The sequence below is a fragment of the Paenibacillus sp. FSL P4-0113 genome (assembly GCF_038009305.1).
GTDB lineage: Bacteria > Bacillota > Bacilli > Paenibacillales > Paenibacillaceae > Paenibacillus > Paenibacillus polymyxa_D.
The window spans coordinates 462,501-520,171 of record NZ_JBBPAZ010000001.1 but is presented as its reverse complement, the minus strand read 5'-3'; the positions used below and the strand labels follow the sequence as shown (position 1 = coordinate 520,171).

Here is a 57,671-nt window from a genome sequence, read left to right as displayed (position 1 = left end):
TCTTAAAATCTTTTCCTGGTCAAATATAGCTAGCGGTTCACCACCATTTTAACTTTGACAGGCCAATTATGATTAGCAAGAGCTCAGTCTTAGAACCCTGTAGTATACTGTGTAGGGATTGCAGTTTCTTTTTTCAATTTTGATGCGGCTTCCAGTGACCAATAAGGATTTCTCAACATCCCTCTACCCACAGCAACCAGATCGGCCTCTTCATTTCCGATAACTGCATTCGCCAATATTGGATCTTCTAGTCTTCCAACGGCCATCACCGGAATATCCAAAGCTTCTTTGATCTCTTTTGCTAAGGGGACTTGATACGCTGCGTGAGTTCCTGGTCTGCCCCATGCAGCTATAGGTCCCTCACCACCAGATGAAATATCAAACATATCTACTCCTGCCTTTTGATATTCCTTGGCAAAAGCAATGGTTTCCTTAATACCATATCCACCTTCTACGTATTCTTTGGCAGAAATACGCATCAAGAGCGGCATATCTTCTGGCATTTCACCCTTCGCTGCCTGGATGATTTCCCGACCAAAAAGGGTAAGTTCTTTACCATATTCATCTTCCCGTTTGTTCGTAAGCGGCGAATGAAATTGATGAATCAAATAGCCATGTGCACCATGAATTTCAATGCTGTCGAATCCAGCCTTGACAGCGCGAGCTACAGCAGCACGAAATTTCTCAACCAGGCCTTTAACCTCTTCTGTTGTAAGCGCGCGAGGTTGTTTTGAATTTTCATCAAATGCAATAGCAGATGGTGCTACAGGAACTTCAGCATCTTCCGCCTTGCGTCCGGCATGCGCGATCTGGATTCCCACTTTGGCACCGTAGCTATGACAAGCATCTACAATCCGTTTGAGAGCAGGAATCTGCTCATCTGACCATAAACCAAGATCAAAATCGGAGATACGACCATCCGGCTCTACATCTGTCATTTCAATTATGATAAAACCAGCTCCGCCTACTGCACGGCTAACGTAGTGCATATAATGCCAATCTGTGGCAACCCCGTCCTTTTGGTCAACCGAGTATTGGCACATTGGAGGCATAACTACGCGATTTTTCAATTCCAAACCTTTAATTGTATAGGGACTAAATAAATCTTTCATGTGAGAAAGACTCCTCTCTGAGTTATATTAGGAAATACAACAACAAAATGCATGCACACGCATATATACTAACATGTTTGTTTCATTTGTCAACTCTAAGCATGATTTCAGACTCTTCAAAGTAAGATTACGTCATTTACTCGTTTGTTATAGTAAGCTACTTCTTCGTCTATATCGCAAAACCGGCATTGCCTGACCACGTAGTCATCGGAGCCATACGCTATTCTTCATAGTGATCCCGCTTTTCAAATTAATTAATGCACATTTTGATTGCTTATTTTTCAAAAAAATACGTGGATGATTTGAATAAACTGTGAGCGCTTCTGGTTTCCACTAGGAAGCGCTCGTACTGTATATTAATTTTTGATGTGGAGGAAAATCTACATTCTCATGCTCTCCATAAAAAAGCTCAATGCGTTGGACACCCACTTCTTGGGATGAAGAACAAGCTGAATTTCCAGCTTGAACTCGGCATGCTCAAAGGGTAACACCTTCAGCTCTTCCCGTTCAATCTCCTCCAGCGCAGCCATTAGAGGTAGAATGGATATACCCTCTCCAGTCTTGATGCTCCGTTTGATCGCTTCCGGATTACCCAGCTCTAGGCTTACGCGATAGGTGATTCCATTTGCTCGAAGCACTCTCTCCAGCAGTTGTCTGTAGTTGCACGTATGCTCGGGCATAATCCACTCCGCATTCACCAGATCATCCAGGCCGATTCGCTCTTTAGCGATAAGCGGATGGTTGGGATGGACAATCAGCACAAGCGGTTCTTCTCGAATCGTAATCCACTGCAAGGCCGGATTGCTTGAATCGTCCGCGAGGATCAGTCCAACATCGGCCTCCCCTTCCCTGACCTGGTGCAAAATCATCTCTTCGCGATCCGTATGCAATCGTATGTTCAGATCAGGGTATTCTTTGCGAGTCGCCTGCATAAACGGCGGCAGAAAATACGAAGCGATGGAATCCATAGTACCGATCGTCATAGAGCCGCCGCCCTGCTTGGCCAATTTTTCTTTCGATTGCTCGAAAAGCTCCAGCATTTGTCCAGCAAGCTTGAACAGTTCTTCCCCGGCAGAGGTAAGACGAATCTTGTTGTTGCTGTAGCGTTCGAACAATTTGACTTGATACGTTTTCTCCAGCTTCTGAATCTGGGTCGTGACGCTGGATTGTGCGTAACCGAGCACTTCTGCTGCTCTCGTAAAGCTTTCACGAATAGCAACTTCCCGAAATGTCTGAAGATAAATGAAATCCATTCTGGCCACCCCATCAAAAATTTTGATTAGAATCATCGCTTATTATAGATAACTCCGATGCTGTCTCCTATGTTACATTAGATTTAATTCAACGGGAAGGGATAACTGATGATGATGATGAACGAACAACATATTCATGGGATTTTCATACCGCTGATTACACCTTTTACGCGTGACTATAAGTTGGACATCAATTCGTACCGGAAGTATGTTACCTATCTTGCAGGTCATGACATTCAGGGACTGGTTGTTAACGGTACGACAGGAGAGTCGCCAACCGTATCCTGGGATGAAGTGAAGCAAATGGTACAGGTGACGCAGGATGTTCTGAAGAGCATGAACAAAACCATTCCGATCGTCATTGGCACGGGAACGAACGATACCTATTCAACGGTGCATCGGACGGAAATGGCGGCTGAATTAGGAGCGGATGCAGCCATGGTGGTCACTCCGTATTACAACCGACCGACGCAGGAAGGGATCTTGGAGCATTTCCGTGTCGTATCTCGTGTAGGCCTGCCTGTGCTTGTATATGAGATTCCGGTTCGCACGGGCAGTCGCATGACAATAGATACCATACGCAAGGTGCTGGACCTGGATGGCGTAATTGGGCTCAAGGACAGCACGGGCGGTCTTGATCTGCTCTTAAAATTGACCCAGTACGAGACCAAGCCTGTCCTCTGCGGAGAGGATGCCTATTTCCATGCCATGCTATGTCAGGGAGCTGCCGGCGGTATGCTTGCATCCGCTCATCTCAATATCCAGAAGTATGTGGATACGTACCAACGTTTTGCAGCTGGCGACATGAACGGGTCGCGAGACAGTTTTAAGCTACTGGAACCGCTGATCCAGCATGTATTTGCAGAGCCAGCCCCGGCCGCGATCAAGTGGTGGCTTACCCAGCAAGAGATTATTGCTGCCGAGCAATTGCGCCTGCCACTTATGCCACTGTCGGATCAGGTGAAGCAAGGTCTCCTGAATTCAATCGTATCCTGATAAATCAGCTTATCTCAGACTACCCAATCATAACGTAGAAGAAGCATCTCCTAGTCAGGAGATGCTTCAATTTTTAGCCGGAACAGGCACCCTTCTGAAAAACGAATTTAAGAAGATACCTTCTATACTAGAACACTATAAGTTACTGGTCTAAAATTGGTGAAGATGAATGTAGCACATAGCAATTTGATGTATGAAGACATGTCTTCTATCGAGCTTAAAATGTCCGAAAGATCATTGCGTTGCTTGATCCCCACCCAACCCTAACTGTCTGTCATCAAGATACATTTTTTGCAAGTCCCTCAATCTGAAAAGCTTACAAGCAATAGCTGGATGGTTGCTAGTAAATCGAGTTGCAGCATTAAGGGAATTCTTTGTGTAAGCGAAATTATTGCAAAAAGAAGCTGCCGATGAATTTCATCGACAGCTCTTCTCTTTTACGCAGTATACTCCTCAATCCTATTCGCTGGACAACTCCTTGAGCGATTTGACTTTACCATGGGGATGCTGTTCTTGCTTTCGTGACTTCCAGGCTGCTTCTTTCCTTTTCTTCTGGTGAGCCATAGCAGATATCCTCCTTTGGAAATTGTGATGTATACTACTTTCTTAAGTTGTCATTTCTCAGCTCTGTTCATTCATAAAACTAAATTCGTTGGTTTTTGGAATAACTCAGGGTGTAATCTGGATAAGCCAACTAGCCTTCTTGGAAGCGAGAAATGTAGCTGCATGTGGAATCGGCCGATAAGGGATTTAGTACATATAACTGCGCCCGCAAGATTGGAAGGAGCGGTAGAAGGCTATTTGTCGGCTGAACCACTATAAACTGTGCTTAATTTCGATGTCGCCCTAATACCATTGGGACCTTCAATAATAATACGACCTTGTTCCGTAAAACTTGTTCCTTCCCAGTCAGTAGCCATATCCAAATAATCGAGACCCGCGCTGTTTCCTTTCCAAGACCATGCTAGATAACCTACCCCCTTTTGCTCAGCGTAACTCATAATGGTAGCCTCATCAACATCACCACTCGTATGCTTGATGCCGAATTCGCCAATCACAAAAGCCAGGTTTTTATTCAGTACATTCTCCATGTTGCTTTTTACTGTAGCAGCATTTCCACCGGCATATTCATACATATGAATAGAGAACATCGTATTTTTTAGCGGATCTGCATTAAAGACTTCTGTTCCGTAGTCAAAAATAGATTGCGGATACTGTCCCCATCCTGCTCCGTCAACCATGATTGTGTTTTTGATGCCGGCATTTCTAAGCTTGGGTATAACAGACTTATAGCCTTGCGCCCAGCCTCCGCCATCCCATGTTCCATACCATTCGTTCGCAATATTGAGGATAACGGTGCTTTCTTTTCCAATGAGTGCACCTTTCATTTCAATCCAGTAATTCGCAATATTATTCAATACAGTAGCGCTATCAGACCCTGTACCATCATGTACTTCAAGGACAACAACCAATTTGTTTTGCTCTGATAAAGTGATTAAATTCTGTAGCTCAGACAGATTGTCTTTTGTCCATTGCTGACCATCCGACAGTACGATTCTGATGGTGTTCGCTCCCGTTCTCGCAATGGCAGGGATCGCTGCTGACTCTTGACCCTTATACCATGTATAAGCGTGATTGATTCCTCTCATTACGAACGGATTTCCGTTGGCATCGTACAGCGTTGTTCCGTTAATATAAAAGCCTGTATTCTCAGAGGTAGCATTTGTCGTCACATTTGTGATATTGCTTGTTGTTGAAACATTCCCTGCCGTATCCCTGGCTTTTACTGTGAAGCTATACGTTGTATTGGCGGTAAGTCCTGTCACCGTATAACTTGTCGTGTCGGTTGAATCGACTAATGTTGTTCCATTATACACATCGTAGCTGGTAACCCCTACATCGTCTGTTGAAGCATCCCATATAAGACTTACCGAAGTGTTTGTTTTGGAAAAGCTTTTCAGGTTCGCTGGTGCCGTTGGTGCTGTCGTATCAGCGGTGGATTCGACAAGCGTAAACTTCCATTTCTGCTGATCATTTCCGTTATCCACCCATTGCTGTACATTTGCCCCATCATTAGTATAACCCCCGATTACATCCAGCGCTTTACCGCTAGATTTAACGAGCAACTTATAATATCCGCCGCCGACGCTAATAATCTTCCACTTTTGATTAGATAAGTCGTTGTCTGTCCATTGCTGCACATTAGCACCATCTTCGAGAGAACCTCCAGCTACTGTTAATGCTTTACCGCTGGATTGCACAATCAGTTTATAGTATCCATCGCCAACGTCGATCACTTTCCATTTCTGCTGGGGTCTGCCGCTGTCCGTCCACTGCTGCACCTTGGCTCCATCGGCAGTGGAGTTTCCTGCTACCTCTAGGTTTTTTCCGCTATGTTGTGCTGTTAGTTTATAAATTTCACCTGAAACAATACTTGTGTCGGATGCGCTAGTGTTCACATCAATCACATTGCTTGCAGCCGACGCGTTCCCAGCAGCATCTCTGGCTTTCACATAAAAGCTGTACGCCATGTTAGCTGTTAAGCCGGTAACGATAAAGGACGTAGACGCACTGGAGCCTATGAGGTTTGATCCGTTGTAGATGTCGTATTCGGCAACCCCTACATTGTCTGTAGATTCCGTCCACTCTAAGCTTACCGTCGTATCAGATATAGAGGAACTAGTCAGGCCGGAGGGCGCTGTTGGAGGTGTGTTATCCCCCGGTTCGTCGGCTGAATGCACTTCGAATTCCCAGAGGGGAATATCCGTAGCCAGTAGCCCTTTCGATGCCGTTCATTCTTACATACCTTGCGTTTGTTGCTTCGAAAGATATCTTCTCGATTCCTCCCTCTCCAGTCGTAGTGGAATAGACGGTAGCCCAATGATCATTATCCGTTGATGTTTGAACTTGGAAGGACTTCGCATAAGCCGCTTCCCAGTTAAGCGTAACCCCATTGATTTCGGTAGTATTGCCGAGATCTACACTTATCCACTGTGGATCTGAATATTGTGAAGACCATCTAGTTAGCGAATTCCCGTCAATCGCAAAATCAGCCGCCTTACTCGAATCTTCGACGGAGCTTGCAGTTGCCGATTTGGTGAGAACAAGGCTTTCGGAAGCGCTCACATTTTTGATCGGCAACAGACTAATAAGCAGACCAAACAAAATCAAACATGTTATGGTTTTTTTCATCTCAAAACCTCCAATTCATATAAATAAACAACTGCTTGATTAGTCCTGTATTATTCATCTTGAAGTTCACTAATTTACCTAAATTGTCTTTTCTAGGTCGACCCTCCCTTCATAGTTTTCTATTCAAATCTTCATCCCAAAGGCTTAATAAAGGCTCCTCCTTTAACCGCTTTCATTTAGAGTTACATCACTTATTTCGCTTCGATTGATTTTCTATATCGTCCTCCAGAGATAAAATTCATCAAAGCGACCTAAAGCATATATATTTTTGTCCTCCAGCACTATTCCTTGATTAATAAAAAGTTTTAAAATCTATTTGAAAAACTCATAACAATGCGCCTGAATCATGCAAATTATTTAATAGCTGTTATTGTAACTCCCTAAAAGAAACGTTTTTTAAAGAGACTATGAGCTAATGATCAATTATTCAGCAAATGAAGCAAGTGAACCGCCTTCCCACATTTCCCACTAATTCAGTGTCAAACCATCATTATAAAGATTATAGGCACCTTTGAAGGCTTACTATAAATTTTATCCAAAACAAAAAAGCCGCCAAAATGGCGACTTCTTATGCGTATATATTGTTGTCTCTCCTTGCAGTGCTGATGATGTTAACCAAGCCATAGTGAACAAAATAGCCTATACTTAACACACTCCATTCCAGTCATCCCCTTTGTCCAAACGCTCTCTAGGCTCTAACCTCACTTCTGGCAATCCTGGATAAACAGGCATTTCTTCATATATTGGGTAACCGATTTCAACGTACTTTTACATAATAAGACGTCTGTAATTAGTTTTAAGATCCATTATAGGGGATATTCGCCTAATGTGCAGCTTCCGAAAAGTACAAGCGGAGTAGAACCAGACAAACTGTAAGCAGATCATTGTTCTCTTATAATCCGTGTATGAACTTAGTTATTTAATATAGGTATCTCTCCAAGCAGATTTTTTAAATTAATAGAATCCCACGGCATATGCTCCGTTATACCTAAGCCAACTACATCTGTTTCTTCAGATAGTTCTCTAATCAGATTAAGTAGTTGGGGCATTTGCATTGTTCCCGCAGGAGAATAATTATAAGGTGCTTCAGGGTTGGCGAATATTAAAGAACGAAATGTTTTTGGGTCAAGCACATCTAAATCAAGGTGAATAGCCAGATGCTTAATGCCACTTTCTTTAATCCACTCTTTTATAGATTCAGTACTGTTTGTTAACTCTTGGGCTTCTGCAGTTCTAATCCCTAGTCTTTGAATCACTTCTGTATCTGGTTCTGTTGGTGCTATACCTAGTCTTTGAAACGCTTCTGAAATCACTTCTATTTCTTGCTCTGTAGGAGTTGCTAATCCTGCGATAAAAACATTTTCTGGTTTTAGAGGGATTTTCACATGCTTTGCGAATTCCTCATCTCCTTCTCCCAACAGATTTCCGAGCGGTAATGTATGTCCGTTATCATAGCCTACATATCTAACTAAATCACTGTGAGCATCGATCCAAATTAAACCTAATTCCCCACCATATCGTTCGTTTAAATAGGCAAATGGAGCTTGTTCCACTAAGCAGTCACCACCAAACATTACAATGCGATCTGGCTTATGAGCATCAATGATATGCTGAGCAGCCTCTAATTGTTCAAGTAGCTGTGTTCTCCCATTCATACCGTTTTCGTTTTCAAGTGGAGTTCCATCATAAGCTTGAACTGGAACATGAATAAGGGGTTGATCATTATCCGGAGCTAGCCAAGCAAGCAGTTCGGCTCCAAAAGAGTAATTAGGATTGTTTCCCCCTTGCCATTGTGGCATTAACAGGCGTATTGTTTTTTTAGTCATGTTATTCTCTCCTTTACTTCAAAAGTAAGGTTAGTATAAACTGAACACAAATAAAAACGTAGTACGCACTATTTTGATAGGTACTACCCGAAAGGATATTGTAACCATGAGTATGGCTGAATTTAAAGGTAAAGTTAAAAATATTCAAGATACACCTTTTGGTTATACAGTTTCATTGATTGGTGGTAAATGGAAAATGGTTATTATTTATCTCCTAGCCGAAAACCGGACCGTTCGCTTTAATGATCTGAAAAGACAGATAGGGGCTATTACTTATAAAACATTGAGTTCACAACTAAAAGAATTGGAAGCGGATGGTCTGGTAAATCGAAAAGAATATCCGCAAATTCCTCCTAAAGTCGAGTACAGTCTCACAGATAAAGCAGAAACGCTATTACCTGTTTTGGAAGGGTTATGTGAGTGGGGAACAAAAAATCAAAATAGTTAAATCCAGTTTTCTACTAAAAAGCCTATATGCGAAAAGTATGCTGAAGATGCCGCATTCCTTATTCTCCAACGGAAGAGACAGCATACAGCCGTTCTGCAAATACTATTATCTTAATTATCGCTTCAAGCCAGATTTATCTCCCGAATCACTTCAAGCGGAACCTTCGGTTTTCGGTCTTCCGTCAACAACCCGTTGACTTCCTGCTGTACATCGGTCACCTGTGTATAGCAATAGCCCGAGAGATAGGGGGTCGCTTTAATTGCTCCGGTGATTGCACGGAAACGTTCGATAGAAGCTTCGACTGAATAAAGGAAATGATGTTGTTTACGATGCTTTCCTTTTCCTGATATCGCCCCAAAAACTCTTCGCCCGTTTCCACATAATCATGAAGAGTTAAAAATATCCGAGACCCTATGCTCCCATCCGTCATTGGTAACCACCGGACGATACGGATCAATAGTCTTCGTCAGATGATAAATGGTTTGCGTGAACTACTGCTGCCTTACATCATGTTCAATGGTCGATATGCCACACGATTCATTGAACGGGCCCAAGTTATGATACTTGGATGATTGTACTGCTGCGGTACGATTTCCAGCCATTCCTTGTAAAGCGGCTAACCGCCTGATCATTGAACTCAAAGGTCGACGCCATTTCCGACCAGACGAGCATGCCTTTCACATCACACCAATATAAAAAGCGTCAATAATATTGTATTAAATTATTAATTTTGTATTAAATACCGATCATGTTCGATTTCTCTGGTTCAAGAACCCATAGGAAAGACAGCGATTATTGAGCCGAACCTTGTACACAAAAACAACATGTTATTCCCTTGCTTAATACAATAAAAAGCCACTGATCTTCGGATTAAGATCAGCGGCTGATGCTCTTTTTATTTTAAACTTTCTTTAATACCCATACTCCATACGGTTCCAATGGTACGGTACCAGTAAGCTTGCTACCGGAAAGGAGATCTTCCGTCTCCACACTCAGTTTAACCTGAGCCGTTTCTCCGCTGTAATTCAATAGAAATACCAGCTCTTCTTGTACATCCGCACGAATAGCAACTTCTACCGTCGAAGGAGCTTGGCACCACCCCGCAAGCGGAGATGCCACCGGCAGCTGTCTTAGAAGCTCAGCCGCTATCGGTAAGTCAAAAGCTGCGCCCCAATAGTAGACCAGTCCCTCGCCAACACGATTGACGGTCAAGGCCGGTTTTCCTTCATAGTAGCTTGATGCGTACTCTGCAAGTACTTCTACCGTATCAGCATGAACATTCAAAATGTCGTTGAAGTCTGGAGCCCAAAAATCAAGGGCTTGTTCCTTAAACCGCACCGATACAGGTGATGCCGTCCCATTTACCATCGTAAAGTCCTCTACATGAACGCCACTCATTTCGGCTGCAGGCCCTGGGAGTAGCTGCATACGGCAGTGACCAAACTCGTTCTTATAACCGGTGCGGCAACCGAAGATCAGGATGCCCCCATCCTCTACATACTTCTGCAACATAGCTGCTGTACTGTCTCTTAGGATCGCCGGATGCGTGTATACCAACACCTTGTAATTTCCCAGTTCCCGCAGCTGCTCTGATTCCATACCCGGACGGATTGTAACCATATCCGAAGGTATATGTCCATACTGCAGTGCCTTGTACCAGCCGAGCTCACTTTGCTTTGTCAAGGGACCATACCATTTATCCAACTCGCCATCCCACTCGTTATCATAATCGCGAAGTAGAGCAACTTCTGCCACGTAGCGTTTGCCAAGAATCCGTCCTCCAACCTTTTGCAGCTCCTTTCCGACGCGGCCTGCTTCTGCGACCCGACGATTCGGCTGATTGTGATAATCATTAATTCCATGCCAGTACATTTCTGTACCAAACGTTGCCGTTCTCCAGCGGAAATACAAAATCATGTCTGCCCCGTGAGCAATGCTTTGGTAGGTCCACAATCGCATCTGCCCCGGACGCGGGGATGGCATCTCCATCCTGTTCACCCATCCTCCCGGACCGGATTGCTGCTCCATCACGCAGAAATTTGGTGACATCCCTCTGACGTTACTTAAAGAAAGCCCCCACTTGCGATCCAGCAATGGCATCTCCCCTTGGTCCGGATAAATGGTACTGAATTGAGGGTAAGAATCGTACGAGAAAAAATCAAGTAATTGATCCGTCATCCTATGACTATCCAAATGCCCGAATACACCGTTGGTTGTCACCCACTGATTAGGCGCCACTGACCGAAGGATGTCCACTTGTAGTTTGGCAAACGAAATGGTGTTATCGGATATAAACCGTTTCTCGTCCAAAGACTGATGAGGGTTCGTTGACCCGGATACGGTTGGACGAGTTAGATGAACCTGCTTCCAGCTGTCATAAGTTTGATTCCAGAATACAGTACCCCAGGTCTTATTGAGTTGCTCCAACGTACCGTATTTTTCCTCTAGCCAGCATCGGAAGGCCTGATGATCTGCCTCGGCATAAAAAACATTTATCTCGCAGTTCAGCTCATTATCAATTTGCCAACCCATGATGGCCGGATGATCTTTGTAATGTTGTGCCATCTCTCTTGTAATACGTGCGCAAAGCTCCAAATAAATGGGACTACTGTAGTTATAATGCCGACGCTGACCATGTTGGAACGTGACCCCCTCCATAGACACATTCAGCACCTCTGGATACTTATAAGTAAGCCATGCCGGAGGCGTAGCTGTTGGTGTGCCCATGATCACTTGAATCCCGATCGCGTCTGCCTGCTCCAAGAAACGGTCAAACAGCGTGAAGTCGAACTTTCCTTCCTCCGGCTCGAAGATCGACCAAGCAAATTCCCCAATCCGAATGACGCTGAAGCCCAGTTCCTTCATTCTTATGAGATCGTCCGACCACAACGATTCGTCCCAGTGTTCAGGATAATAACAAGCTCCCAAATGAAAGCGATCTAAAGATAAGGATTTCGGCATGCTCCAATTCTCCTTCAGTAGAAGTGATAGTACAAAAATGTGATTCTCTTATAATTGTATCTATTGTAATATAGGAATAAAAGGATTAGAATAACTCGATTTTGCTAAATGAATTACTTTTTTGCTAACTTACTCAAGGAGATGGATACATGATTAAAATAGATTGTTATCTTCCTTCACCCATTCTAAATAAAGGTATACTGTTTCCCGAATCGTTAGGGCATTACAAGAATTTCCCCAATCATGGGGAGCGAAGGAATGCAGGATTACTGATAGAATACAATTTACATATCATTTTTGCAGGCAAAGGCGCTATTGTGCATGATGGGAAGGAAATCGAGCTTACTCCTGGCATGGGCTTTCTTTTCGGCAAGCATACGACACAGCAATATCGAACTAAACCCGAGGATCCCTGGGATGTCCGATGGATTCATTTTGACGGGCAAGATGTAGATTCGCTATTACAAGGCCGAAGCATGCACGAACCGTATCTGTTCTCGCTCCACCGGCCAGAACGTTTAAAACCGCTGATGGAAGAAATGTTGCAACTTGCCCAAGCTTACCGTCACGACTATGATGTACGGATCTCTTCCCTGCTTTATGAAATTCTTCTGGAGATCGTCCACCATTCCAACCAAATTTTCGGGACCTCTCCCGGCGGCACCGTCCATGAGAGGATTCGTCATACGGCGGAATATATTCGTATGCAATGTCAGAACATGCTCGATTTGAAGACAATGGCTGCGACGTCAGGTTATAGCTCCTTTCATTTTAGCCGGCTCTTCCATCAGATCATGGGCAGTACCCCAGCTCAATATTTACTCCAATGCCGAATAACGCTGGCTAAACAGCTCCTTGTATCCACGGCACTCACTGTAAAGCAGATTGCACTGGAATCTGGTTTTCATCAAAGCAGCTATTTTATCAAGAGGTTTCGGGAGCAAACAGGTATCACACCGGAGCAGTTTCGTCAGCTAAGAAGGATGGGTTAGTCAATGCAAGAACTCCTTTAATAGCTAGGCAGGTGTGTAGGCAGCGTACAAATCGAAAACACAAATTTTGTAGTTGAATAAAGAATAAGCGGCCGCTTAGGACGTTTGATTAACATGTCCTACGCTACCGCTTCTGTTAATGTATTTTTTATTTCGCTTATATTATGGGATTATATTGTCTGTTTGGATATCGCTCCGAAATATTCTACAACTACCTCACGGAATTCCAAAGCAGCCCGCGAAATATACCGACTTCTGTGCCATAATAAAGCGATCTCCCGTACCAATTCGTGATTTTCTACTTGGAGATATTTAAGATGTTCCCGTGAATTCCTTGCCGTGCTTGGTATGAAGGCTATGCCAATTTCAGCTTCCACAAGCGTACTAAGCCTTGCAGGTTCATCCCCCTCATACACATATTTAGGTACGAAACCTTCCGATTTGCATACAGAGTCCACTAAATCGCGAGTACCGTAGCCTCTCTTTACACCGACAAACCATTCATCCCTTAGATCTTTCAACGTTACACTGCTTCGATCTGCCAACCGATGCCCCTTTGGAACAGCTACAAGGATTGGGTCGATAAACACGATTTGGCATTCGATGTCATCTCCCTCTATTGGAGGTGAGGACAAGCAAAAATCGACCTCGCCTCTATGAAGAAGCGTTACCATTTCCTGCGTAGTCAGCATTTGCACATGAAATTGAATATAGGGTCGCTTTTTCCGAAACTCTCGCAGGATATTGGGTAATGTGCTAGCGGTGGTCACCGCCAATTCGAGAGTGCCATGTTCCGGGCTGGATAAATCACTAAGCTCCTGCTTCCCCTGCTCCAATTCAAATAAAGCCCTCTCTGCTCGATGAAGGAATCTGCTTCCGAACTCATTCAATCGCAGTTTCCTCCCTGTTCGATCGAATAGAGGAACCCCCAGATCTTCCTCCAGGCGTTGAATCGTTTTGCTCAGCGACGATTGAGTAACGTGCAGACTTCGTGCAGCTTCGGTCACATGTTCCAAACGAGCTACCGTCAGAAAATATTGCAGTTGAAGAAGTTCCATTATGCCCTCCATTCATTCCCTCAAGTCAATGAGATTATAACATCAAATGCGTTGGAATAAATAATCGATTTCAAGTACGATGACATTAATTCGCTATGGGGGGACCAGAAATGAGCGTTCGCAGCTGGTGGTTAATGATTTCAGTTGGTCTAGGGATACTATTGAACCCATTAAATTCTTCGATGGTTTCAGTTGCTATTCCAAGTCTACAAAATGTGTTCCATCTTGACTTTACAGGTGTTTCCTGGATTATTTTTTCTTTCTACATTGCAAGTAGCATCGCTCAACCTGTCATGGGTAAGGCCAGCGATTTATTTGGTCGTAGGAAGATATTCCTTACCGGGCTTGTTGTAGCCTTCATTGCATCATTATTAGCTCCATTATCACTAAATTTCGGGTGGCTCATCATGTTCCGCATTGTGCAATCCATCGGAACAAGCATGATGGTTGGAGTTGGAATGGCTATTGTTCGAATTCATATTACAGAGAAACAAGCAACTGCGTTGTCTGTTTTGTCCATATTCCTATCTGGAGCAGCAGCAATTGGCCCCTTTATTGGCGGGGTGTTGATTCATTGGTGGAATTGGCCTGCTATCTTTTTCATCAATATTCCGTTTGTGGTGGCCAGCTTTGTATTGGCTTGGAGGAATATTCCTAAGGACGAACTGCCAACATCCGTAGCACGCAACATGTCTTTTCGTAAATGGTTTGATTTGATTGATGCAACAGGGATTCTGCTCTTCACATTGGGTCTGGTTGCCCTGCTCGTTGGGTTACTCTCGGCAAAATCATCTGGGCATATCTCATTAGGAAATGTCATTGTCGGGCTGATAGGCTTCGTTGCGCTGGGGGCATTCGTACGACATGAGTTAAAAGCGACATCACCCTTCATTCCTTTACGCACATTCGCCAGTTACCCTGCGATGATTTGGATTAATGTCGAATTCATGCTCGTTAACGTACTATATTACTCGCTCTTTTTCGGGCTTCCGTCCTACTTGCAAATGGTACGTCATGTCAGCGAATTCCAAACAGGCATTCTCATGCTAAGCTTAGGCTTGTGCTCGCTAATTACTTCTCCCATTGCAGGACAATGGATCGATAAATCAGGACCCAGACCGGCATTGCTGGTGTCCGCAATTCTGATGACATTGGGGTCAGTGTGGCTGGTGACATTGAATCCAAATTCACCGGTTATCAGCGTGTGTTTGGCTTTAGCTGCATTCGGTATTAGCAACGGTTTGAACAATGTAGGTATGCAAGCAGCCCTGTTTCAAAGTTCTCCAAAAGAAATAATCGGTGTAGCATCCGGATTATTTAGCACATCAAGATATCTGGGAACTATTATCTCTTCATTATTGATAGGTATCGTAATGGGAGGTACATTTAGCTTCAAGGGATTTCAAATGCTTGGGATTATCCTCACGGTAATTGCATTGTCTTTGGTATTCATAAGTCGGCGGCACCAGAAGTCAGCGCAATTGCATGAGTCATAGGTTCACCAAGTTCATATCTCAAACCAATGCGTGGCACGGATCATCATGAATCAAATGTCATTTATCTGGCGTAAAGATGGTGTCTCCCCTCAAAATGGAAGGCTTTACGCAGGATGGTGGAAAGAAAGTTTATAAATAAACACTAGATAATCTAGGTACATCACATAAATCGAAGAAGGGAAGAATCCGAAAGAAAGAATAACATTTCCCCAGCTTTTGATATACTGGGAAAACTCTAGTAGCTTCAGGATTTTAATAAAAAGGAAGCTTTTTTGTTCGATTGAAAATTGGACAATCAAACAGGAAAACTTCCTCAACACATATTTAAATGATATTTTATTCGTCGTTTACATTAGTTAATCACAGTACATCACTATAATCTTTTAACTTCTTGGATACGAATCAGTCGTTTCTTGGTATTCTATCGGACAATACAACGTTTGATTTAATGTTTTTGGCTTAAAGATGGTTACAACAAAAAACGCCAATTTGGCGACTTTTTATACATAGTTGTTGTCCTTCGACAGTAATGAACGGTCAGGCGTCGCCATAGATATGTAACTAAGTAAGTAGAAAACTCCAAAGCAGTTCATCTCCTTATTCAGTTTCTTTGATGGCTACAATGCGCAAGCGGCTAGTGCCTATCATCCACTGACCACCTTGATCAAGGTTTGACTTAACTTTTGCCTCGATGGCGCGGTAGGTCGACCCTTTATCAGCAGATGTAACGTGATTCGCCCTCCCATTTCGTACTAAAAAACCGCTGATTTGTTCAGATCAGCGGTTTGAAATCTCAATTTTCCCACATATTCATCAACATACTTTTAGATTTGTTTATTTTCTGAATTCGGCTTATCAAAACCTAACAGCACTACCCTTTGAGGTGTAAATTAAGCCATTTGTTGAATCTTTTTTTGCTTTTATCTGATCATCATTGATCTAAAAATCACTTCGTTGTGGCCTCGTACAAACGCTGTAAAATGGTAACAGCTTCAGCCCGTGTGACTAGCGCTTTTGGGTGAAGGTATCCTTCATTAGCGGTAAGGACCCCCATCTTGGTTAGGGTGTAGAATGCTTCTGCCTTTTGATCCTGGGAATCTCCATCATAGGAGTACTCTTCTCCAGTCTTGTCGATGTACAGCACCGGATAGTAGGCCGAGAAATTATCATTGTAATTGGCTTGACGAACTTTCATATCCTTGTACTGCGCAGCTGCGGAGATCACTTCCTCAATCTCAGGATGAAGCGTCTGATTGGTATAATTCATCCGAAGAGAGGCAATCATCATCACATCCCAGCGGGTCAGTGGTTTGTCAGGCTTGACATAGAATTGATAGTTTGGATATTTCCCCCCAACACTTTCAGCATACGGCCAAACATAGTCCCCGTTGAATATTGCTGCAAAATCTTTATTCGCCCAGTGTTTACGCGCATCCACAAAATCGGAAGATTCGCCGGAAGAACGATCAATTTCTAGAAAAAGCTTGTGAAACATATGTACAAATTCCGCTTTCGTTATGGTTTTGCTTGGCTTGAAGGTCCCATCTTCATAGCCCTTGACAATGCCCTTATCGACCATGGAACGAATTGATTCGGCAGCCCATTCATATTTTGTTCCTTCCACATCAGAAAACGTGTTTGCCGCGAAGGCAGATTGACCGAAAAACAGTGTCGTCGCAACCAACGGGGCGATAAGCCATTTCTTTTTCAACATCTCTTTCCACTTCCTTTAGGTAAAATTTATGTATAAAATAGTTCTCTAGACTCAATTTTATATCGGCATTTCAAAAGAAAATGATGATATTAATGAGAAAATAGCGTTGAACTATCGTTCTCAGTTACTTTAGCGAACTTCACCCTCCAGTATTCGCATTCTTTTCTGCTAAACCCCTCCTACTTTCTTCATTTGATATTTCCAATAAAGCAATTCTTCATCCTTGTGACAAATTTGAAATCCTAACTTCAATAACAAATTCTTAGAGCTGATATTGTCAGGTACGCATCTTGCCGTTATGATTTGGACTTCTTCATGATTTAATGACCACTCTATTATTTTTTGAGCGACTTCATAGCAATAGCCTTTGCGGCGATGGCTTTCATTCGTTGCAAAACCGATCTCAATCATACCGTTCTGGTCAGGATCTCCTAAAAAACCAATCCCTCCAACAATTTCTTGGTTATCCTTATCTACAATGATCCAAGAATCAAAACCTCTAGTGCCATTATTTTTATCAGGCCCCGGCCATTCATCACTGGTTTTATAACCCAAAGCTTCAATAGCACCTATATCACGTCGGGCTGCTGCTTCGATTAAATTAAGATCAAGTGTTTTTAATAAGAGCCGATTCGTTTGAAGTTCATATATTGTCCACCTTTCTATTTACTTAGATTGAATCTTTCATTCAAGAAATCTGGTTGTATTTGATCCAATTGGAGTAATTCCCTTCTATCCCACTTTGCTAAAAATTGGAAAAGGGCAGGAATGAACATACGTTATTCCTACCCTCATATCAACTGCTATTTGGGCCACAAAAAAATCCGCGCTGAAACAACACGGATTGGACTCATTATAACAGGTATCCCTAAGGATCTGGTAATATCCGTTGTTCTTAACTAATTCCGAAGCTTTCAAATCCCACCCGTAATACAAAAATTGGGCAGAGAAATAGTAAGTACATGAAAACCCCTTTTTATGGAATTGGATTAGTAAAGAACAGCTCTAGACAATAAAATCTCTCCTTAGTGAATTACCCTTATTATACCAAGGCCAATTTTATCTGCTGACCTTTCACTTGTTACAAAAGCGTTTTCCCAGGTCCTCCGATTTTGACTATATTTTGATACCATTCATCCGGAAAGTAACCATCTGGGATTGCACATCGAATGTAGCCTCCGACCTTTAAATATCTAAAAACATAACTTAGCTGCTTGAACTCCTTCAGCGTAATATGCAACAATAATTTTCATTAATGTGATTAGAATACTCGTTATTGAGTGATAACCCTACAGGCCTTTTCCGCCTAGGGCACGCAGTTTAATAGGCTCCGCTCCGACAATCAACGGTCGGCCGCGTTGTATCGACGCCAGTACCTCTTCGTTCTTAAGACTGGCTGCATGAGCATCTGCATCTTTCCACACTTCGGTCACATACACCGCATTCGGGTCGTCGTCTGACACATTGACTATATACAAATAGCAGTCAGTATTCGACTTCAACAGATCGGCCGCTTCTAGCAAGATGCCTGCAAGAGCATCCCTTTGCCCTGGAAGTGCCATCAACTTTCCATACATAGCAAAATGGTTCATGATCCTCATCCTACCCTCGAGTGAAATTTGACTTCATCTTATCATAATGTTCCGCAATGTCAGCGTAATTTCAGCAAGTTTCTCCACAAACGCTAAAAAATAGTCGGTACCATTCCTCCATCCATACGGATTGGAGAACCTTTAAATGCAGATGCATAAGGGCTACATACAAATGTAGCTAGTCTTCCTATTTCAATAGGCTTGATAAATCGCTGTATTTCAGATTGAGGCAGGTTTGTAACCATAAAATCTTTCTCTTTTTCTGAAAAAGTCATATCTTCATGAGGATACATACTCTCAATTATTTGGTGCACATTCTCAGAGAGCGTTGGTCCCGGCATGATCGTATTGACTGTAACTTCTGTTCCTATTGTTAATTTAGATAAGCTTTTTGACAATGACAACAACATAGATTTTGTCATACCATACTGAGGCATTTGTCCTGAAGGCATAATTGCTTCTTCACTCGCAATAAAAATAAGGCGACCATAATCATTTTTCAACATTTTAGGTAAATAAAATTTTGATAATCCATTTGCAGCAAGAACGTTAGTGCGGAAGTATTTTTCCCATACTTCATCGTCTACGTCCACATATTGCATAATTTCATAAATACCCATATTGTTAACTAAAATATCAATTTCGGGGCATTTTTCAAATAAGGCTTCTCTTTGTCCAATATCCACAATATCGGCTGTAGCATTTTGAGGGGAGGTAGCTGGGAAATCTGACTTAATTTCATTTACAGTTCGTTCTACCTCTTCATAATTTCGTCCATTAATTAGTACATTAACACCTTCTTTGGCTAGTTCAATGGCAATTGCTTTACCTATGCCTTTCGTTGATCCTGTAACTAAAGCTGTTTTATATTTTAATCCCATATCCATAATACACTTCTCCTTTTTTAAAACAATTGTGCTCCGGATAGTGATTATATTATCTTGTCTGGAATGTCCAGTAACTAGCATATTGCGCCAAAGTTCTTGTTTAACACGCCAAATGACAAAACTCATTAGGCAGTCCTAGCGTGCTCCTGATATCGAGTTTGTACCTAAATGTTCAGTCCGCCAATTTGAAGGCGTATCCCCCTCCCATTGGCGGAAGGCGCGGTAAAACGAGTTTTGATCTTCGTACCCAATCAGGAATGCTACCTCTTTAATATCGAGCGAGGGGTCTGCCAAGTACTCTCGTGCCTGCTCATGTCTAGCTTTTGTCAATAGAATCTTGAAGCTCGTATTTTCGTCAGTAAGACGGCGCTGCAAGGTACGATCGCTCATACTGAGCTCCTTCGCCACAGCCTGAATGTCGGGGCGCCCTCTTGTAAGGCTGCGTTTCATGATCCATTTGACCATCTCGGTAATTGAACGGCTGCGCTGCTGTTCATCCAACGATCGGTCCAGAACAGGAGTCAAGATTTCCAGCAACTCTTCGTTGTACGAGACAAAGGGGCGGTCCAGGTCTCTTCGATGTAGCGTCAATCGGTTACATTTTGCACCAATCCGGATACGACAGCCGAAATAAGCTTCAAGGGCTTGTATATCGCCCATGTAGTGCGAAAATTCAACAAGCTGCGCTTTCAAAGGTTGACCTGTGCCCCGGCGCCCAATCTCCAGAAGACAAGCCAGCGTGCTACCAACCAGCATCGGCGGACCAGACTGCTCGGGAGATAGCCACTCCAGATCAATTGTACAGTGCTCGCCCTCCTCCGTGATATGTAGGTTTTCCGGGGGACACAGTTGTTTGTACCGAGCCATTCGGTTTAGAGCGTCGCGATAGTCCCGAGCGTGGTAAGTCGCTAAGACAGTCGGTGGGTACTTTGCTGTATCAAAGACGGTCACAAGCCTGATGATTCCTTGGGCTGTGTCACCAATGAGATCAGAATATGCCTGCCAGATCGCGAAATATTGGGCGGTGGTGACTACTGGTTCAGTAATAATGGTGATCGGCAGTCGTGCTTTGCGTGCTACGTCGTGGGCGCCAAACCCTAACTGACATAATCCTGCCCACAATCCTGGCGGGAATTTAATACGCTCAGAGGTATGAGACTTCATATATATGGGCCTCCTTTATATACTTACATATTCATTGGTTTTGGTTGCGATGAGGTCCCTCTTAAGTACACATAAGAATACTCTTAAGTACGTTAAGGTGTCTACATTAATGTAATAAGCTGTGGAAAATGTTACATCATATTGTTATCTGGGCTACTTTCAATCAATGATGAGTGATTTGGCGAATTACTTAATCATGATAAAATTCTGTTAATGCATGAACGACTCATTCTCAACACCAAAAAACACACCCATATGTTTATGAGTGTGTTTTTAAAACCCCAAATCACCGACACTCCTAGGAATGTCATTCCCTTAATACTGATTATTCTAGCTCTTTCATGGATTATTTTATGTTTTCATGGAAGATTTAGAGTGAAATGTGTTGATTTAAGGAGGAAATAGCGGATTTAATTTTTATGTAAAAACATCTTCTTCTCTTTACGTGTAAATTAAACCTATTCGAAATCTCAGCAACTTAAAAATGATCAAGCCATAGAATTCGGTTGTGGAGCGATACCCGCTTGAGTTTTATGGTGGGCAAAACTATTTTGCTCACCATTTCAAAGGTTTACTGATTACTTAAATGCATCCCAAAATTTCATTGAATAAATCTGTTTGGTTCTCTCCAGGTTCCTATATATCTCTCTTATGATGGATCGAAAAATAGAGCAAATCTAAATAGTTCTTCGAATCACGCTTTTGGTTGCTGCCGCCTCAAAAATCGTTTCAATTAGCACCAATACACGGTGTACTTCTTCATTTTTGATCGCAATCTCCGCTTTTCCTTCGATGGTGGAGACAAAGTTCTCATAAAAGCTTTCTGCAGCAGCAGGTATTTTCTCAATCGGGAACTTAAGGGTGGATTCCTCAGACGGCGGCGCCATCGTTTTCGTCAATCCTTGACCTGCTTGAATCGGCTTGGGTTCCACGTGAGCAACATCTGGATTTCGGGTGACGATCTCTCCGCTCAAATCCCAATCTCGAATCACTGCGGTTCCTTCGGTTCCTTTAATATACCAGCGTGGCAGCTTTACGTAATTGGTTGTACCCACTTCAATGACTGCTGTCAGGCCGTCCTTGAACTCAATAAAGCTGGCGAAGCCGTCATCCACTTCAGTCCCCAAAATATAGCTTAGGGTAGCAGCTACGCTTTCTATTTTGCTGTCCGTAATCTGAAGCAGCTGGTCCAACAGATGTACTCCCCAATCCAGTAGCATTCCTCCTCCATACGCCTTTAGTTGCCGCCAGTCACCTGGAATGCCATTAGCTCCCTGAACTCGCGATTCCAGCTGGAAGAGCTCGCCCACGGTCTTATTGCCAATTATATCTTTGATAATTCGGAAGTCTTCATCCCATCGACGGTTCTGATGTACCGTAAACACACGATTTTCTTTCTTTGCCACCTCAACAATATCCAAGAAATCCGCGCTCGTTATCGTAACCGGTTTTTCGCAAATGACATGCTTTCCGGCTTGTAGCGCCTGGATCGCGATTTCCTTATGAACATCATTAGGTGTTGCTATCAAAACAATATCGACGGCCTCATCGGCCAGAACGGCGTCCAGGCTCGCGTAGGTTTTATAGCCGGCAGCCGCAGCCAGTTCCATCCGGTAATCGACAATATCATATACACCGCCAACGGCAAGTTGCTGATTAGATTCGATCAATTGAACATGGTAGCTTCCCATGCCTCCATAACCGATGATGACTACATTGTATATACGATTGTCCATTTTCATCTTCCTCCACTCCTGATTTAAGCCCACCGCCTATCAAGTGGGTGCTCATGTCAATAAATTTCAATGTCCTCGTAACTCACCCTTAACTTCGTCGGATAGCTCTATCATACAAATCTCATGAAAAGCTTTCCTCCTCATTTCTTGCTGTTTTATTCCCGAATATTGTCCTGCGGTATTTCAATGGTGATGTTCCTGTCGCTTCCTTAAAGAGATGATGAAACGTCTTTACACTACTGAACCCTGCCGCCTCTGCGACCTCAGTAATCGGATTGTTTTCATTCAACAAGATCCATTTTGCCTTATTTAGTCTGTAATCATTCAAAAATGCTACAAAGGTCATCCCCGTATTCTTCTTAAACAGCCTGGCGAAATAATAAGGACTGAACCCCATATAATCAGCGACATTCTTCAGCGAGATGGTTTCATGATAATGACATTCCACATACTCAAAAATACGTTCCAGTTTATAAAGAGTGTCCTTGGATTGTGTTAAGGTTCTTTCTGAGAGTTCAGGAAGCCTTGGGGTTATGCTTCTCGGCACTTCACGCATAATAAGAGTCAACATCTCAAACACCTTGGCTTTGATCATATAAGCATGGCCTTCGTGTCGGTTGACGTTCTCATCATAAATGCTTTGAATCAGAGGAAGCATTTTAGCTGCTGTTTCTTCTGGCCAGTTCCAGCTTGATTGCTCCATCTCCGTAAATATATATCTTAGAGGGCGTTTCTGATCACTTAATGTGGAAACCTCTTGAAAAAAGCTCAGATCAAATTGAATAACCACCCGTTCGCTGTCGGGAGAGGCAAGGAAATAATGAACATCACCCCCATTTATAAACTGAACTTCACCTTGTTTCATGCGTATCGAAATATCGTTAATTCCCAGATCCAAGGTTCCCTGGGTCACATAAATAATTTCAATTTCTTTATGCCAATGAGGATAGCAAAGCACGTCGCCTTTATTAATAAAACTCCGGAAAGGAAAATGTCGGTCAAGCTCCGGGATTTCTAAATAAAAATTCATTTTGGTAGACTCCTTTTGCAGTAAAGTTCAAAAAGCCGTGCACATGACTAATGATAATTATGCTGCACTGCATTCCTTTCTTCCCTTCTTCATGCTTCTCCTTCTCAACTAGCGAATAAAATTCCCTCTCCCTTTTGAATTGTAAGCGTTTAACATTCGTTTTTCTACCCTATCAATCATAGTTGCTATGAAGTAAAGCAACTGTTAGGCATCTTTACTAGGTATCCTTACTAACATTATTGCAAACTCAAAGTTATGACTTAATTATGAGCCGTTTGGCGTTCGAGAACAATTTGGACTGATCTTATTCCCTCCTGCCGCTTGCAGTTTCTTTAGATAAAGGTTTCACCTTAACTGGATTAAACATAATTGAAGTTAAATACGTGTAAAATTGTCAAATTATTTTTTTACATTTTCTATATAAAAATATATATACATTTCCAATGTGATGGTATATTCTAGTAAAAAAAATACTCATATAAAAAATATGACCTACTGGAGGGACAGGCCTTGAAGAGACTATTCGCTTTAAGTTGTGCTTTCTATCTGTTAATCGGCGTCACCAGTGTGGTGCTTGGGGCATTACTGCCGACTTTACTATCTCACTATGGACGGGGGTACAGCGATGGTGGATTACTGCTGTTCCTGCAGTTTTTCGGATTTCTTGTCGGTGTTCTGCTCACCCCCTTCATGGCTCTGCATCTGGGTCGCAAGTCCATGTTATCCATAGCCCTGGGTAGTATCGTGGCAGCGTGCATTATCTTGGGTGTACTACCCTCATGGAATTGGGTCATCGCAATGGCCATCTGGGTTGGTTTCGGCTCAGGCATCATTGAATCGTCCATCGGAGCGTTTACCATTGAGTTCACGGAGGAGCAAAAAGCCGTGGCCATGTCTAAGCTGGATGTCTATTTTGCACTTGGTGCACTGCTTATTCCGGCGATCGTTAGCCTGTATATCTGGCTTGGAATGTGGAATCTAACCTTTTACACCATCTCCCTTCTCACTTTTGTCTTAGCGCTGTTGTGGCTTACCATGCCTACATCCGCCTCCTCTCACCTTACCCAAGCAGACATCCGAACTACTGAACGTTCAGTTGAACAAGCCCGTTACTCTGGACAGCATCGTGTATTGCTAGGAATCTTCATTATATTCTTCTTTGTTTATATGGGTCTTGAACTGGGGCTCATGAACTTCCTACCTTCTATTCTGACAGAGACGCTACATCTTCAAGGATCCGTAGCCTCGCTGGGTGTCAGCGTGCTTTGGATTGCAATGATCATTGGTCGTATGTTCTCAGGAAGGATTGCAGAGTCAGCAGGATATATTCCTTACCTGCTATGGAGTGCAATCGGTACTTTCTGTTTCCTAGTTGCCATGGTGTTTATATCCAGCCAATGGGCTACATACCTTATAATTTTCGGTGCAGGTCTATTCATGTCTGGACTCTTCTGTATCGCGCTTGTCTATGCCAACGTGCTGATTCCAGGAATGACCGAGCGGACGACCAGCATTCTGATTGCGTCGGGCGGAATTGGCGGCTCGGTGCTTCAATATGTAATTGGCTGGAGCATGAGCGAATGGCCAGTGGCGGCTAGCCTCTGGATTTTAGGAGGGTTTACTCTGATTTTGCTGCTGGCACTTATTCTCACGCATCTGTGGAATGATCGGGGCAGCCGAGTCGTTGACTCTCTTGCCCATCAGGGCAAGGAAGGATGATATTGTTTTAGTTCTTAGGGGAGGTGAGGCCTATCGCAGAAGCACCGGATTATGCTCCCTTGTCCATGAGGGCAAGGAAGGTGGATTTCTTATTTTGGGGAGGTGAGTTCAGCCTCGTTATGCTCTGATAGGGTGGTAGACTTTATAAAGATGACTTAATAAGAATGTATATTCTGATATGGAGGGGAAATATCGTGCATACGTTGACCAAAGAACGTTTCAGATATGGTAAAGGCATTACTCTAATTGACGATTCGGGTAAGGAGTATTTGGATGGCGTATCCGGCACCTTCAACTTGTCGCTCGGTTATAACCACCCTCATGTCGTAAGCAAAGTACAGGAGCAAGTCGGCAATCTTGCACACATGTCTTCTACTTTTACAGAGCCTTATGTCGAAGAAGTCCTAGATCATCTAATCCAGTATGCCCCGAACGGCATAGACGCCGGATGGATGAGAGATATTACCGGCTCCACAGCGAACGAATGTGCTGTGAAGCTGGCCCAAAAATACACCGGAGCAACCGATATCATCAGTCTGCATCTGTCACATCATGGACAAACCCAGTTTGCAACAGGCATTTCCGGTAATGCCTTTCGTCGCAAGAATTTTCCTAACTCAGTTGCAGCAAATTCTCTGCATGTGCCTGCCCCCTACTGTTATCGCTGTCCCTTTAATTCTTCACCAGACAAGTGTGGTCATCATTGTATTGACGCTATATCGGATGCCATTGAGTATGGAAGCTCAGGGTCTGTGGCCTGCATGATTATTGAACCCATTCTGGGCAACGGAGGTAATATCATCCCGCCTGCAGGATATTTCAAGCGCCTCCGTCAGCTATGCGACGAGCATGGGATGATTCTGATTGCAGACGAAGTGCAGACCGGAATTGGGCGGACAGGTTACATGTTCGCAAGTGAACTGTTTGACATCCAACCGGATATTATTACTCTCGCTAAGGGTCTGGGCGGTATTGGAGTCCCGGTTGCGGCGGTATTGATGCAGTCTCGTCTCGATGTCCTGGAGAAGCACGAACATTCCTTTACTTCGGGCAGCAATCTGATCTCGGTCACGGCAGCCAAATCCACATTGGAGGTTGTAACCGAGCCTGGTTTTCTGGAAGCCGTCCGGTCTAAAGGAAGCCTGCTCGGATCCCTGCTGACGGAGATGGCCGACAAGTATGATTGCATTGGTGAGGCTCGTGGCGTCGGACTGATGTGGGGACTGGAAATTGTAGACGAGGACGATGCCCCGGATGCAGTGAAAAGCAATGGGATTATCGATCGCGCATTTGAGGAACAACAATTAATTCTGAGAGGTTCCCGTTACGGTTATGGGAATGTGGTCAAAGTCAGACCTTCCCTCACGGCTACCGAAGATGAGATTGTCGAAATTGTTAAACGGCTTGACGCCGTTCTTGCTACCCTTCACTAACGATCTACCCAATAAGCAAAAGGAGGAATTATACATGCTCGCACTTGTATATAAATCAGCTTGGGATGTCGCACTTGAGGAAAGACCTATCCCGGAGATAAAAAAAGATAACGATGTACTCGTCCGGATTCGGGCAACTGGCGTATGCGGTACGGATCTAGGTATCATCAGTGGCAAATATCATGCCGTGCCTTCTACGATTTTGGGGCACGAATCAGCGGGGGATGTGATCGCTGTAGGACCAGCCGTCAGTTCACTGCAGCCTGGAGACCGAGTGGTGATTGATCCAACTTACTACTGCGGCCAATGCGAAATGTGCCGGACAGGAAGACAAAATCATTGCACACACAAATCCGTAACCGAGACCGGAGTCAGCGCAGACGGTACGTTCACCGATTATTATGTGACTGAGGACCGTTTTTTGTACAAGTTGAAGGACCATATCAGCTACGAAGAAGCGACGCTGACCGAGCCGCTGAGCTGTATGCTGACCGGAATCAACCAGATTAACCTGCTGCCGAACTTCACAACCGTTATTATAGGCGCAGGTCCGATCGGGATTCTGTACAGCTATGCTCTTGCTTCGAAAGGCGTAACTGGTTGCCTTGTTGACATCTCGGAGGAACGGCTCGCCATAGCAGATTCTATTGCTCCCGAACGGTGGTCCGCGCACGCCACACTGGAATCGGCCATTCATAAGCTGGCTCCGTTAAAAAATCAGGTGGACATGATTGTGGACACCACAGGAGTGGTCGGCACTGAGGTACTAAGCCAGCTTGCGAGCGGCGGGTATTTGATGCTGGTGGGGCTGAGAGATGGGATAAGCTCGTTTAATCCGAAAGAGGTAGTTGACCGTAGCCTTAAAATCATCGGTTCGATTGATTCTCTGGGCACGTTCTCCACGGCGCATTACCTGATTGAGCAGCAAATCATTCCCGCCAAAAAAATCATTACCCACTCGTATCCGCTGGATGACTACCATGAAGCCTTTAAGACGCTTGGATGCAATATCAGCGAGCGGACACTTCAGCCCTCGTCTCAGGCGATCAAGATTGTGCTGCAATCTAGTGGCTCCGACAACTAAATTTAGCTACTAACAAGGGGGAGAATGGACATGACGAGCATCCATCATGTTACACCGACGAATAATGAATGCACAGGAGACCTATCCGCGTCCGTTCCAGTCAAAGCGGTCATTTTCGACATGGACGGGGTGTTAGTAGACAGCGAACCGATCTACTTTGAGGTCGAACGCAGCTCCTTTGCCCATTTCGGTGCGCCCATGACGGAAGAAGAGCATCACACCTATGTCGGAGTGACACTCGAATCCATGTGGCGTCAAGTGCTGGACAGGCATCAGCTCACCAATACGGTGGAAGAGGCCTTGTCCTATCACCGAAAAAATGTGATGCAGACAATGATTGCACACGAGGGCCTTGCGGCGATCGATGGACTGGAGCGGTGGTTGGACTGGCTGCAAGAGAAAGGGATTCCGGTCGCGGTGGCCTCTTCCTCTCCGCGGGCGCTGATTGATCTCATTATGGAAAAGACAGGACTTGGCCGTTACTTTGACATTCGAATCACCGGTGAAGAGGTACTGCAGGGTAAGCCGGCACCGGACATCTTCTTATACGCCGCCGAGCAGCTAGGCATTGCACCAGCCCATTGCATCGTTATTGAGGATTCACATAACGGGGTCCAGGCAGCCAAAAGTGCAGGAATGTACTGTATCGGCTTCCATAACCCCGGCTCCGGCCGGCAGGATCTGTCCAGAGCTGATCGCTGTATTCTCAGCTATGACGATCTGTGGGCGATCAAAGAGAATTTGCCGTTTGATGAGCAGTTGCTTGCCAAGAGCAAGAGTCGAAACATACCGGAAGGCATACCCCCTTTATAATCATATGGAATCGTCCGATCTTTACTATGATTGAGGGTATTAAATAATGCCCCTTGGAATATACACTGGAGAATGTCATTTTTCCTTCCCTGTGTGTACTCTAAGGGGCGTGCTTTACGTCAAATCGGTATAGTTAGAACACGTACGTTTCCGGTTCAATAGAAAAAAGGGGTGCTGTTAACACCCCAAACTGGATTCAACGATATATGTCCTGCTTCATCTGAACGGTAATTTTGCGTATATTCAGCTCTTTCTGTCTTCTTCGGTAATCAGAGAACTGTAAGCCGGAATTTTAACTGTTCCTTTCTTCACCTTCACATCCTTTGAGGTGGAGAAGACCACTTTCCATTTACCCTTATCGGGATCTTTCATCTGCAAGGTAACCGGCTCTCCAGACAGGTTATGATATACATACAGTGCTTCTTTGCCTGAAGTACGTTTAAATGCGGTCACGCTGGCAGAGCCTGCTTGTATAGGTTGCAGACTGTCGCTGCGTAAAGCTTCATGTTTTTCCCTCAGACGGATGAGTGTGCGATAGCTTTCCAGCAGGGAATCATCGTCTCTCAGCTGCGCTTCCACTGATACCTCGCCTTTGTTGTATTTGGGTTTCTCCCATGTCGTTTGACCAGGGCCCTCTCCCTTGTACCAGCGCATAGGCTCACGAAGAAACTCATCAGGCTTCTCTCCCTTCATACCAATTTCTTCGCCATAATAGAGGAACGGCTGACCCGGAAGCGTTAAAAGAATGGAAGCGGCCAGCTTGGCTTTTCGCACATCCCCGCCTAGCTCGCTCATGACACGAGTCTGGTCATGGTTGCTCAGGAACGGAGCATCGAGTGCCGCCTTATTATATGATTTGTACAGTTGCAGCGTTTTCTCGGCGAATGCCGCGATACCCTGATCTCGGCCGTTTTTCACGGACTTCAAAATCGTTCCGCCCAGGTCAAAATTAAACAAGGAGTGGAGCTGTCCGTAATAAGGAGCTATGGTCTCCGGTTTGTCCCATACCTCTCCTGCCAGATATACATTTGGATTTACCTTCTCCATCTCGGAACGAAATTCACTCCACCAGGCAATGTTCTTATCCGCACCATCTTTCGTCTGTCCTCTAAAAATATGCATCGCCGCGTCAAGTCGGAACCCGTCTGCACCTTGCTGCAGCCAATACTTGCCGACTTTGATCATTTCTTTGCGGACTTCGGGATTGTCAAAGTTCAGATCCGGCATGCCCGACCAGAACGTACTGTAGAAATACCCTTCGCCATTCGGATTCTTATGCCATACCTGCTGACCCCACGAGCCCTTTTCTTCCAAATCTGTGTTCTCATCCGCCCATACGTAATAGTCGTGGAATTTGCTTTGCGGGTTGGCACTGGCCTCCTTGAACCATGGATGCTCGCTGCTTGAATGATTGATAACAAGGTCCATGATCACCTTAACGCCCTTTCGGTCCGCTGCTTTCATCAAGGTGCGGAAATCATTTAGACTCCCATACTGTGGGTCCACCTGATAGTAATCAGTTGAATCATATTTATGGTAGCTTGGAGATGGATTTAGGGGCATAAGCCAGAGGCCGCTGACCTGCAAATCCCTACCCGAATGGGGTTTTCCATCGTTTAAGTAATCAAGCTTTTGTGTGATTCCTTTCAAATCACCATGTCCGTCTCCATTCGAATCATAAAAAGAATTGATATAAATTTCATAAAATACGCCGCTTCCAGTAGAAACCGGAGGCTTATGTCCGTTCGATTCCTGCTCTGCCATTGCGCTTGAAGCGAACATCGTGAGCATAGGCACCGTTAACATGGCGGTGGACAATCTTCTTAAGCGTTTGTTACGTGTCAAAACAAATCAGCTCCTTTGATTGTTATGGGTGCGCTTTCATTATAAATAGAAACAATCCAAAAAAAGGGGATATTTATTATCTATTATGGTGGAAAATATCGATCTTATTGTTTTATCTCTGTATTGAGCGAAAAGAGGAGCAGACTCTATGTCTACTCCTCTTTTCATCCAATCAGTTCAAGAAATATATCTCAATTTAATACGTTGGGAAGCTCTGTGAAGCGAAGACTTCACTGCATTCTCACTCTTGTTTAAAATTCTAGCCGTTTCCTTTATGGAGTATCCTTGGACTAATCGCAATTCAAGTACCGTTCTTTGCTCGGTATTACTTGCCATCAAGAGAATTTGATTGACCTCCTCCTGAATTTCAAAATCAAGGATATCCCAGTGATAGTGGAGCAGCCCCTTACGTAAAATGTATTCCTCCATCTTTTTTCGTTTTCTGATTAAATCTATAGCTAAATTTTTGGCAATTCTCAAAAGGTAAAACCGAATACGATCTTGGGGCAAGTCAGGCGAAGCTCTTATAAACCGAATAAAACACTCATGCAACAAATCTTCAGCATCCTGTTTGTTATGCAATATCCTCAATAGATAGCCAAAGAGGTCTGATTTGCAAGATAAATATAGATCCTCCAGATCTTTAACATCCATATTATTGCGTATCCTTTCTGCTTTGATTGAAATCGGTACGTTACTTGATAGTCTTAAATTCATATCCCTGCTTTTTTAAATATCTTATGATTTCAGGCAAGGCTTTGGCTGTTTCTTCCTTCCCATAAGTGTCATGCATGAGTACCACTGCTTTTTCTCTAGTCCCAATATTTCTCATGAATTCACTAATTAATTGCTCAGCATTCTTACGTGCACCCTCTGCATCTTTAGGTAACACATTCCAGTCAATCTGATGGTAATCCTTATCCTGTAGTGCTTTGTCCAGTACTTCCATACCATCGGGATCATTTCTCTGCCATGTCATGTGGCCGTCTGGAAATCGAATCGCTCTTGTGGAAAAATTCTGCCCCAATATTTGCTTTAAAACTTGATTTGTTTTTTCAATATCATTCATAAAACTGCTCGAATTCACAGTCTGATTCGGATACAAATAACTGTAGTCATGTGAGTAGGTATGATTTCCGATCGCATGTCCTTCCTTAACCAATCTTTTTGTTATTTTTTTAGTCACTTCATTTTCCTCTACTGCTTTTCCTACCACAAAAAACGTTGCTTTCACACTTTCTTTTTTAAGAATATCTAATATTTTAGGCGTTACGGTAACCGATGGACCATCATCAAAAGATAAATAGACTACTTTTTTACCGTCGATCCCCTCAGGTCGCTGCCCTTGCATTTGCTGATTTAAGTACTTTTCAACAAATGCTGCATCTTCAACATCCGAAACATTTTGTAGAGAAGATTCGCTCCCTTTGGATTTGTTATTTAGTTTGTCGGTTGATACTGATTCTATTTTTTCTGCATATTCAATCGTTTTTACTGGCTGTGGTTTACTACTGAAGATGTCAAAGAGTTTTATAATCATTAGAACCATACAAATGAGAATAATAAACAGTAGTCTTCTTCTCTTCCTCTTCATTCGATGAGCTCTGGTTCTATTTTGCACATAGCTTTTTTCCATAGTATATATTCCTCCAAAAATCTAGAAGCAGTTCACGTTTTATGTTGCGACCATGTGCCCATTCAATTATTCGTATCTCAATGCATCTATTGGTTTTAATCTTGCTGCTTTATAAGCCGGATATACCCCAAATAGAATGCCTGTACCTGCAGAGCTAAGAAACGAATATAGGATCGGCGAGATTGTAAATTCAATGGTCATGCGTGCTGTTGCTTCGATTATTTTGGAGGCGCCTACGCCTGTAACAACCCCGAGCATCCCCCCTAGCAGACCAAAAATGACCGCTTCGGACAGGAATTGAATCATAATATCTCTTGGCTTGGCACCAATAGCTTTTCGAATACCAATTTCTTTCGTGCGCTCTATAACCGACACCATCATAATATTCATAATTCCGATTCCCCCTACCACAAGTGAGATCGCAGCTACACCTCCCAGCAAGCTGGTCATGATATTATCTACACCGGATGCTGCACCTGCTGCTTCGGACAGACTCATTACTTGAAATTGATCCGGTTCCGAAGGTTTTAGCTGATGCGTCACACGCAAGCTTTCCAATATGTCTGATTGAGCCTGACCCATCAAGCCTGGTGACTTGGCGGATACCTCCAGACCAGTAATGTTTTTCTCACCCAGACGGTTCATCATGGTTGTAGCCGGGATGTAGATTTGATCATTTGTACTGTAGCTTAAATTCGTAACAGGCTGAGAATTCAATACTCCGATTACTTTGAAAGGGATCTGTTTGATTTGAAACGTTCGTCCCAATACGCCTTTGGTATCTCCACCAAAAAGACGCACAACCGCTTGGCTTTCCAGAATGGCAACATTCCTACGTTTATCCATCTCATCGTTGGTAAATGTTCTGCCCTCGGCAAAGGAAAACTTTTTGGCCTTGTAAAATGAAGCAGATGTCCCTACAATGGTTGCATTATAGTTATATCGCCCCCATGCAGCTTTTGAACTGCTTGAAATACGGGGCATCATTGCTGCAATCGAACTCTTTTGTTCCAATGCCTCGACATCTGTCCACGTAAATGAGGGCAAGGTATCCTGATTTATTTCTTCCTCAGTCATTGGCATGACGGGAGCAACCAAAAGTACGTTATTTCCTAACTTATTGATTTCCTCCTTAATACTGGCCTTTGAGCCATTCCCGATGGCCATAATGGCAATCACCGCTGCCACCCCGATAATAATACCGAGTATCGTTAAAAATGAGCGCATCTTGTTGGTAGTTAAGCTGTTCATCGATACACGGATCGTTTCCATCAGATTCATAGACTTACCACCCTTGATGAAATTCGTCTATTTGCAATAGGCTCATCTCGCTCAATGTTACCATCCCGAAAGCTGATCAATCGTTTGGCATATTCCGCTACTTCCAGTTCATGAGTAACCAGGACAATGGTTTTTCCTTGCTCATTCAAGCCTTGGAACAGCTCCATAATCTCGATGCTCGTCTTCGTGTCCAGTGCACCCGTAGGCTCATCTGCCAGCAGAATGACCGGATGATTCACCAAAGCTCGGGCGATGGAAACCCGCTGCTGCTGACCGCCAGAAAGCTCGTTAGGCTTGTTATACATCCGTTCTGCAAGACCCACCATCCGAAGCGCCTCTATAGCTCTTTCCCGACGCTCCTTGGCAGGAACACCTGCATACATCATAGGCAGCTCCACATTTGCTAAAGCTGTAGTACGAGGCAGGAGATAGAATTTCTGAAACACAAATCCTAGCTTCTGATTTCTAATCTCTGAAAGTTCGTTCTCACGAGCATCCAATATGGAGTAACCATCCAGATAGTATTTACCGGTATCCGGATGATCCAGGCAACCAATAACATTCATCATGGTGGACTTGCCTGAACCAGAGGGCCCCATGATAGCAACAAACTCCCCTTCGCTAATAGATAAGTTCACACTGCGTAGAGCCTGAATCTCCTGACCGCCTACTTCATACCTTTTTTTCAGCTCTTTAATTTCAATAACGGTGTTATTGGATTGAGTTTCACTCATTGTGTCTGCCCCCCTCCACTGCCATTCGGGTCAGCACTGCTGTTCTGAGGAGGAATAACAATGGTTTCACCTTCCTTGACACCGGACTTGATTTCGGCCTGATCCGCTGTATAGACACCCAGTTTCACGGGTCTAAACTCATAATCGGCCGGATTCGCTGTGTTCTTCGCCACATATACTCCATCCACACCGCCTTCAGACCTCAAGGCAAACAATGGCACAGACAGCGCATTTTTGTGTTCAGCTAACAGTAGAGATACATCCATATTCATCCCCGGTTGCAGCCTTATGTTTTGGCTATCTAAAGACAATTCAATTTTGTATGTAGTCACATTGGCTTCCGTCACCGGCTCTGGAGAAACAAAGCGTACTTCGCCTTTAAATTGTTTGTCCGGGAATGAATTCGAGTGCATTGTCGCCTGAAGTCCGGTCTTTAATTTAGCAATATCACTTTCGTTCACCTTGGCAAGAACCTTCATAACCCCTGTGTTGGAGTTATTCATGACAATAAAAGGTGCAGTAGGACTAGTGCCCACATCGCCGTTGACCTTCAAAATAATCCCGTCCCACGGCGCCGTAACCTGTAATTTACTTAGAACACTTTTCTTCTGCTCTAATGCCGTTTCAGCCTGCAATAAAGAAGCTTGTGCAGATTGGATGTTGGAAGCTTCAGGTGGGGACTGTGCAGCCTTTAATTGTATTAATGCTGTTTTATAGCCCATTTCCGCCTCTTCGATCGCCTCAGTTTGCTTGGTCTGTGCCTTCTTGTACTGCAGCTCTGCATTGCTCATATCCAGTTTTGCCTTATCCAGATTTTGCTTGGCTGTCGCCAGGTCACTTTCTGCTGCCGCATCATTCTGAACCAGATAAGCCTGGTCATCATAATCCTTCTGGGCTTTATCCAAAGTCACCTTGGCTGCCTCCTTTTGCGCAGCAGCTTCCTCTAATTCCATCGCGTTCTTGGCTGTTTTAATCGCCATCTGTGCCTTTAAGACATTTGCTTTCTGTAGCTCGATATCATTTGTTTTGGGTCCGCGCTTGGCTTCGTCCAGTTTGGCCCTTGCAATTGCGACATTAGATTCGGCATCCTTAATTTGCAGCCTGGCATCTGAATCATCTAGTCGTGCTAGCACCTGACCTGCCTTGACGCTATCTCCTGCTTTGACATTGACAGCGACGAGCTTGGCACCCTCGATATTTGTAAAATTAATATTTACTTCCTTGGAAGCCTGAACGGTTCCAGTCACGCTAAGCGACTCGGTTATGTTAGCTTTCTGTACCTGTACGACCTGATTCGCCGGAGCCTCCACAGGTTTTTCCTGGCCCCTTTTCATGTAGAGCGTACCGCCAATTCCCGCTATAATGAGCAAGATCAGAATACCTATGCTCCTTTTCACTCTTCTTTTCTTTCTTAATACTTGTAATGAATTTTTATCTTTCTTTTCTGTTTCCGACAATGTTATATCCCCTTAAATTGTATTTTTGCTAAATCCTATACACTCCACGGCTTGTTTAAAGCATGTTGCAGCAGCGTCATTTGAACAATGAGTTCATCCATATTCCGTTCGATTTGCTTTACTTTCAACTGATTCGTGGCGACCTCCGTACCTGTTGCAAATCCACGTGCCTTTCTTTTGCGAGAAATGTCCAACACTTTACTAAGGTTCTGTAGATTACTTCGCATTTGTTCGTATTGTTCTTCATTTTGCTGTAAATTAAAGTACATACTTTTCAGTGTTTCTGCCAGTTGATCCTTGGTATTTTCCAGTCCACCTTGTGCTGAATCTACATCTATCTGTTTAATTTCATAGTCATCCGTTCCCGAGTTCCACGTGTAATATTTAATTTCCATTTTTGCTAGCTTGACTGCCTCCTCCTGTCTCCATACCGAAGGACTCGCTGAGATGGCACGCGACACTAGCGTATCCAGATTCGTGTTATCCATTTTCCGGTAAACGGGTCTGTCCACCAGTTCATATAAATTTCCTTGTGACTGTCCCATTTGTGTATTAAGCGAATCCTGCGCTTTTTGCAGTGCAGCTTTAGCAATGTCTACATTCTTTTGAGCCTCTATACGAGTCTGAATAATCGTACTTCGATCACCTGGAGAAATTTTTCCACGGTTGGCCTTCGCTTCAGCAGCTTTTTCCTCCAATAGCGCAAGCGAAAGTGCATCCTCACTACTCTTTACTTTGTTATCAGCCAGAAGTACGTCATAATAATTCTTCATTGCAGTGTAATCTGTCTGATCTTGGGCAAGTTCGATTTGCTTTTTGGATTCCAAATAAGAAACTGTCGATGAAGCATACCCCTTCCATGCTGAACTACTAGCCGCATCTTCTTCACCGTTGCCTTGACCTGCCGGAATGAAGTCCAGATTCTTGCCTGCATTTTTTAGCATAATCCGGTTGCGATCTATCGTCTGCTGGGCTTCCTTCAAGCTAAAACTATTGGATTGTGCCCACTGCTGGGCTTGACTCAGTGTTAATTTCACACTTGCTTTGGTAACCTGCTGCTGCGCCTCCTCTGCTTGAACAAAGGACTCTGATAAAGAACTGGCCGACAAGGCGAGCAGCAATAAAATGAACATACGTTTTTTCATAGATATCCCCACTTTAAAAATATGGTAACGACTAAGGTCGGTTCTTAAATAAGTTGTTATATGAATTATGTGTTTTCTTCTGTATCCCACTTGAGACCTTACCTTCTATTCGGTGCACATTCCAGAAAGGAGGAACACCGTCCTGCCCTTCTGCAACTTTTTACACACAACGTACCGTTCCTTATAGTATCTTTAAATCTAATTGACGAAGATACAGAGAACGTACAATAAGAAAGGAAAGAAATTGGATGGCCCAGAAGCACAGCATAATCTGAATCAGCGTAAGATGAACGGGTACTCCATATATTACAGATGGTTCTGACATCACTAAACAAAGCACCATTCCCATAGACGATACGACTAATGGCAGAAGAAACAGGAATGCAATTTGTCTGGAAGCCGATTGTCTCATTTCCCTTGAGTTTAGTCCAATTTTCGATAAAGCTCGGTATATTTCTTCATCTCGCTGAAGATCTACATATAGTCTGAAATACAGCAGGCTTACTGTACTTGCCAACATAATAATGGCGATAAATCCGCCAATAAATTCACTAATAACCAGATCCATCTCCGATGTCAAATAGTCTACGGCCCTAGAGTTAAGCACCCCTTTATTCACCCTATTGGCCAACACAGAATACAACCATACCTCTTGTTGAGTTTCAGAAGTTTCTAAGGAAAGCTGGCCATTCTTCCATTTTGGCACAAAATAATAAGTAGATTTAAATGCCAACGGATCATTGAAATACCGATGTTCAATTAAATAGTCGTAAGTTCGATCAGTAACAACAAGTAGCCTTCCTAGTTCAGAGACGATATTTCCATCAAACTTCAGGTTATGATCTATCGTCTTAGTATCCATAATCTCAAGATTCATCATATGAGATTTCCCTTGCTTGTAAGTTAGCTTTTTTTCAAAAAGGGTTTTCTTTTCTTCGAGAGGCATCTCGTTTGGATCGATAATGAAAAAACCTTGATTCTCCCGAAGCGTAGGTACCTGTTTTAGCTTCTTAAACTTGGAAGCAAGTGCTTCATAGTTGGATTGTTTCATCACTGGCGCAATCTGTTCCCGAAAAGGGAAGACTAATACTTCACCTTTTCCATAATCCACCCCAGCCGTATACAGATTTTGGTCAATCTCTTTTTCAAGCTCGTTAGAACTTACAACATCAGAAGTAAATGCAAATGAATAAGATTGCTCCCTAAGAAATCTTTTTTGCTGTTGCATGGAGTCAAAAGTTGATGCGGCTCCTACACAGGAAATGATAGAAATGAGGGTAATCAATGAAAAAAGCCCGGCATTATTCCTCATTTTATATGTGATCTCAGATAACCATAACAAACGCGATCCGCTCCAAGACCATTTCCTGTTAGCTCTAAGCAATTGAATGAATAGTACACATGATTGAGTATAAAATAAGTAAATACCCAGAGATCCCATTATAATTGTATATTTAAAGGTGTCTCCAACCGAATAGTGCAATATATAAAAGGAAAGGGTCCCTAAACGATAAGGTGCCAGATAAATGTAGGGTGAAAAATCAAGCTTCATTAAATATACAGCCGCTCCGATTAATACTACGGCAAGAATGGACAGACTCCATGAAGCTTTAGGCTCTTTGTTGAGCTGAGGAGCCTTGCTAAAAAGCTGCTGTAGTTTAAAACGTCGGATAAAGAAAACAGACACAAGTGAGATCAATATAAACAAAAACATAAATCCAATTCCTGTAAAGGCAAGTGCTTTCCAGGGAAAATAAAATCTTAAATACATTCCTATGACATTGGAACCCATAAGCAGGAAAAACTTCGCTGAAACAAATCCTCCGATCATCCCGGTCACCAATGATAAAAAGCCTATAATTAGATTTTCAAAAGCTACCAAAAAATAAATTTGCCTATGACTTGCTCCTAAAATGGTGAGTATACCAAATTCTTTCTTACGTGCAGCAACAAAGATATTATTTGTGTATAATACGAAAAAAAAGGAAAATACAAAAATCAATAGATCCGCAACCTGTAATCCCTTTTTTACATTAGCTGCTGTGATTACATTCGAGACATCCGGGTGAAAAATAAATACCGCATATACGAAAAAAATCGTAATCATCAAGGAGCTGCTTAAATAATAAGGAACGTAAGCACGCGCATTGCGTTTGAGATTATTCCATGCTAACAGACGAAAGCTCATGTGCATGTCTACTTCCCCCCAAAAAGGAGAGCATATCTATGATTTCCTGAAAAAATATTTGCTGACTATGACTACGACGGATTTCATTATATAACTCACCATCTTTAATAAAAATTACCCGGTCGCAATAGCTGGCTTCCAAGGCGCCGTGTGTTACCAGCACAATTGTAGAATAGTCTACACGGTGGACAAGGCTCAGCATTTCCATTACAACACGCGAAGACTTGGAATCGAGATTTCCGGTTGGTTCATCTGCAAGCAGGAGCGAAGGAGAATGAATCATAGCCCTGCCTATGGCTGCACGTTGTTTTTGTCCCCCCGATACCTCATAAGGCCGTTTGTCCAAAACATCTGTAATATCCAGTTTTTTCGCTACCTCTTCCAGTTTGTGCTCCATTTCCTTTAACCCTTTTTTATTGAGCATCAGAGGAAACAGTATGTTTTCTCCCAAAGTGAGGGTTTCCAGCAAATTATAATCTTGAAATACAAGGCCCAGTTCTTTGCGGCGAAATAAAGCCAGCTTATCCTTCTTGAGCAGATGTGGATTTTCTCCTTTAATGCTAACCTCGCCAGAAGTCGGCATATCAATGGTCGAAATCATATTTAATAATGTAGTCTTCCCACTACCAGACGGCCCCATAATACCAACAAACTCGCCTTGTTTGATCGTTAAATGGATATTGTTAAGAGCTCGGTAGGGAACCTTGCCATAGTATATTTTGGTAACTTGATCCATTCGTACAATCTCCATCGTTCATTCCTTTCTTTTCCTATGCTATGATCATAATCCATCCAGATAAGTGAAGCGACCGATTAACATTACAAAAACCTTAAATGTGTTGTAAGGTTTCTCATTTGCCAATGGAAAACAGGATTTGAACCGTCGTCCCTTTACCAACCGTCGATTTCAATTGAATGTCGTGATTCAGCCTTTTGCAGACTTCTGCCACTAAATAGAGCCCCATCCCGGTAGATTCACTATACTTCCGTCCGTTTTCACCTGTGTAATAAGCCTCAAATACCCGCTCTATATCTTTTTTTGGGATACCAATCCCCTCATCCTGTACTTTCAACACAATCACATGATCCCTCACGTCAGATATTAATTTCAGACTGTGAGCATGACCTGAAGAGTACTTTATCGCATTAGTCACCAATTGATTAATGATAAATCTTAGCCATTTGGCATCAGTAATCACACTCAACTGCTCGTCCACTTCATTGGAAGGATAAATTTCGTTGCGGATCAATAATCTTTTGTTATCATAAATCACATCACTAACCAGTTTACGTAATACAACAGGCTCCACATGAAAGTCAGGTTCAAAGGATTCCAATCGTGACATATACAAAATCATGTCCAGTCCTTTGCCCATTCGATCAATCTCATCGTGAATCTGATCCGATTCGGGGTCTATTCTACCTTTGAGGATTAAATGAATAACAGAAAGAGGAGTTTTCATCTGATGAACCCACTGATTGATAAACGTAATATGATCGCGCTGCTGGTGCTCTAACTGATGAATTCGGGACTGATACAATCGATAATATTGCAAAAGCAAATGTTGTAAAGAAGCGGCTAACGGATTAAGTACCTTCATCTGAATAAGCTCATCTAAATCTTTAATGTTTGTAGTGGATAATATGCGATATAAACCAGAATACATAACGAACCGGAACAGCAAATAGACCCCCAATAGGATGGACCCAAAAAAGACGGAATATAGGGCCGTCGACCAGTTACGGTAACCATCCATCCAATAGATACTTAACACAAGAAAAAGTTGGATGATATTAAAAATGACCAGCGAAAAATGGTCGCGCCAAAAAAGCTTCACCGTTCTTCCTCCTCAGTCAAGTGAAGCCGATAGCCAGCCCCTCGAACCGTCTCTATGATATCCCCTAGTCCCAGCTCGCTCAGTTTTTTGCGGACACGAGTGACATAAACATTCAGTGTGTTCTCCCCTACATATTGGTCATCATCCCATAAAGCCTCTAAGATATGAACTCTCCCTACAACCTGCTTAGGATATGTCATCAATAGCTCCAGTAGGGCCGCTTCTTTATGGCTCATCTCTACCTGCTTGTCATGGTATACAAGTTCCATAATTTCGGGATACAAAGTCAAGCCTGACACCGTTAAGGATCGTGATGGTGGAGCAACGGCATAGGAACCATAGGCACGCCGTAAATTACTTTCTACTTTGGCCAGTAGTACTTCGGGATAAAATGGTTTCGTAATGTAATCATCTGCTCCGTTTTGCAAAGCAATGACCTGATCCATTTTATCATCACGTGCAGACACAAAAAGGATGGGGCATGTAGACTGAGTCCGTATTTGCCTGCACCAATAAAATCCATCAAAACGAGGTAGATTCACATCAAGTAGTACCAAATCAGGCTTTACCTCTTGAAAGATAGCCAGAACTTGATCAAAATTTGAAACAATAATTCCTTGATAACCATATTTCTCAAGATAGGATTGGAGCAAGGAGCTGATTTGAGGGTCATCCTCTACTATTAATATCTTCTGCATCGTGTTTTCTACCTTCTTAGTGCTTGAATTTTTAACAACTGATTTCTCTATATAATGCCTTTATTTGATCGTTCAAGCAATAACAACAATCTAACCCCCTTTGGTTGTAGATGATTAGGAGTTTTTCATGGTGGTGTATATTGAATCCCGAATTATATACATGGTGCCGAGCACCAGAGTGATTAACAATATAATTATAATAACGATAACTGTGACTGTTATAATAGTTCTTTTACGATTTTTTAATGTTTCATGGAAACTTTGCTTTGGATCTTTCAAAGTCTGCTTCACTTCTTTCCTTGCCTAGCTGTTTACCAGCATAACAGCTTCTACATAACGAACAACAGTTTAAACTTACAAAAACCTTTATTTTACTGTAAGGTTTCTGATTAGCCACAAACCATCGTCGGATTGAATTAACGTATGTACATATCAAAAATGTCCGGCTAGAGAATCTTTTTCTGATTCTCTAGCCGGGCATTTTATCCTTTCTACCCTTTTACAGCAGAACCTACCGTCATCGCCCGCTCCACTTGTTCACTCAAGAACAGGTAGACAAGTACCATCGGTAAGGAGGCCATAGTCATAACAGCTCCCATGGCTCCCCAATCCGTACTGTAGGAACCCTGGAAGAAAAGTAAGCCTAGAGGCAATGTTTTCATATTTTCATCAGAAATTAGAATATAGGCCAAAGTGAACTCATTCCAGTTGTTCAAGAATTGAAAAATGGCTACCGTCGCAATTGCAGGCAATGCAAGTGGCATAATGATTTTCAGGAACAGTCTATAAATATTAGCTCCATCCATGCATGCCGCCTCTTCAATCTCCTTAGGAATTGCTGTTAGGAATCCATAGAAAATCATTGACGAGAAAGGAAGCCCAATTGCGATATAAGGAAGAATAAGAGCTCCGTACGTATTCGTAAGATGAAAATCGCGAACCAGAATCGCCAGCGGTATCATGATAACCTGCAGTGGCATAAACATTCCTATGATCATATAAGTCCGGACAGCTGAACGAAACCTCCATCTCATACGAGCCACTGCGAAGGCAAACATCAGAGCCAGCAAAAGAATGAACAAAGTCGAAATCGTTGATACGACCAGACTGTTCAGAAAGTAACGGGGAATATTAAATTGCGTCCACGCATTGATGTAATTTTCGTAACGAAAATGCGTTGGCAGTCCAAATGGGTTAGAGACAAAGATCTCATCGTTGTTCTTGAACGAGTAGGAAACCATCCAGAACAACGGATAGACCGAAACAATAAAATACAACCACAGCGGTATCTGCAGAACAGCTTGTCTGAACTTGCTCAAAGCAGTTTTACTCATTTCGTTCTCCTTTTCAATACACGCCTTATCAGGCGGTTTGTCCGCGGTCGAACAGCTTATTGATAACTACAGTTGCCAGTAGTGAGATTAGTACAAGCAGCACGGATACAGCACACGCATACCCATAATTGCTTTCCATAAAAGCATAGCGGTAAATCATGAATGTCAATGTATAGTTTGTAGTGCCGGGCCCTCCGTTTGTCATAATCAGCATCTGCACAAAGGCCCCTATTCCAGATGTAATCGCAATGATGAAGCAGAATTTGTACGTTTCCCTCATCAGTGGAAGCGTGACATGCCAGTGCGCTCTCCATTTGGTGCAACCGTCAATCGTGGCGGCTTCAAAGTAGTCTTCGGGTATTGACTTAACTCCCGCATATAACAACGCAAATTGATAACCCATAAACTGCCAGGCATTAACGAAGGCAATGGCAATAATCGATGCTGTCGGGGAGCTCAGCCAATTTTGCTGGTACGGGATGTTCAAGAGATCAAACAGTCGGTTGATCAATCCGTTAGTTGGGTCATAGATTGCGATCCACAGCTGGCACACCACGGTTACCGATAGGACAACTGGGATAAAATAAGACGTTTTCAGTATTTTTCGCCCGCGTGTGCGCGGGTCAGCACAGATTAGCGCTAATAGTGTTCCCAGCCCGATCTGAAAGACCGCCAGAACAATGGCAAATATTAATCCGTTCTTAAGCGAAGTAGCAAGTAGAGGATCGGAGAACAGTTCCCGATAATTACTCAGTCCCGAAAAGGTCAGCGTACTCAGGCCATCCCAATCATAAAAGCTGCGAAGAACGGTTTGCAGAACGGGATATATCAAAATCACGCTATACAGTATCAAAGCAGGGAGGAGAAACAGTGCGAGTGCCGGTTTGTTCCCCAAATATTTATTCATGTCTTGCTTCCACCCCTTATCTTCGGAACAGCATCCCCTAGCGACTTATGCCGCCAAGGGCAGCCGAGTTCCTGAATTCTCAGTTTTCTTTATCCAATGTGCTATTCAGATTGTTCACAAAATCGTTTTCAGAAAAGTTGTCTACCATCAAATTCTGAGTATTGTCATTAATAGTGTTCTGAATTTTTGTACTACTCAGAAGTTGAGCATATTCCTGCGCATTTGGCAGCAACTCTTTGACAACTCGCTGCATCATTGCTGGAACATTGGAGGCGATTGGCTTATCCACTTTCTGCGAAACAATTGGGCTTCCAAGTTGAGTGTATCTGTATTCGGCTGACTTTGTGGCAAGGAATGCCGCTACCTTTACGGCTGTTTCCTTATTTTTGCTACTCGATGATACTGCGTAGCCCTGTGGAGAACCTGAGCCGTCAATGAAATATTTGGATTTCTCGTAGGTTGCTTCATCCTTTGCAGGCCAGTACATCCAGTCGACCTGGTCGCCCAGCTTTTCCTGTGAGCTGTAAATTTCCCATTGTCCATTCACGAACATGGCAGCTTTGCCCTGATAAAACAGGGACGAAGCCTGATCATAATTGGTGTTCGTCGCGTTTGCATCGAATAATCCGGCTGTTTGCAGTTGCTTCATCTGCTGTGCCGCTGTTACGAATGCTTCCGGCAATGCTTTTACACCCTTCTCATCAAGTGCTCCGAACCCACGCGGCTGCTCCCTTGTAACCAGCCCATTATAGAAAGCGGTCGTGATCCATTTTTCTTTGGCAAAAATTGACATAGGTACGTAACCAGCAGCTTTCAACTTTTTCGCTGCATCGGCCATCTGGTCAATCGTCTTAAGCGGTGTTTTAATTCCTACCTTCTCGAAAATCGACTTGTTGTAATAGATCATTTGGAATTCAATGCCGGTTTCGGGATAAGCATACACATGGTTGTCTGGAGCTATCAAACGCGATTCAACACCCGGGTTAAGATTCTTCTTGAATTCGGCCGTTGTGTCATAGCTGTCCAGCACCTCAACATTTTTCGATTTTGCGAAAGTTTGCAGGACAGCCCAATCCGCTAAATAGACATCCGGCATATTGCCCGTTGCCGCATAGGTTTTAAGCTTCTGTCCTCCGTCCTGTACGGCAGGATCCAGTTCAATTTCTACGTTTGGCATCTTCTTTTTAAGCTCTTCCACCGCATAATCGAACGGCTTTATGGTATCGTCATCAAAATGTTGTGCATACACCTTTAATTTGATCGTACCGTCCCCTGCCTCGCTCTTGGAAGAGGTCGAGTTATCTTCCCCACAAGCAATCAATCCAATCGACATAGTGAGCACTAGCAAAGCTGCACTCCAACTTTTGTAAGTTTTTTTCATTTGCTTAATCCCCCTCATGCAGTGTGTTTTATGTTTGCGCTTTCATTTGCATGACTACAGTATACTGCCGCTTCTATTCTTGATTAAGGAATAAAACGGGCATAACCAGTAAAAAACGGGACAAATAGAGCAGCGGTTCTCCGTATATAGGAAAACCGCCAGGCTTAAATCGAAGTTGTCCTGCCTCGCAGGACAGGCGCTACCTTTTTTTGAGTTGCTCATATTCAGTGGGTGTCATGCCAAAGCGTTTCTTGAAGCATTTGCCAAAATAATTGGGGTCACTGTATCCTACACTTTCAGCGATTTCTGACAGCTTCCGATTTCCTTTCAGCAAAAGCTCCTTAGCCTTCTTCATTCGGATGTGTGTAATATGATCCACTATGGAAAAGCCAGACTCCTTGCGAAATACGCGGCGCAGGTAGCTGGGATCGACGAATACTCCGCACGAAACCTGCTCAGCAGACAGCTCTGAGTCTGCATAATGTTCCTCAATATAGTTGATCGCCGCCACAAATAAATTGGAAGCCTTCGTAGGACGCATATTCTCCATCAGTTGGATCAGCTTGCGGTATAGAGCGAGCATCCAACCTTCAGCAGCCTCCCAGGAATCTAACTCTCGCAGCCGTTCGTAAGGAGAATTGTCTCCTCCATTTTCCCATAGCCGGTCATAAGGAATGCCTCGTTCACTGGCAAAGGAAAGGGCTAAAGATACGATTCCCATAAGCATCGCATCTGCGTATTCGTCTCCCCATTTATATTTACTAAGCTGACGGATTGCCTTACGGACCTCCTCTAGCGTTTCACTGTCTTTCATTCGGAGGTCAAGCACAACCGCATCGCGTAGATGGCCCAAATCAGGCATACCTGCTCTGCTATGCAACACTTCGCCGCCCTGTCCCCTTAACTCTGCACTTTCGCTCTCCTGTGGAAGCACCGGTAGCTTCGGCTTAATGCGTTCCAACATCGAGAGCATTTCTTCTGCATTGAACGGCTTCAACAAATAATCCTGTACTCCGGTTCGAACCGCCTTCTGTAGGTATTCAAATTCGTTATGTCCAGATATGAATACAATAACGATGCGTTCGAACTTGACTTTCAATCTCTTGGCTAATTCAATTCCGTCAATGAAGGGCATATTGATATCTACGAGGGCGAGATGTGGCTGATGCCGCTCGGCTTCCTGAAGTGCTTCCTGTCCGTTCCTTGCTTCGCAGCAAACCCGAAAACCATGAATTTCCCAATCTATCTTCATACGCAGAAAGTCTCGGAACAGCGGTTCATCATCGACAATCATCACTTTATACATTTTGGTGTTCACTCCCCTTTGGCAGCATCGGCAGCGACAGGTCAACAGTTGTTCCCTTCGTGAGCACACTTTGCACGGATATCCCATACTCCTCGCCAAAATACAGGCTCAGCCGCTGCTGAACGCTGTAGGTGCCGATTGATCGTATTCCTTCTTCCGGCAAATGTCTGGACATAATGGTCTGAACCTGTATTTCGTTCATCCCCACGCCGTTGTCCTCCACTCTAACGACCACCTTATCGCCCTGTCTAAAGGCAAAAATGCGGATAAAACCTTTTGTTCCTTTCTTCTTAAGGCCATGGTAAATCGAATTCTCGACAAGCGGCTGAAGCGAGAGCTTCGGGATCGGTGTACCTTCAAACTCGGGAGGAATATCCACTTCATAGCGAAACACATCGGGATAACGGATTTGCAGAATCGTCAGGTAATCATCAGTAATCTGAGCTTCCTTTTCTAAAGTGATTAGTTCCCGTCCCTTGTTCAGCACCATTCGATAAAAATCTGCCAGCGCTTTTGTAGTATCTCTAGCCTCCTCATTACGATCTAACTCATTGAGTGCATAAATGGTATCCAAAGTGTTGTACAGAAAATGCGGTTTAATTTGGGCGCTTATCAGTGCAAGCTCATATTCACGCTTACGGTTCTGTTCCTGCCTTACCTCATCCAGCAGTTCCCGAACCCGTCTTACCATAAAGTTAAACGCTTCCGCAATGGTACCGATTTCATCTTCAGTACGGACTGTCGCAACAGGTTGCAAATCACCAGTTACTACTTTTCGCATGGCCTTAGTCAATTGTTCGAGAGGACTAACGACCATTCTGGACAGAAAGCTAGCACCCAGCCAGGAAAAAACAAGGCATAACACACCGATTAATAGCGACAATCTAACATTTTGCCGGACATCAGCTGTAAGCAGGCTAAGAGAAACAATATTGACCAACTTCCATTCCATTCGGTTATAATCAGTGACCGTTATCAGGTTGCCCTCATACTCGAATGAGCACGTTCCATGGGATGCATTAGGGGCACAACGTTGGATGGCCTCACCCAGCTGTGGATTCACCGGATTCATCAGCATCTCATTGTCTTCTGCCACAGCCACGCGCATTTCGTTATCTAAAAAATAATAAGATTTGGGTGCATCTGGATCGCTGGAACGAAAGTAATCGGACAAACCTTCTTCCTTCACTAACAGAAAAAGCGTTCCATATGGTTCGCCGGTGTCTATATTAATGACCGTCTTCCCCAGCGTCAAAACGGGAGAGCTCGGATCTGGTGTTAGGAAATCCCTCTTCTCCATATCAAACCAGAGGGCCTGTCCATAACTTTCAGATTCCCTTACCCGCTTAAGCATGCTATAGATCTTGCGATCATCCCCGCTTTCGGTATAAGAGGCGAAAATCTTCCCTTCGTTATCAATGAAGACAGCGGCATCCACCTCACGAAAGATTGACAAATCAATGGATAGGCGGCTCTGCATCAAGTTTCCAAACTGAATAGGCTCCATGGCAGTATCAGGTTTGGCACCGTATGAATCATACATCCGGTTAATATTCGTGACCATAATATTGGCCGCCGTCTCCACACTCCTGAATATGTAATCGGTCCTAGACAAGATAAGCTGAGACTCATCGACCACATTGCTGGTAGTTTGGTCTATCAAAGAACGGCTGAAAAGTTGGTTGGACAATAGTCCAAGAATAAGCAGAGAAACAATAATTAGCGGAAGAAATACCGCTATAACCTTGCTTTTAAAGCGAAGTCGACCAAACCACTTACGAGCTAGTGACAGAATATTCACCTAGAACCCCTCCGTCATCAAGAGAATATCCATCATGTTAACACAAACAATCTCTACAGTAGTAGATCAAAAATAAAGTTTAAAAAATTCAACCGTCCATCTTGAAAGTACTTTAGAGATGTGTTAGGATAAAGTCGATTTTTAGTAAAATTATTAACTAAAAAGGTGTGAGCTCTTTTGGCAACCATTAAAGACATTGCCCGCGAAGCGGGTGTGTCTGCCGCAACCGTTTCAAGGGTTTTAAATAACGATCTGTCACTGTCCGTAAGCTCAGACACCAAAAACAGAATTTTTTTGGTTGCCGAGCAACTCGGGTATAAGCCTACCCGGCTGAGGCAATTAAAGCAGAATACGGAACGGGCCGGGAAAACGGTCTCCCTCCTGCTGTGGTGTTCTATTGAGGAGGAAAGAGACGATCCTTATTACGCCTCGATCCGCCGTGGAATCGAACTGCGCTGTGAAGAGCTTGGCCTGACGTTGGGACAGACCTTGCGAGGCCGCTCGTCCATCGGCACCTTACAGAAGGCGGATGGTCTGATTGTTGTGGGCGGCGTTGATCCTGAAGAGGTATTCAAGCTTCATCCTGACAAGAACACCATTGTCCTTGTCGACCAGTACCATGAACAGTTGGAGTATGATTCTGTACGACTTCATTTCAGACAAGCTGTTGATCAGGCACTCGGACATCTACTTGAGCTTGGCCATCGACAAATCGGATTTATCGGCGGTAAGAGCGACGGTGAGCGAAGGGCGCATTATTTTGAACGATTCATGCGGGAACAAGGGTTGTACAATCCTCAATTCGTCCGTATAGGTTCCTGGAGTACCGCGGATGGTTATCTCATGATGAACGAACTCCTAGCCCAACAGGAACGACCGACAGCCTGCTTCGTCGCAAGCGATCCGCTCGCTATTGGTGCCCTCCGCGCCCTTCATGGACTTGGAGTCAAGGTACCAGAGGATATGGCTGTTGTTGGCTTCGACGACATTGAGATGGCAGCCTTCGTGCAGCCTCCGCTAACCACTATCCGTGCATATCCCGAACAGATGGGAAAGGCTGCTGTGCAACTGCTCTCTGAACGGTTTGAGGGGCGTGAACCACCTGCGTATAGCGTGATCGGGACTAAGCTTGTCATTCGAGAAAGCTCATGCAAAAAAGGCTAAAATTAGTACTTGAGAGTCTTATTGTCATTGATTAATATCCTTTCGTAAAACAATCAATATGATAACCCCTGAGGAGTGAATATCATGAACATTCATGTTAACGAAGCGCTTGGTTTGTTTCATTTGCAGTCCAAGGATTGCAGCTATATTATCCAGCTAGTAGAAGGATATCCCGCACATGTCTATTGGGGAGCTCAACTTCATCATGACCAAAGTCTCGCAAGTATATTGGAACTTAGGGAGCGTTGCTCCTTCTCTCCCACTCCCGTTTCTTCCAGTCGTATAATTTCTTTGGACACGCTTCCTCAGGAATACCCCCAGTATGGAACAAGCGACTTTCGTCAACCGGCTTACCAGGTTGCACTTGCGGACGGTACTCGAACTACTGAGCTAAAATATAGTGGTTACCGTATTGAACCAGGTAAACCCAAGCTCGAGGGACTTCCTTCCGTCTATGCCGAATCGGATGATGAAGCCACAACCCTCTATATGATCCTTGAGGATCAATACTCGGGGCTTAAGACTACACTGCTCTATACTGTATTTGCGGACCACAGTGCCATTGCTAGATCTACTCTTTTTGAACAAAAGGGAAGCGCTACCATGAATATTGAACACGCCATGAGCGCCTCTGTCGACTTCGCCGATTCCAACTACCAAGCCCTCTACTTACCTGGAGCCTGGGTTCGGGAAAGACATATCCAACGCCGCGACCTCGGACCTGGCTCCATTCGGCTCGAGAGTAGACGGGGCTCCAGCAGTCACCAAATGAATCCCTTTCTGGCACTGCTTCGGCCTGATGTGACTGAAGATCGAGGGGATGTGTACGGTTTCAGTCTAATCTACAGCAGCAACTTCGTCGCACAGGCGGAAGTAGAGCAGTTCAATCAGACTCGTGTAAGTATCGGAATCAATCCCTTTGACTTCTCCTGGCGGCTTGAGCCGGGTCAGTCATTCCAGACTCCTGAAGCCGTATTGGTCTTTTCCGAAGAAGGTCTTGGGGGCATGTCACGCACCTATCACCGACTCTATCGCACACGTCTGTGCCGAGGGGCTTACCGTGACAAAGAACGTCCGATTCTCGTGAACAATTGGGAAGCCACCTATTTCGACTTCGACGCCGATAAAATCGAGGCGATTGCCAAAGAAGCGGGGCCTCTTGGAATTGAGCTGTTTGTTCTTGATGACGGTTGGTTTGGTAAGCGAGACAACGACAACAGTTCGCTTGGGGACTGGTTCGAAGACCGCCACAAGTTGCCCGGCGGTCTTACTGACCTGGCCAAACGGGTTAATGAACAAGGATTACAGTTTGGTTTGTGGGTTGAGCCGGAAATGGTATCACCTGATAGTGAACTGTACCGCAACCATCCCGACTGGTGCCTGCATGCGGAAGGTCGGCGGCGGACGGAAGGCCGATCCCAACTGGTGCTCGATCTCTCCCGCAAGGAAGTATGCGACTACTTGTACGAGACGCTTAGCTCCGTATTTTCGATCGCTCCAATCACTTATGTCAAGTGGGACATGAACCGTAACATGACGGAGATTGCTTCGGCTACAGCCCCTAGCGAACGACAAAAGGAAACTGCGCACCGTTATATGCTCGGACTTTACGATCTGTTGGAACGTCTGACCTCCCAGTTCCCGGACATCTTGTTCGAAAGCTGTTCTGGAGGCGGTGGGCGATTTGATCCCGGAATGCTCTACTATATGCCGCAGACATGGACCAGTGATGATACCGATGCCATTGAAAGATTGGCTATCCAGTATGGAACAAGTATCGTGTACCCGGCCAGTACCATGGGCGCACATGTATCGAACGTGCCGAACCACCAGGTGGGACGAAACACCTCCCTCGCCATACGCGGCGACGTGGCAATGAGCGGGAATTTTGGCTACGAACTCGACCTTACTGCATTTACGAATGAAGAAAAAGAACTCGCGGCCAAACAAATTGCCCAGTATAAAGAAATCCGTTCCCTTGTACAGCAGGGAGATATGTATCGACTTCTTAGTCCGTTTGAAGGCCGAGGCGACACGGCCTGGATGTTCGTTAGCGAGGACCAATCCGAAGCGTTTGTCGCTTACTTCCGCGTACTAGCTGAACCAAATGGGCCCATCCGGCGACTAACTCTAAAAGGACTTGACCCAGATAAAAAGTATATAATCGAACACGGGGCGACAGGCAGCACTGCAGTCCATACGGGTAATACCTTAGTGGAAGATGGCGGTTCCCCCTTCCGCGTAGCATTTGATGGCGAAATTTTTGGAGGCGACCGCCTAATGAAAATTGGGCTTGTTGTCTCGGATCTCTCTGGAGACTTCACCAGCTCTACTTTCCGCCTTAAAGCTATTTCCTGCTAATTGTGAATCTGGCCAGTGACGATAAAAAAATCAAAACAAGGCAGACCGATTTTCCGGCCTGCCTTGTTTAATCACTTTGGTGCCCGTGTTGCTAACCGTGACTCTCCATGTCACTTACCAAATACGCTCGCTTAGTCTCAATTTCGTCCTCTATATCTTCCAGCATATGACCAATGCCTTCTTAAGTGAACGTGTCTGTAATCACAACTCTAAACAATTCATTCAACTTTTCGGTGTCTTTAACTTCCGTCTTCTGATTTCGACATTATTCATCCTGATTTCCAATTTCTCATTCATCTAGATTTCCGCCGATGTACGATTCAGGATGGGACGCTTTGAAAGCACACGATTCGATAACTCCATCAGGCTTTTTATTTCATAAGTAGGTTGAATGCCAGACGCGTTTGTTTTCCCAGCAGGGTTGAACCAACAGGTATCAATTCCGTATTTGTTGCCTCCTTGAATATCGGAGGTCAAAGAATCACCGACCATGAGAACCTTACTCTTATCTGAAATGGCTAGCTTAGTAAATGCGTAATCGAAAATACCAGCTTGTGGCTTTTGGCAACCCACTTCCTCTGAAATAATTATCTGTTCAAATACATCATGCAGCGGTGAAAGCTGAATTCTGGAGGTTTGCACCTCTTTGATTCCATTCGTAATGATCGCCAAGCGACAATCAGACAGCATATCACATAATTCAACCGCTCCGTCCATTAAAAAAGCACCTTCACCCAAATAACGTAAATATGCAGCACTAAAAGCATCTGGATTAAAGTCTAGATCATGAAAAGTAAATAATCGCTTAAACCGCTCCGCACGCAGTTGCGCTGAGGTAATATGTCCTTCCTCTGCCTCTCGCCACAATACACTGTTGATTTCATCATAACTAGCTTTATACTCCGTGGCCCCTTGTGGCAAGCCAAATTGGGTAAACGTATTATGTAGCGCATAACTCTCTGCCTTTTTAAAATCAAACAGCGTGTCATCGACATCAAATAAAATAATTTCGTATTTCATAACGACCTCCATATCATTGCTTTACGACTATTGTTCAGTTCCATGAGTCTTAGATTGTTTCTGATAGTAGCACAACGAAAAACTAACAATACATTATTACCTTTCGGTTATTATACAGAACCTAGTTAAACCGTCAAGTCACTAATAACAAAGTCATAGTATTTTGTCACCGGTGCAAAAGGTAAATAACGCTCAATAAGAATGCCCGTAAAATGAAGGTGATTCTCATTTTACGGGCTTCTGAGCATCTAAGAGATGATTTAGCAAAAATCCTAGTGATCTTCATTAATCCATTTAGCTAATGTTTGATCAAAACAATGAGGTTCTTCAAACATTGGGTTATGCCCACTATATTCAAAAATCACTTTTTTCACGTTCTCGTAGGTGTCATCGACCCTATCCCATAAAGAAACTGGCGCAACCAAAAAATCATACCTTCCCAAACCAATATATACAGGTTTGTGGATATCCGCCAAGGATTGTATTAAATTCATGTTACCGAAAGCTTCTCCCCATAAATAATCAATGATAGGCATATTCGTGTATACATCCTTCCACATATAAGCCGCATCGTAAGCATAATCATAAAAGGTTTGGGCTCCCATTCGTATACACATGTGAACAAATCTTCTATCTGGGTCTCTTTTGATATCTTCCTCTAATAAAACAATGTCCTTTTCAAAACGTTCCTTTCTTTCTGGGCTGGCCGTTTCATAAAAGAATGAAGAGCTTTGCCGCTGTCTTTCTTGGCTGTTCGTAGGTGCTGAATTTAATAGCACCACTTTTTGAACATAATCCGGGTATTGTTTAGCATATTCCAAAGCCATAAAGGCATGCCCGGAATGTCCTAATATGATAAATTCATTTAGATGAAGGCATTGTCTTGCTGTTTCTATATCATTAATAACTTTATCCAAAGTATAGTCTTCTGGTTTTAAAGCTCGATTCGGTTTTGCAAACCCTCGATGATCCAGAAAAATAAACTGAAACTTTTTATATAAATGGTCTGAAAATAAACGAGGATAATATACACTACTGCCGATCACCAATATCGGCCTTCCGTTACCTCTTATAGCATATTTCAGCTCAAATCCATCACTAAAAACTGTTTGATAAGTGCTCATTTATAATCACCTTCTCTTTTTCAAATCACTCCCTTTCCTTTGTGTAATTCCCTTGTATTCTCCATAGAACGTTCCAACACTTCAACTCACCTCAGAAAGTACATTTATTTTTATGAGAAAAGTTTAACATGTTTTTTTCAAAAACAAAACGGGTTTACTTTTGTCTTACTTGTCTTGACTTATGGCATTCATACAGGATTTTTGACAAACACATCTTTTTGGAAACAAAAAAACCGCGATTATCGCGGTTTTTTATATAGAGGTCATACTTTTATCGTGCTTGGCGACGTCCTACTCTCCCAGGACCCTGCGGTCCAAGTACCATCGGCGCTGGAGGGCTTAACGGTCGTGTTCGGGATGGGTACGTGTGGAACCCCTCCGCTATCGCCACCAAACATGAATTTGCTGTGCAAATTCTATCGTACGGCTATTCGCTTCATCACTTATCGTGTGAATGAATAGCCATGCGCTTGTCGTATGTCTCTTGTACATACGTTCAAGGTTACACCCTGAAAACTGGATCCGAAACTCATTTGCGTTTTATTCTTAGGATAAGCCCTCGACCGATTAGTATTGGTCAGCTCCATGCATTACTGCACTTCCACCCCCAACCTATCTACCTCGTCGTCTTCAAGGGGTCTTACTAATTGGGAAATCTCATCTTGAGGGGGGCTTCACGCTTAGATGCTTTCAGCGCTTATCCCTTCCGTACATAGCTACCCAGCGGTGCTCCTGGCGGAACAACTGGTACACCAGCGGTACGTCCATCCCGGTCCTCTCGTACTAAGGACAGCTCCTCTCAAATTTCCTACGCCCACGACAGATAGGGACCGAACTGTCTCACGACGTTCTGAACCCAGCTCGCGTACCGCTTTAATGGGCGAACAGCCCAACCCTTGGGACCTACTTCAGCCCCAGGATGCGATGAGCCGACATCGAGGTGCCAAACCTCCCCGTCGATGTGGACTCTTGGGGGAGATAAGCCTGTTATCCCCAGGGTAGCTTTTATCCGTTGAGCGATGGCCCTTCCATGCGGTACCACCGGATCACTAAGCCCGACTTTCGTCCCTGCTCGACTTGTAGGTCTCGCAGTCAAGCTCCCTTCTGCCTTTGCACTCTTCGAATGATTTCCAACCATTCTGAGGGAACCTTGGGGCGCCTCCGTTACTCTTTAGGAGGCGACCGCCCCAGTCAAACTGCCCACCTGACACTGTCCTCGCACCGGTTTACGGTACCAAGTTAGAACCTAGATACGATCAGGGTGGTATCCCAAGGATGCCTCCCTTCAAGCTGGCGCTCAAAGTTCGACGGCTCCCACCTATCCTGTACAGATCGTACCCAAATTCAATATCAAGCTGCAGTAAAGCTCCATGGGGTCTTTCCGTCTTGTCGCGGGTAACCTGCATCTTCACAGGTATTAAAATTTCACCGGATCTCTCGTTGAGACAGCGCCCAAGTCGTTACGCCATTCGTGCGGGTCAGAATTTACCTGACAAGGAATTTCGCTACCTTAGGACCGTTATAGTTACGGCCGCCGTTTACTGGGGCTTCGGTTCATAGCTTCGCCCCGAAGGGCTTACCACTCCCCTTAACCTTCCAGCACCGGGCAGGCGTCAGCCCGTATACTTCGCCTTGCGGCTTCGCACAGACCTGTGTTTTTGCTAAACAGTCGCTTGGGCCTTTTCACTGCGGCCCCCTCGGGCTATTCACCCTACCGAGGCACCCCTTCTCCCGAAGTTACGGGGTCATTTTGCCGAGTTCCTTAACGAGAGTTCTTCCGCGCGCCTTAGAATTCTCTTCTCGCCTACCTGTGTCGGTTTGCGGTACGGGCACCTTCTCCTGGCTAGAGGCTTTTCTTGGCAGTCTGAGATCATGACCTTCGCTACTACAATTTTCGCTCCCCATCACAGCCCAGCCTTAACGATGTGCGGATTTGCCTACACACCAGCCTCACTGCTTAGACGGACATCCATCCGTCCGCGTCACTACCCTACTGCGTCACCCCATCGCTCATAACGGATTACGGTGGTACAGGAATTTCGACCTGTTGTCCTTCGACTACGCCTATCGGCCTCGCCTTAGGTCCCGACTTACCCTGAGCGGACGAACCTTCCTCAGGAACCCTTAGGCTTTCGGCGGATCTGATTCTCACAGATCTTTTCGTTACTCATACCGGCATTCTCACTTGAATGCAGTCCAGCGCTCCTTACGGTACACCTTCAACCCGCATTCAACGCTCCCCTACCCCTGATGCAAGCATCAAGCCATAGCTTCGGTGGTGTGTTTAGCCCCGTTACATTTTCGGCGCAGAGTCACTCGACCAGTGAGCTATTACGCACTCTTTCAATGGTGGCTGCTTCTAAGCCAACATCCTGGTTGTCTGTGCAACTCCACATCCTTTCCCACTTAACACACACTTGGGGACCTTAGCTGATGGTCTGGGCTGTTTCCCTTTCGACAATGGATCTTAGCACTCACTGTCTGACTCCCGGAACTAAATCTATGGCATTCGGAGTTTGACTGAGCTTGGTAACCCTTGCGGGCCCCGCACCCAATCAGTGCTCTACCTCCACGATTCTTCTTTCCGAGGCTAGCCCTAAAGCTATTTCGGGGAGAACCAGCTATCTCCGGGTTCGATTGGAATTTCTCCGCTACCCCCACCTCATCCCCGCATTTTTCAACATGCGTGGGTTCGGGCCTCCAGTGCGTGTTACCGCACCTTCACCCTGGACAGGGGTAGATCACCCGGTTTCGGGTCTACGTCCACGTACTCATTCGCCCTATTCAGACTCGCTTTCGCTGCGGCTTCAGCTCTTCACCTTAACCTTGCACGGGAACGTAACTCGCCGGTTCATTCTACAAAAGGCACGCCATCACCCGTGATTTTTCCAAAGGAAAATATCATAGGGCTCTGACTTCTTGTAAGCACACGGTTTCAGGATCTATTTCACTCCCCTTCCGGGGTGCTTTTCACCTTTCCCTCACGGTACTGCTTCACTATCGGTCGCCAGGGAGTATTTAGCCTTGGCAGATGGTCCTGCCGGATTCATACGGGGTTTCACGTGCCCCGCACTACTCGGGATCCGTCTCGGAGAGAACAAGTTTTGAACTACAGGGCTTTTACCTTCTCTGGCGGGCCTTTCCAGACCTCTTCATCTAACCGGTTCCTTTGTAACTCCATGTGAGACGTCCCACAACCCCAAGGAGCAAGCTCCTTGGTTTGGGCTAATCCGCGTTCGCTCGCCGCTACTGACGGAATCACTATTGTTTTCTCTTCCTCAGGGTACTTAGATGTTTCAGTTCCCCTGGTCTGCCTCTATTCTGCCTATGTATTCAGCAGAAAGTGACTGTCGATGAAGACAGCCGGGTTTCCCCATTCGGACATCCCCGGATCAAAGCTTGCTTACAGCTCCCCGAGGCCTTATCGTTGTTCGCCACGTCCTTCGTCGGCTCCTGGCGCCTAGGCATCCTCCGTGTGCTCTTTGTAGCTTAACCTAGACTTTTCTTTGATAAAAGAAAATGTCGATGTTCGATAAAGAATGATTTTTGCCAAAGGCAAAAGATCTTTCCTTACCTGCTACCTTTATTTCACTTGTTTACACAAGATCAGCTTAAAGGAATATTCTAAAACGCAATTTCGTTTCGGTATCCAGTTTTCAAGGTGCAATTCGCTTCATCGAAGCGAAACCCGATGAATATTTCGGTTCCACACGGATGTGTGAACGAAGTATTCGTCGAAACTTGAGAGTTTGAGCTCTCAAAACTGAGCAACGAGTGAGTAACAGGCCTAAACCTGGGTTTTGAAGCTTACGCTTCATATTTGAATGTTTCCATTTCAGGAAACGATTCTCCATAGAAAGGAGGTGATCCAGCCGCACCTTCCGATACGGCTACCTTGTTACGACTTCACCCCAATCATCTACCCCACCTTCGGCGGCTGGCTCC

General features: G+C 44.2%; 41 protein-coding genes, 3 rRNA genes and 2 pseudogenes (1 of these 46 only partly in view). 10 read left to right on the top strand and 36 right to left on the bottom strand.

The window, feature by feature from the left end; all coding sequences use genetic code 11:
* Positions 1-89 precede the first annotated feature (89 nt).
* Together MKX46_RS02095 and MKX46_RS02090 are read right to left on the bottom strand one after the other, a co-directional pair.
* Positions 90-1,112 carry an NADH:flavin oxidoreductase/NADH oxidase gene (locus MKX46_RS02095; protein ID WP_029518461.1) on the bottom strand — a complete coding sequence of 341 codons (1,023 nt, stop codon included), beginning with the start codon at positions 1,110-1,112 and terminating at the stop codon, positions 90-92.
* A 380-nt stretch (positions 1,113-1,492) separates the two neighbouring features.
* On the bottom strand, positions 1,493-2,365 hold the full coding sequence (locus MKX46_RS02090) for a LysR family transcriptional regulator (RefSeq protein ID WP_341070824.1): 873 nt from the start codon (positions 2,363-2,365) through the stop codon (positions 1,493-1,495).
* A 114-nt stretch (positions 2,366-2,479) separates the two neighbouring features.
* Here MKX46_RS02090 and dapA point away from each other — a divergent pair, with 114 nt between their 5' ends.
* A complete protein-coding gene (dapA, locus tag MKX46_RS02085; protein ID WP_165150627.1) occupies positions 2,480-3,361 on the top strand; it encodes a 4-hydroxy-tetrahydrodipicolinate synthase in 882 nt (293 codons plus the stop codon).
* Positions 3,362-3,820: 459 nt separating this feature from the next.
* On the opposite strand, the gene MKX46_RS02080 is transcribed toward dapA, so the two are convergent.
* From MKX46_RS02080 to MKX46_RS02065, 3 genes and pseudogenes are all read right to left on the bottom strand, one after another.
* Positions 3,821-3,925, bottom strand: a complete 105-nt coding sequence (locus MKX46_RS02080; RefSeq protein WP_023988604.1) for a DUF6254 family protein — start codon at positions 3,923-3,925, stop codon at positions 3,821-3,823.
* A gap of 233 nt (positions 3,926-4,158) precedes the next feature.
* Positions 4,159-6,553, bottom strand: a pseudogene (locus MKX46_RS02075) (cellulase family glycosylhydrolase).
* Between the two features lie 911 nt (positions 6,554-7,464).
* Positions 7,465-8,379, bottom strand: coding sequence for an arginase family protein (locus MKX46_RS02065; RefSeq protein WP_029518465.1), 915 nt, complete (start codon positions 8,377-8,379; stop codon positions 7,465-7,467).
* Positions 8,380-8,485: 106 nt separating this feature from the next.
* Here MKX46_RS02065 and MKX46_RS02060 point away from each other — a divergent pair, with 106 nt between their 5' ends.
* Positions 8,486-8,827: a winged helix-turn-helix transcriptional regulator gene (locus tag MKX46_RS02060; RefSeq protein WP_029518466.1), complete on the top strand. Its 342-nt coding sequence runs from the start codon at positions 8,486-8,488 to the stop codon at positions 8,825-8,827.
* Positions 8,828-8,949: 122 nt separating this feature from the next.
* Here MKX46_RS02060 and MKX46_RS02055 read toward each other — a convergent pair.
* Positions 8,950-9,529, bottom strand: a pseudogene (locus tag MKX46_RS02055) (glycoside hydrolase family 2 TIM barrel-domain containing protein); the annotation flags it as partial.
* A 198-nt stretch (positions 9,530-9,727) separates the two neighbouring features.
* Positions 9,728-11,788: a beta-galactosidase gene (locus tag MKX46_RS02050; RefSeq protein ID WP_029518467.1), complete on the bottom strand. Its 2,061-nt coding sequence runs from the start codon at positions 11,786-11,788 to the stop codon at positions 9,728-9,730.
* A 149-nt stretch (positions 11,789-11,937) separates the two neighbouring features.
* Between MKX46_RS02050 and MKX46_RS02045 the strand changes: the two genes are divergently transcribed.
* Positions 11,938-12,780: a helix-turn-helix transcriptional regulator gene (locus MKX46_RS02045; protein WP_209950340.1), complete on the top strand. Its 843-nt coding sequence runs from the start codon at positions 11,938-11,940 to the stop codon at positions 12,778-12,780.
* A 170-nt stretch (positions 12,781-12,950) separates the two neighbouring features.
* Here the strand turns inward: MKX46_RS02045 and MKX46_RS02040 are convergent, their stop codons facing one another.
* A complete protein-coding gene (locus MKX46_RS02040) occupies positions 12,951-13,838 on the bottom strand; it encodes a LysR family transcriptional regulator (protein WP_029518469.1) in 888 nt (295 codons plus the stop codon).
* A 110-nt stretch (positions 13,839-13,948) separates the two neighbouring features.
* Here MKX46_RS02040 and MKX46_RS02035 point away from each other — a divergent pair, with 110 nt between their 5' ends.
* Complete coding sequence (locus MKX46_RS02035; RefSeq protein WP_029518470.1) at positions 13,949-15,334, top strand: MFS transporter; 1,386 nt, start codon at positions 13,949-13,951, stop codon at positions 15,332-15,334.
* A 946-nt stretch (positions 15,335-16,280) separates the two neighbouring features.
* Here MKX46_RS02035 and MKX46_RS02030 read toward each other — a convergent pair.
* The 7 genes from MKX46_RS02030 to MKX46_RS02000 form a co-directional block, all read right to left on the bottom strand.
* Positions 16,281-17,048: an S-layer homology domain-containing protein gene (locus tag MKX46_RS02030; protein WP_318628382.1), complete on the bottom strand. Its 768-nt coding sequence runs from the start codon at positions 17,046-17,048 to the stop codon at positions 16,281-16,283.
* A gap of 168 nt (positions 17,049-17,216) precedes the next feature.
* Complete coding sequence (locus tag MKX46_RS02025) at positions 17,217-17,699, bottom strand: GNAT family N-acetyltransferase (protein WP_318628396.1); 483 nt, start codon at positions 17,697-17,699, stop codon at positions 17,217-17,219.
* A gap of 638 nt (positions 17,700-18,337) precedes the next feature.
* Positions 18,338-18,640, bottom strand: coding sequence for a putative quinol monooxygenase (locus MKX46_RS02020; protein ID WP_029518474.1), 303 nt, complete (start codon positions 18,638-18,640; stop codon positions 18,338-18,340).
* Positions 18,641-18,732: 92 nt separating this feature from the next.
* Positions 18,733-19,527, bottom strand: coding sequence for an SDR family NAD(P)-dependent oxidoreductase (locus tag MKX46_RS02015; protein WP_069011331.1), 795 nt, complete (start codon positions 19,525-19,527; stop codon positions 18,733-18,735).
* A gap of 135 nt (positions 19,528-19,662) precedes the next feature.
* Positions 19,663-20,691: a helix-turn-helix transcriptional regulator gene (locus MKX46_RS02010; RefSeq protein ID WP_069011330.1), complete on the bottom strand. Its 1,029-nt coding sequence runs from the start codon at positions 20,689-20,691 to the stop codon at positions 19,663-19,665.
* Positions 20,692-21,368: 677 nt separating this feature from the next.
* Complete coding sequence (locus MKX46_RS02005) at positions 21,369-22,433, bottom strand: Gfo/Idh/MocA family protein (RefSeq protein WP_039275006.1); 1,065 nt, start codon at positions 22,431-22,433, stop codon at positions 21,369-21,371.
* Positions 22,434-22,548: 115 nt separating this feature from the next.
* Positions 22,549-23,457: an AraC family transcriptional regulator gene (locus MKX46_RS02000; RefSeq protein WP_029518478.1), complete on the bottom strand. Its 909-nt coding sequence runs from the start codon at positions 23,455-23,457 to the stop codon at positions 22,549-22,551.
* A gap of 510 nt (positions 23,458-23,967) precedes the next feature.
* Between MKX46_RS02000 and MKX46_RS01995 the strand changes: the two genes are divergently transcribed.
* The 4 genes from MKX46_RS01995 to MKX46_RS01980 all read left to right on the top strand — a co-directional run bounded on the left by MKX46_RS01995 (position 23,968) and on the right by MKX46_RS01980 (position 28,506).
* Positions 23,968-25,176: an MFS transporter gene (locus MKX46_RS01995; protein WP_029518479.1), complete on the top strand. Its 1,209-nt coding sequence runs from the start codon at positions 23,968-23,970 to the stop codon at positions 25,174-25,176.
* Positions 25,177-25,340: 164 nt separating this feature from the next.
* Complete coding sequence (locus MKX46_RS01990; RefSeq protein WP_412178886.1) at positions 25,341-26,609, top strand: aspartate aminotransferase family protein; 1,269 nt, start codon at positions 25,341-25,343, stop codon at positions 26,607-26,609.
* 34 nt (positions 26,610-26,643) lie between these two features.
* Complete coding sequence (gutB1, locus tag MKX46_RS01985) at positions 26,644-27,693, top strand: 2-amino-2-deoxy-D-mannitol dehydrogenase GutB1 (protein ID WP_029518481.1); 1,050 nt, start codon at positions 26,644-26,646, stop codon at positions 27,691-27,693.
* Positions 27,694-27,723: 30 nt separating this feature from the next.
* Positions 27,724-28,506, top strand: a complete 783-nt coding sequence (locus tag MKX46_RS01980; RefSeq protein WP_029518482.1) for an HAD family hydrolase — start codon at positions 27,724-27,726, stop codon at positions 28,504-28,506.
* Positions 28,507-28,749: 243 nt separating this feature from the next.
* Here MKX46_RS01980 and MKX46_RS01975 read toward each other — a convergent pair whose 3' ends face one another.
* From MKX46_RS01975 to MKX46_RS01900, 16 genes are all read right to left on the bottom strand, one after another.
* Positions 28,750-30,351, bottom strand: coding sequence for an alpha-amylase family glycosyl hydrolase (locus tag MKX46_RS01975; RefSeq protein ID WP_341070821.1), 1,602 nt, complete (start codon positions 30,349-30,351; stop codon positions 28,750-28,752).
* 177 nt (positions 30,352-30,528) lie between these two features.
* Positions 30,529-31,005, bottom strand: coding sequence for an RNA polymerase sigma factor (locus MKX46_RS01970; protein ID WP_029518484.1), 477 nt, complete (start codon positions 31,003-31,005; stop codon positions 30,529-30,531).
* Between the two features lie 40 nt (positions 31,006-31,045).
* Entirely contained in the window at positions 31,046-31,987 is a 942-nt protein-coding gene (locus MKX46_RS01965) for a polysaccharide deacetylase family protein (protein WP_341070820.1), read from the bottom strand.
* Between the two features lie 66 nt (positions 31,988-32,053).
* Positions 32,054-33,268 carry an ABC transporter permease gene (locus MKX46_RS01960; protein WP_029518486.1) on the bottom strand — a complete coding sequence of 405 codons (1,215 nt, stop codon included), beginning with the start codon at positions 33,266-33,268 and terminating at the stop codon, positions 32,054-32,056.
* Positions 33,265-34,002 (bottom strand): ABC transporter ATP-binding protein, encoded by a 738-nt coding sequence (locus MKX46_RS01955; protein ID WP_029518487.1) that lies wholly within the window; start codon positions 34,000-34,002, stop codon positions 33,265-33,267. The genes MKX46_RS01960 and MKX46_RS01955 overlap by 4 nt, the downstream gene beginning before the upstream one ends.
* Positions 33,999-35,459: an efflux RND transporter periplasmic adaptor subunit gene (locus MKX46_RS01950; RefSeq protein ID WP_165150588.1), complete on the bottom strand. Its 1,461-nt coding sequence runs from the start codon at positions 35,457-35,459 to the stop codon at positions 33,999-34,001. Before MKX46_RS01950 ends, MKX46_RS01955 begins: the two co-directional genes overlap by 4 nt.
* A 35-nt stretch (positions 35,460-35,494) precedes the next feature.
* The gene (locus MKX46_RS01945) at positions 35,495-36,604 is read right to left on the bottom strand and encodes a TolC family protein (RefSeq protein WP_029518489.1); all 1,110 of its coding nucleotides are present in this window, start codon (positions 36,602-36,604) and stop codon (positions 35,495-35,497) included.
* Positions 36,605-36,785: 181 nt separating this feature from the next.
* Positions 36,786-38,798 (bottom strand): ABC transporter permease, encoded by a 2,013-nt coding sequence (locus tag MKX46_RS01940; RefSeq protein ID WP_029518490.1) that lies wholly within the window; start codon positions 38,796-38,798, stop codon positions 36,786-36,788.
* Positions 38,764-39,543 (bottom strand): ABC transporter ATP-binding protein, encoded by a 780-nt coding sequence (locus MKX46_RS01935; RefSeq protein WP_029518491.1) that lies wholly within the window; start codon positions 39,541-39,543, stop codon positions 38,764-38,766. Before MKX46_RS01935 ends, MKX46_RS01940 begins: the two co-directional genes overlap by 35 nt.
* 100 nt (positions 39,544-39,643) lie before the next feature.
* The gene (locus MKX46_RS01930) at positions 39,644-40,630 is read right to left on the bottom strand and encodes a sensor histidine kinase (RefSeq protein WP_029518492.1); all 987 of its coding nucleotides are present in this window, start codon (positions 40,628-40,630) and stop codon (positions 39,644-39,646) included.
* Entirely contained in the window at positions 40,627-41,328 is a 702-nt protein-coding gene (locus MKX46_RS01925; protein WP_029518493.1) for a response regulator transcription factor, read from the bottom strand. The genes MKX46_RS01930 and MKX46_RS01925 overlap by 4 nt, the downstream gene beginning before the upstream one ends.
* 491 nt (positions 41,329-41,819) lie before the next feature.
* Entirely contained in the window at positions 41,820-42,662 is an 843-nt protein-coding gene (locus tag MKX46_RS01920; RefSeq protein WP_029518494.1) for a carbohydrate ABC transporter permease, read from the bottom strand.
* A gap of 28 nt (positions 42,663-42,690) precedes the next feature.
* Positions 42,691-43,569 (bottom strand): carbohydrate ABC transporter permease, encoded by an 879-nt coding sequence (locus MKX46_RS01915; RefSeq protein WP_069011311.1) that lies wholly within the window; start codon positions 43,567-43,569, stop codon positions 42,691-42,693.
* A 79-nt stretch (positions 43,570-43,648) separates the two neighbouring features.
* Positions 43,649-44,950 (bottom strand): ABC transporter substrate-binding protein, encoded by a 1,302-nt coding sequence (locus MKX46_RS01910; protein WP_029518496.1) that lies wholly within the window; start codon positions 44,948-44,950, stop codon positions 43,649-43,651.
* Between the two features lie 199 nt (positions 44,951-45,149).
* Complete coding sequence (locus MKX46_RS01905; protein WP_029518497.1) at positions 45,150-46,256, bottom strand: response regulator transcription factor; 1,107 nt, start codon at positions 46,254-46,256, stop codon at positions 45,150-45,152.
* Positions 46,249-48,057, bottom strand: a complete 1,809-nt coding sequence (locus tag MKX46_RS01900; protein ID WP_029518498.1) for a cache domain-containing sensor histidine kinase — start codon at positions 48,055-48,057, stop codon at positions 46,249-46,251. The genes MKX46_RS01905 and MKX46_RS01900 overlap by 8 nt, the downstream gene beginning before the upstream one ends.
* Before the next feature lie 177 nt (positions 48,058-48,234).
* Between MKX46_RS01900 and MKX46_RS01895 the strand changes: the two genes are divergently transcribed.
* Both MKX46_RS01895 and MKX46_RS01890 read left to right on the top strand, forming a co-directional pair.
* Positions 48,235-49,221, top strand: coding sequence for a LacI family DNA-binding transcriptional regulator (locus MKX46_RS01895; RefSeq protein ID WP_209950343.1), 987 nt, complete (start codon positions 48,235-48,237; stop codon positions 49,219-49,221).
* 84 nt (positions 49,222-49,305) lie between these two features.
* Positions 49,306-51,582 carry an alpha-galactosidase gene (locus tag MKX46_RS01890; RefSeq protein ID WP_029518500.1) on the top strand — a complete coding sequence of 759 codons (2,277 nt, stop codon included), beginning with the start codon at positions 49,306-49,308 and terminating at the stop codon, positions 51,580-51,582.
* A 297-nt stretch (positions 51,583-51,879) separates the two neighbouring features.
* Here MKX46_RS01890 and MKX46_RS01885 read toward each other — a convergent pair whose 3' ends face one another.
* The 5 genes from MKX46_RS01885 to MKX46_RS01865 form a co-directional block, all read right to left on the bottom strand.
* Positions 51,880-52,602, bottom strand: a complete 723-nt coding sequence (locus MKX46_RS01885) for a YjjG family noncanonical pyrimidine nucleotidase (RefSeq protein WP_029518501.1) — start codon at positions 52,600-52,602, stop codon at positions 51,880-51,882.
* A 272-nt stretch (positions 52,603-52,874) separates the two neighbouring features.
* Positions 52,875-53,726: an alpha/beta fold hydrolase gene (locus MKX46_RS01880; RefSeq protein ID WP_029518502.1), complete on the bottom strand. Its 852-nt coding sequence runs from the start codon at positions 53,724-53,726 to the stop codon at positions 52,875-52,877.
* A 278-nt stretch (positions 53,727-54,004) separates the two neighbouring features.
* Positions 54,005-54,121 (bottom strand): 5S ribosomal RNA (gene rrf / locus MKX46_RS01875).
* 152 nt (positions 54,122-54,273) lie between these two features.
* A 23S ribosomal RNA gene (locus MKX46_RS01870) occupies positions 54,274-57,221 on the bottom strand.
* A 361-nt stretch (positions 57,222-57,582) separates the two neighbouring features.
* A 16S ribosomal RNA gene (locus MKX46_RS01865) occupies positions 57,583-57,671 on the bottom strand (it continues 1,467 nt past the right edge of the window).
* Together the 16S, 23S and 5S rRNA genes form the textbook arrangement of a ribosomal RNA operon.

Bases quoted from the DNA above. Each gene is read 5' to 3' on its own strand.
- MKX46_RS02095 (WP_029518461.1), bottom strand. From the start codon at position 1,112: ATGAAAGATTTATTTAGTCCCTATACAATTAAAGGTTTGGAATTGAAA.
- MKX46_RS02090 (WP_341070824.1), bottom strand. From the start codon at position 2,365: ATGGATTTCATTTATCTTCAGACATTTCGGGAAGTTGCTATTCGTGAA.
- dapA (WP_165150627.1), top strand. From the start codon at position 2,480: ATGATGAACGAACAACATATTCATGGGATTTTCATACCGCTGATTACA.
- MKX46_RS02080 (WP_023988604.1), bottom strand. From the start codon at position 3,925: ATGGCTCACCAGAAGAAAAGGAAAGAAGCAGCCTGGAAGTCACGAAAG.
- MKX46_RS02065 (WP_029518465.1), bottom strand. From the start codon at position 8,379: ATGACTAAAAAAACAATACGCCTGTTAATGCCACAATGGCAAGGGGGA.
- MKX46_RS02060 (WP_029518466.1), top strand. From the start codon at position 8,486: ATGAGTATGGCTGAATTTAAAGGTAAAGTTAAAAATATTCAAGATACA.
- MKX46_RS02050 (WP_029518467.1), bottom strand. From the start codon at position 11,788: ATGCCGAAATCCTTATCTTTAGATCGCTTTCATTTGGGAGCTTGTTAT.
- MKX46_RS02045 (WP_209950340.1), top strand. From the start codon at position 11,938: ATGATTAAAATAGATTGTTATCTTCCTTCACCCATTCTAAATAAAGGT.
- MKX46_RS02040 (WP_029518469.1), bottom strand. From the start codon at position 13,838: ATGGAACTTCTTCAACTGCAATATTTTCTGACGGTAGCTCGTTTGGAA.
- MKX46_RS02035 (WP_029518470.1), top strand. From the start codon at position 13,949: ATGAGCGTTCGCAGCTGGTGGTTAATGATTTCAGTTGGTCTAGGGATA.
- MKX46_RS02030 (WP_318628382.1), bottom strand. From the start codon at position 17,048: ATGTTGAAAAAGAAATGGCTTATCGCCCCGTTGGTTGCGACGACACTG.
- MKX46_RS02020 (WP_029518474.1), bottom strand. From the start codon at position 18,640: ATGAACCATTTTGCTATGTATGGAAAGTTGATGGCACTTCCAGGGCAA.
- MKX46_RS02015 (WP_069011331.1), bottom strand. From the start codon at position 19,527: ATGGATATGGGATTAAAATATAAAACAGCTTTAGTTACAGGATCAACG.
- MKX46_RS02010 (WP_069011330.1), bottom strand. From the start codon at position 20,691: ATGAAGTCTCATACCTCTGAGCGTATTAAATTCCCGCCAGGATTGTGG.
- MKX46_RS02005 (WP_039275006.1), bottom strand. From the start codon at position 22,433: ATGAAAATGGACAATCGTATATACAATGTAGTCATCATCGGTTATGGA.
- MKX46_RS02000 (WP_029518478.1), bottom strand. From the start codon at position 23,457: ATGAATTTTTATTTAGAAATCCCGGAGCTTGACCGACATTTTCCTTTC.
- MKX46_RS01990 (WP_412178886.1), top strand. From the start codon at position 25,341: ATGTATATTCTGATATGGAGGGGAAATATCGTGCATACGTTGACCAAA.
- gutB1 (WP_029518481.1), top strand. From the start codon at position 26,644: ATGCTCGCACTTGTATATAAATCAGCTTGGGATGTCGCACTTGAGGAA.
- MKX46_RS01980 (WP_029518482.1), top strand. From the start codon at position 27,724: ATGACGAGCATCCATCATGTTACACCGACGAATAATGAATGCACAGGA.
- MKX46_RS01970 (WP_029518484.1), bottom strand. From the start codon at position 31,005: ATGGATGTTAAAGATCTGGAGGATCTATATTTATCTTGCAAATCAGAC.
- MKX46_RS01965 (WP_341070820.1), bottom strand. From the start codon at position 31,987: ATGGAAAAAAGCTATGTGCAAAATAGAACCAGAGCTCATCGAATGAAG.
- MKX46_RS01960 (WP_029518486.1), bottom strand. From the start codon at position 33,268: ATGAATCTGATGGAAACGATCCGTGTATCGATGAACAGCTTAACTACC.
- MKX46_RS01955 (WP_029518487.1), bottom strand. From the start codon at position 34,002: ATGAGTGAAACTCAATCCAATAACACCGTTATTGAAATTAAAGAGCTG.
- MKX46_RS01945 (WP_029518489.1), bottom strand. From the start codon at position 36,604: ATGAAAAAACGTATGTTCATTTTATTGCTGCTCGCCTTGTCGGCCAGT.
- MKX46_RS01940 (WP_029518490.1), bottom strand. From the start codon at position 38,798: ATGCACATGAGCTTTCGTCTGTTAGCATGGAATAATCTCAAACGCAAT.
- MKX46_RS01935 (WP_029518491.1), bottom strand. From the start codon at position 39,543: ATGGAGATTGTACGAATGGATCAAGTTACCAAAATATACTATGGCAAG.
- MKX46_RS01925 (WP_029518493.1), bottom strand. From the start codon at position 41,328: ATGCAGAAGATATTAATAGTAGAGGATGACCCTCAAATCAGCTCCTTG.
- MKX46_RS01920 (WP_029518494.1), bottom strand. From the start codon at position 42,662: ATGAGTAAAACTGCTTTGAGCAAGTTCAGACAAGCTGTTCTGCAGATA.
- MKX46_RS01915 (WP_069011311.1), bottom strand. From the start codon at position 43,569: ATGAATAAATATTTGGGGAACAAACCGGCACTCGCACTGTTTCTCCTC.
- MKX46_RS01910 (WP_029518496.1), bottom strand. From the start codon at position 44,950: ATGAAAAAAACTTACAAAAGTTGGAGTGCAGCTTTGCTAGTGCTCACT.
- MKX46_RS01905 (WP_029518497.1), bottom strand. From the start codon at position 46,256: ATGTATAAAGTGATGATTGTCGATGATGAACCGCTGTTCCGAGACTTT.
- MKX46_RS01890 (WP_029518500.1), top strand. From the start codon at position 49,306: ATGAACATTCATGTTAACGAAGCGCTTGGTTTGTTTCATTTGCAGTCC.
- MKX46_RS01885 (WP_029518501.1), bottom strand. From the start codon at position 52,602: ATGAAATACGAAATTATTTTATTTGATGTCGATGACACGCTGTTTGAT.
- MKX46_RS01880 (WP_029518502.1), bottom strand. From the start codon at position 53,726: ATGAGCACTTATCAAACAGTTTTTAGTGATGGATTTGAGCTGAAATAT.